The following is a 57,671-nucleotide window of genomic DNA, read 5'->3' on the forward strand; positions in this document are numbered from 1 at the left end:
ATAATTTCAAATTGTCCACGGTCGCCCGAATGTCCCGGATTTGCTCGTCCCCGGCAATCTCGCGCTCGATAATCAGTTCGCCCTTGTAGCCGATCTCCCGCAGCCTCGCGATAAATTCAGGAAACCGTACCCGGCCTTGCCCCGCAGGCACTTCCTTGCCGAGCAAGCTGCCGTCGGTCGGATACAGCCCGTCTTTGACATGGACGTTCCGCACGTAGCCGCCGATCACGTCGAGCGCGTCGATCGGATTGCCCTTGCCGTACAAGATCAGGTTGGCCGGATCGAGGTTGATGCCCAGATTGGACGTGCCGACGCGCTCGATCGTCCGGAGCAGCACGACCGGCGTTTCCTGACCCGTCTCGAACCAGAATCCGATGCCGAGACGCTCGCAATGCTCGGCGACTTCGCGGATCGCCTCGACGACTCCCGGGTATTCGGGATCGGTCATATTCTCCGGAATGAAGCCGCAGTGGGTGATCAGAGCGGGAGCACCGATATACGCCGCATAGTCGGCCCAAGTTTTCAGCACCTGGACCCGCTGCTCCCGAAACTCCTTCGGCACCAGACCGAGCGTAACCGGGCCTTCCGTGAAGTTCCATTTGCCGGGACCCGGCACCCAGCCCCAAAGCGCGCAGATGCGTACGTTATGTTTCTTCGATTCCCGGATGACGTTGTCGAACACCTCGCGGGTAGCCATGTCCGTGTTCCAGCACATAAGCTGGCACACGTTGAGGCCGAACTGGCTGACATGTTCGAAGCAAACGCCGTCGTTCCGCAAAATATTGATCACACCGATCTCCATCGTTCTCCTCCTTCAACTGGATTCCCTTTTCCCTGCTTCGGCCTTTCTCATCGTTATCATATCGTGAACGGCGCGAAGCTGGCTTTAGCGAATCAGCCGATCTTTTTGCATAATCTTTTGCACTTTTGTACGTTTTATTTGCACGAATCATGAAAAATTTTACAATTAGAGAGGATTTTTTTTCGGACATGTGGAATGGTAATGGTTAAAAAGATGGCCTGTAAATCAGAAGTGAGTCAACACGATCCAGAAAGGACTAGGCCCCATGAATTTTCAACGGTATCCGATTCAAGAGGTAGTCTCAATCCATAAGCTGATTACTTGCTATTACTTTGAGCTGGCCAAAAACTATAAGTATTCCGGGGAAAAGCACGACTTCTGGGAGCTGTACTATGTCGACAAAGGCGAGATCGAGATCAATACCGATTTCGGCCATTTTCACTTGAAGCAAGGCGACCTGCTCTTCCATGAGCCCAACGAATTCCACAGCGCCAAGGGCAACGGGATCATCGCGCCCAACGTGTTCATCGTGACGTTCGAATGCGACAGTCCGCCTATGTCCTATTTCCTCACGAACAAGCTGTTTCACCTCGGCGATTATGAGCGCCTGCTGCTCGCGCAGCTGATGGAGGAAGGCTTCAACGCGTTCGGTCCGATCCCCTCGAACAACGGGAGACGCCTTAACGCCAAGCCCGACGCTCCGTTCGGCAGTGAGCATTTGTTCAAGATTCACCTGGAGACGCTGCTCATCCATATGATCCGGAACGGCCTCACGAACCAAGTCCGCTCCAAGATGACCGCCGTGCCCAAGGAGAAGCAGGAGCTCCAGCTGATTGACCGGATTCAGGCTTACATGGAAGCTCATATCGGCGAGAACTTGACGCTGGAGCATCTGTGCGATCACTTCGGCATTGGCCGGACGCAGCTCAGCATTTTGTTCAAAAGACGAATGGGCGCCGGGGTTATGGAAGTGATGGGCGAGCTGAAGATCCGGAAAGCGAAAACGTATATCCGCGAGGAAACGTACAACTTGACCGAAATCTCCGAACTGCTCGGGTACAGCAGTGTCCACTACTTCTCCCGGCATTTCAAGAAAGCGACCAAAATGACGCCCTCCCAATATGCCAAATCGATCTCAAGAGGCTACAGCCGGACTCTATAAAACACCCCACAAGTGAAGGGGGCCTCCGGAGCTCGGCGAAGCCCCCTATTACTTTGCGGGGACCCCGGGATTTATCCTTAACAAAAAAGCCGCAAGCTTCGTATTCACGGACTTGCGGCTTTATTTGTTGTGCGTGAAATTAAAAATAAATTTCCCGGCTGCTTCGCTGCGACTCGTACGTACCCAGAATGATCTCCAGCGAATGGCGGCCGTCTTCGCCGGTTACGATCGGACTCCGTCCCTCGAGGATGGCCTGCGCCATGTCACGGATTTGCACGCCATGGCCGTCCGGGACGACCTGGAACGGCGGGAACTCCGGAATGGCGACCTTCTCTCCCGCAATGTCCAGCTGCGTAATCTCGTCGCCCGTCAAGACGATCGTCCCTTTGTCCCCATGCAGAACGATTCGATGATCCGGCTGACGGTACGCGGTCGTCGTCGCCTCGATCGAGCCGAGCGCCCCGCTCTTAAACTGCAGCGCGGTCACTGCGGTGTCCTCCACCTCGATGTCCCGGAGCACGTTCCGGGCGAAGCCCTTCAGCAGCGCTACCGGCCCGGCGAACCATTGCAGCAGATCGATCGTATGAATGCCTTGGTTCATCATCGCCCCGCCTCCGTCCATCGCCCAGGTTCCTCTCCAGCCTGCGCTGTCGTAATACGCCTGGTCGCGGTAGAACTTGACATAGCCGGAGCACAAGCTGAGACGCCCTAGCCGTCCGTCGTCGAGCAGCTGCTTCACGAACCGCGAGGCGGGCGACATACGCCGCGGGAAGATCGTGGCCAGCTTCACGTTATGCCGCTGGCACGCGTCGATCATCCGGTCGATATCCTCGAGCCGGATCGCAAGCGGCTTCTCGCAGACGACATGCTTGCCCGCCCGGGCGGCCTCGATCGTCTGCTCGGCATGCATGCCGCTCGGCGTGCACAGGCAGACGACGTCGACGTCCGGCTGCGCGAGCAGCTCGGCGTAGCTCGTATACGCGCGGGCTCCGTGCTTGGCGGCATACTCGGCCGCCCGTTCGGGGCTTACGTCGCAGACGGCGGCCAGCTCGGCCTCCTCCGCATCGGCAATGCCTTTGAAGTGGCTGAAGGAGATGCCGCCGCAGCCGACGACGGCGAATCGGACTTTCGAATGTCGGGTTGTCATGTCGTTACCTCGTTTCGGTTGGGTTGGAAGGCGTTCACTACGACGGCCCGCTCGTCGGCGGAGACAGCGGCGCGGCATGCCTCGAGGATATCGCGGTGCCCGATGATGCTGTCCCGGCCTTCGAGCCGGTTCAAGAAATCCTCCGTGATGGTCGTCGCGGGTGTCGGCAAGTCGATACGCTCGAAGGCGCTCGCGTTCGTAACGCGGAGCAGCAGCTCCTCGTTCGCGGCGCTGGCGACCGACGGATCGCCGCACAGCCGCAGCTCGGCGCAGCCGGCGGTGCCGGACACGAAGATGCGGCAATCGCCCCACGTCCAGCTCTTGTCCGGCGTATGCCAGTCCGCGTACAGCTGCGCGAGCGTGCCGCCCGTCAGAAGCACTTGCGCACAGGCGGTGTCGTAGAAATCCGGATGCTCCGGCAGGATCGTCTTAGTCATCAGGCTGTCCACTCGCACGAACTCCTGTCCGGTCCACCAGCGCAACAGGTCGAAGTCGTGAATGAACAAGTCCTGGATCAGGCCCCCGTTCTGTTCCTTGGAGAAGTGCCAGCGGTGCCGCTGGGCAGGCGACAGCCGATGCGGCTTACGCATCGTGACGGAGACGATCCGTCCCAGCTCCCCTTCCTCGATCATCCGCTTCAGGGAGATCGCCGCCGGCCGGAACCGCTCGGTGAGCAGCATCCCGACCTGAATGCGGCCGCGGGCCATGACGTCGGCCAGCCGATTGAGCTGGTCGCGGTTCGTGACAATCGGTTTGTCCAGCATGACCGATTTCCCATGAGCCTCGCACAGCTCGATTACGTCGAGCTTGCGGTTGTTGACCGCCGAGGAGCCGATCACCCCGACCTCGGGGCGCAGCAGTTCCTCCGCCGATTGGACCAGCGGGATGCTATGCTGCCGGGACAGCCGCTCCGCTAGGGCCGGTTCGTCCGGCTCGTAGATGCCGGCGCACCGGGCGCCCAGCGCCTCCATCTCCCGGATGAATGTGGCGATATGCCCGTGCTGGCAGCCGATAATACCGTATGTGTATCGCATGGTCCTCCACTCCTGCTCCTTTGATTCATATTGTTTTTATATTCGCCTCTACTCGACCAGCCCGGTCCGCTCCACGCCTTCCACGAACCATCGCTGGGCGATCATGTACACGACGAGCGGCGGCAAGATGATCAGGAAGCTCGCCGCCATGCGGATCGTCTCATTCAGGTCGAAGCCCATCTCTCCGTCGGCGTACAGCCCGGACAGCACCTTGTCGAGCCGGAACAGACTGAGCGACAGCGGCAGATTGTTCCCGTTCAGCACAAGGCCGCTGATGAACGTCTCGTTCCAGTGCCAGACGAAGGAGAACAGGAACACGACGAGAATGGCCGGCTTCGCGAGTGGAATCATCACCTTCAGGAACACCCGGAACAAGCCGGCGCCGTCGATGAGGGCGGCGTCCTCCAGTTCGCGCGGTAGCGTCAGGAAAAATTGCCGGAAGATGATGACGAACAGCGCGCCCCGGAGCCCGTGACCGAGCAGCGCCGGCGCGATAATGGCGAGCGGCGAGCCGAGCAGGTCCAAGTTCCGGAACAGCACGTAGAGCGGAATGATGAGTGTCTGAGGCGGGATCAGGAAGCTGAAGATCAAAATCCCGAACAGCAGGTTACGGCCCGGAAACTTGATGCGGGCGAACGCATAGCCGGTGAGCGAACAGAACACCACCTGCCCGACGGCCGAAGACAGCGAGATGATCAAGCTGTTCTTAAGGGCGGTGGGGAACTTCAGTCCTTCCCAGGCGAGCCGCAAATTGTCCCACTCGACCGCGGTCGGAATCCATCTGACGGTCGGATCGAGCAGATCGGCCGTACTTTTGAACATGGTCGAGATCATGTACAGGAACGGATTCAGGTACATGAGGGCGATGTCGATCAGCATGACATAGAGGATGAGCAGGACGAGCAAGCCTTTGCGCTCCCGGTCGCCCAGGAAGAGCGTACGCAGCTTGCCGAGCCATAGCTTAACGGTCATCGTCATCGGACTCCCTACCTTTCTCCTCCGTAATGTGTAAACCGCCGCGACAACCCTAGCACCGCGAGCAGGATGACGAACACCATCACAAAATATATCCAGCCTTGCGCCGCCGCGTAGCCATAGCCGAGCTGCGGGTTGCTCATGTTCGTCACGATCATGTTCAGCACCGGGTTAAGCAGCGGAACGGTGAACAGATCGACGATCGTGTAGATCACATTCAGCAGAATGAACGGGGTCAGCGCCGGCAGCGTAATCTTCCAAAAAATTTCCCAAGGAGTCGCCCCGTCGATCAGCGATGCCTCGTACACCGACGCGCCGATCGTCTGCAGCCCGGCCAGGTAAATGAGAATCTGCACGCCCGAATACCACAGGATGACGACGAACAGGTTCAGCACCGTCAGGATCGGATCGGCCCATATTTTGGGCACGTTCGCGGCGATGAAGCCGGCGATGTCGTAACTCGCCAGCATGTCGAGGCTACCCGCCTTCTGATTGAAAATCTCCGTCAGCACTTGTCCGGTGCTGAAGATGACCGGCAGGAAGAACACGGCCCGGAACGCCATGCGCCCGGGGAACTTCAAGTTCAGCAGCACGGCCACGAACAGCGAGAAAATGACGATGATTGGAATCACGAGCGCGGAATTTTTCAAAATGTTCAGAAGCGCCGTGACGAACGTGTTGTCGGACAGAAACGCATACGAGTAGTTTTGCAGCCCCTTGAATTCGAACTTCATGCCGCTGCCGGTGAAACGGACTTTTTGCAAGCTCATATAAAGCGAGAAGCCTAGCGGGTAAAGCACGAACAAGCCTAATCCTACGAGCCAGGGGACGAGAAACAAGTACCCTGACAGCGCGTGCTGCGTCTCAATCGACATGCGGGACTTTCGACGGCGGAACGGGATGCCGGCCATGTTAGTTCCTCCTTTCGACGACGGTGAAGTCCTTCGGACCGATCCTTACGGATCCGTCGGTATAGGCGGTGTCCCGATAATTGACCAGGACTGCTACGCCGTTGTCATACCGGGTCTCCATCACATCCTTGGCCAGCTCCCGGTGCCCGACGATGAACGCGTTCTGCACGCGGCCGAGCGCCGCCTTCCAACGGCCGTATTCTTGTACGACGGTGTCCTTCCATCCGGCGAACTCGCTGCTGTACAGGAAACCGCCTGTCGTGTCCTTCAGGACGTTCGGGTTCACCTGCGTAAGCATATAGTCCAGGCCGGCCCCGTATTCGATCGAACGGAGCAGCCCCCGGTCGTCGCGCAAGTTCCCGAACGCACCGGAATAGGTGACCAAGCCATGCAGCGCGATCGGATAAAACGGTACGCTCTTCGTGGCAACCATATCGTAGCTCGCGTCCATCGGCATATTGGCGATGTGATCCGCTGCACCGAGCGTATACGCGTTGCCGTATCCGATTCGGGCGGATGCGAATTGCTCCTTCGCGTCGCCGAGCAGCTCCCGGTATTCTGCGATCGACTGCTTGCGCGGCACGACATGGCCGTGGCGGAAGTCGGAGAACAGAAAGTGGCCGATGCCGTCGAACTTCAACCCGTCGATGCCGAGCTCCCGGTAGGCGGCGATGTCCTCGCGGAACAGCCGAAGCGAGACGTCGGCCGGATTCACGTACATCTTCTCGCCGCGGAACGTATCGATGAACGACCGGTTGTTGATGCTGCGCAGCGCATCCCGCGACGGGACGAACCGGTCGTTCAGCCTGGAGTTCGTATAGTCCGTCTGCAGGAACACGCGGTCGCCCTTGTCGTGCGCATCCCGGACGGCTCGCTCCAATCCGGCCGTACCGCCGAGCTTGGACTCGGCGGGCAGCACGGCCGGCACTCGGCTCTGGTCGCCGCCGGTCGACCAGCCCGCCCATGTCACGTCGATCGGGCCGACGCCCGCCTCGTGCAAGCTCTCGACGAGGCGGCGGCCTTCGTCGAACGTCGTGCCTGCCACGAATTTCGGGCGGAACAGCCCCTTCTCCTCCGCGCCGCCGTAGAGCGACAGCTGGACTGGCAAGACATCGCCGGCCGCTCGCCTCGTGAGGCGGTGCTTCTCCTGCAAATAACCGCGGTACGCCGCGGCCATGCCCACATAATCGGCGTCAGCGCCGGACTGGAAGTAGTAGCGGATGCGCCGGTCCTCGTCCCGCAGCTCCTTCTCCGCCGTCTTGTAGCCCGCACCGAGCTTGCTCGTCTGGCGGAAATATTGCTGGCGGTAGATGAATTGCGGCGAGATCCAGTGGAACGCCGTGTACAAGCCTGAAGGGGTTGCGTTCACACGGGCGGTCGTCTCGCCCTCCTCGATGACGGCCAAGTAGCCGCTGCCGTTATACGCCATCCCGAATGTGGGGAAAGGCGATTCGAAGGAACGCGCCGCTTGGTCTGTAATCGTAATGTCCGAGCCGTAGAGATTCGCCGTCACCCGGTACAAGAGCTGCTTCGGGTCGTTCAGCGGGATGAGCGCGCCCATCTCGATCGGCACGAGCATTTGGCCGTCCCGAACGTCCTCCCGCTTCACCGCTCCGAAGAACGGATACGGCCACAGGGAGACGAGCTGCTTGCCCGCCTTCTCCTGGATCCGGTCGGCCGGGATGCGGATGTCGAGGTAGCCGTCCTCCAGCGTTACCGTTACGGCGAACCGGATGCCCTGCGTCTGCAAATCGAACTCGATCGTCGCCCCGTTCTCCACTGGCTGTACGGACGTCTTCGTCTTCGCATCGTCCAAGTTCAGCGTACTGAGCGTAAGGCCCGTGGTGCGCTTCGACACGTCGACGATGTCGGCGAGGAATGGCGACTGCAGATGGTTGCGCCACAGTCCCTTCGGCTCGGATTCAAGCGCGGCCGCACTGGGCAGGCTGTTCCACTCGCTGCCGTTCGCCGCGTTGCGCAGGCGGATATGGCCGGCGTCGTTCACCCACAGCGAGAGCGCTCCCCGCTCCGCCACTTGCTTGTAGCTGTCCATGTTGTACTCCACCGCGCGGATGCTGCCCGGATTAATCGTTGCCGCGGCGGGGGGCTGTGCAGCGCCGGAGCCGCCGCGCAATCCGTTCCACGCCGAACGGGCGACGATGGAGACGGCGATGACGGCGAGCAGCAGCACAAGGCCCGTCATGATGCGTCTAACCACGATACGACACCTCCCTTACGATCTGCACGACGAAGTCGTACACTTGGAACGACAAGCCGGCGAAGATGAAGATCAGCACCCAGATTCCCACCATGAACAGCACCGAGACGATGATATTCCAACCGGTCTCGAACAGCTCGTAGTTGTGCACTTCCTTCACTTGAATGTAGAGCAAGACGACGGTCCAGACGAGGATGACCGTCTCGCCAGTGTCCACAAGTACCTTCTCGTTCAGCGTAAGCACGTTCGTCAAGACGGCGAGCGGCAGCGAGAAGAGCACGACCGGCATCAGGGCGAAGGCGCTGCCGACGAACACTTCGGCCAGCCGCCCTTGGCCCCGCATAATCGAGCTGATCAAATAATTGGCGCATACCCAGGTGATCCAGGGCAGCCCATACTGCAGCAGCAGCGTAATGGGGTTGATGCGGGACGCTTCGGTCGGATCGAAGATGTACGACGTCGTCAGCTTGCTGATCAGCAGTACGAAGTAGGCCGCCAGCAAAAGCAGGACCGATGCGGCGCCCGCCCCTCTCCCGAGCGAGCGGATACCGCCGAACACGTCGAACGGATGCCGGAGAGCGCGGAGCGCCATCTTACAGCAGTAGCCGATATCCCGCACATATTCCCAGGCTTCCGTAAGCTGCAGCCGGGCCCGTTCGCGCGCCGGTGCCGCTTGCGGCTGTGCAGGGCTAGGAAACCTCCCTTTGCTATACGACGGTTTGAGCGACGACATCCTGCTTCCTCCTCTCTCTAGCCGACTTCCATCGCCAGCCGAGCCACAGGACGGCGAATAAGAGCGCACTCCAGATCACGACGGTCGTGAAGTGCTTCTGCATCCAGATGAGCCGCAGCTGCCAGTAGGCGTCGGATACCCCTTGCACATAGCCGGCCTCGCGGAATTCAGCCATCGCTTCCTTCCAGCGCCCTTGCTTGTAGTAAGCTTTGCCGAGCCCCAGGTGGGCGCGAGACACTTTGCTGTTGCGGTGGAGCACTTCCTGCCACGTCTCTATGCTCGCGTCGTATTCGCCCTGGATGTACAGGTCCATCGCGTGGCGGAACAGCTCCCCGAACGGAGTCGGCTCGAACAGCTGGACGAGATTGCCGTTGCGGTCCAATACCGCGAGCGTCCCCTTGGAGTTGACCGCGATGGCCGCCGGGAATTTGAACAGCCCCAGCTTTTGAAATCCGTCGTTTTTGTAGCCGAAGGAGAACATCAGCTCTCCGATCGCATTATATTGGTAGATCGTCCCGAATTGGGCTTCGATGGCCGTCATATTGCCCTTCGCATCGACTGCGATGTCCGTGAACTGATATTGCTCGTTTTTCTTCAGCCTCACGTTCCCGTACGCCTTCTCGCCCAACAGATCTTTTCCGTCGAAGTTCAGCTTTTTGATCTGTCCTTTCGTAACGGACACAGACGTGGTGTACAGGAATTGATCCGGACCGATCGTGACGTTCGACACCGTCCCCGGCAATTTGGCCAGCTCCTTCATCTTCTGCTCCTGCGTGAAAAACATCCGTTTCAGCGAATCGGTGAGGCTGAACGGCACCCGGTTCGCACCGAAGAAGCCTTCGAACTGCCCGTCCGGGTCCAGCAGCAGCAAGCCTTGAAATCCGTTGCGCGTCGCGATATACATGAAGCCCCGCTCGTCGACGGCCACTTTCGTCGGCAGGAACTGGTAGCTGTCCGGCAAGAGCGCCGTCTTTGGCCGTTTCACCGACCTGAGGTACGTCCCCCGGTCATCGAACACGGCAATGCGCTCGTTCTTCGTGTCGGCCACGTACACCGTGCCGTCGTTCGCCACGAACACGCCGTTCGGCTCGTTCAGCTTGGCGTCGCCTTGCTTGTAGTCGATCGCATTCCGCAGCTCGAACCGGTCGTCGTAGTGCAGGATGCGGTTGTTGCCGGTGTCGGCGATGTACAAGTGGTCCCGTGCATCGATGAACAAATCCTCCGGATTTTTCAAGCTGCCGTGCACGAAGGACGTCGGCAAGTACGCCGGCTGGGAATCGTATGGCTTCCCTGCCGCATCGTACACCGCCGTCCCATACGGCGGCTCGGCCCGAGCGGCGGCAGGCAGCAGCCCGAGTCCCGCGGCGAGGCATACGCCGAACGCCAAACTGCGGAACGCCAACCGTCTCATGCCGCCGGGTTTCATGCTGCGTTTCGTGTTGTTCATGCTTAGGTCTCCTCCCCCCTTTTTATTTGAGACCGGAATGCGCCATCGTCGAGATCACCTTGCGCTGAACGGCGAGGAACAGCACGAAGCTCGGGATGAACATGATGAGCGCCGCCGCGGCGGCCACACCTTGCCGGGCCACATTGTTCGCCAGCCCGCTGGTGAGCGATTGGACATAGAACGGCAGCGTCTTGAGCGTCTCATCCTCTACATAGAGTGAGGACGTCTCGAGGTTCCCCCACACCGACTGGAAGATGAGGATCGTCGCGGTCGCGATCGCCGGCATGCACAGCGGGACGATGATGCGGATGAAGATGTGCACCTCGTTCGCCCCTTCCATCCGCGCCGCTTCCAGCAACTCGTCCGGCAGCAGGTCGATGAACTGCTTGAACAGGAACACGATGACGGGAAGCGCCAGAATCGGCAATATATGCGCCCAATACGTATTGATGACCCCCAGCTTGCTGATGACGAAATAGCGGGGAATCTGCACCGTTTCCGGCGCAAACATCAGCGAGACGATAATGACGGAGAAGAGCCATTGTTTTCCGCGAAAACGGTGCTTCGACAACGGATACGCGCACAGGGCGCTAATGAGCGTGCCGAGCACGATCGCGATCGCCGAGACGAACACCCCGTTGAATATATAACGGGTGACCGGGACCACCGACGACTTCGTCACGACGAGCAAGTCATAAAAGTTGTCCAGCGTCGGCTGCTTGGCTAGAAACGTCGGCGGGTACAGGAACAGCTCGTGGTACGGCTTAAGGGCGTTGCTGAACAAATACACCATCGGCAGCAGCATGAAGGCGGCGAGCAGCGTCATGAGCACGACAAGCACGAGCTGGAAGCCCGTCATGCGGTTCAAGCTCGGACGGCGCCGGAACAGTGAGTTAAGCTTCATTTATTCGTCCCCCTTCGAGCCGAACAGCTTCCAGCATAGCTTGCTGGACAAGTAGATGATGACCAGCAGTACGACCGAAATCGCCGACGCATACCCCATCTCATACCGGATGAATCCATAGTCGTCGATATGGTTGATGAGCAAGTGCCCGGCATAATTGGGCGATGGATTCGAGCCGGTCAGCTCGACGCTGATCGCGCCGGCCTTGAGCGTCCCGACGACGGCCATTACCGCGCCGAACAGCATCTGAGGCTTCATCGCCGGGATCGTAATGTACCAGATCTCCTGCAGCCGGCTGCGCACTCCGTCGATGCGGGCCGCTTCATAGAGCAGCCGGTCGACGTTCTGGATACCGGCGAGCATCGCCAGGAAGCCGACTCCCATGCTCGCCCACAGGGATACGAGAATCATAATTTTCATAATGAATTTCGGGTCGGTCGTCCACAGCTTCGGCTCGTTCAAGTAGCCGATATTCAGCAGAAAATTGTTCAGATAGCCGATTCGGTCTCCGCTGAAGATGATGAGCCAGACGACCGACATCGCTATGCCGGCCGTCATCGACGGCGCGTACATCGCGAGCGTGTAGATCCCGCGTATTCGCTGAGGCAGCTGGGCAATTAGCCACGCCAGGGCGAATGAGAGCACGTACCCGAACGGTCCGACGATAATCGCGAACAGGAACGTATTCGGAATCGCATGCTGCCAGAACACGAGATCCTGGGTCAAAAGCGCTTGATAGTTCGCCAAGCCGACGAACCTGGGCGCTTCGATCGCATTGAACGAAGTGAACGACAATCCAATCGCCGCCACTGTCGGCAGCACGATGAACAGGAGGAATAGCAGGAAGAACGGCGCGATGAAGGCGTAGCTCACCCAGTCCCGCTTCAGGCTGGCCTTCAGGATCATCCTGCGTGTCATGTTTGTCGGCTCCGTCTCCTTCCGGTTGCGCTCGGTCGGCCTGACGGCCGCCGCTATTTTGCTCATGGCGCTCCTCCCCCTTCCCACGGCTGCTTCAGATCCGGCACCTGCAGCTTGCGGACCTGCTGGCCGTCCTCGTCCACGAACCCGAATTCCTTCTGCTTGCGCTTCAGCTCGCTGTCGATCTGGAAGATCGCCTGCTCAAGCGCCTCCCGGTAGTTTTTGTTTTGCAGCACCGTCTTCGTCCAGGCAAAATTCAGCTCCCGCCCGGTGAAGTAACCGCCTGGAACATTCGGCACTTCCTTGTACCATTTCCATTGATCGAGAATAATGCCGGCGGTCTCCTTCGGCCACGGCAGCCGCTTGAATGCCTCCACATTCGCCGTATTCCAGCGGAATTCTACGCCGTTCAGCATCTCGATCTCATTGCCGAACCGGGCCTGCACCTCGGTCGACGTCCACCATTTCAAGAACGACCAGGCGTCGTCCTGCCGCTCCGACGAACGGAAGATAATGCCTGACGACAAGCTGCCTCCGGACCAGCGCGCGATCGTCCGATCGGGCTGCCGGACCCCCGGGATAGGGGCAATGTTCCATAAGCCCGTCAGCTCGGGCGCCGCCACGAGCAGCTGCATGTAGGTGTTGTAGTCGGATACTCCGATTGGAATGTCTCCGTTCCGGAAATGCATATAGAAGCTCGGCACCTCGGTCGGGAACCCGTATACCTTGAACAAATCGGTCCACAGCTTGAACGATTTGAAACCCTCCGCCGTATTCAGGCCCGATTGGGCGCCGTCCGGCGTATAGAACGAAGCCCCGTTCTGGAGGAAGATCGGCACGTAATTGCCCTTGTTGTAGAAGAAATCGTACCCCTTCTGCTTCAGCGTCGGCAGCAGGCGGAGCATGTCGTCCCAAGTCTCGGGCGGCTTCACGCCAAGCAGCTTCATAATGTCGTTCCGGTAAAACATCACATTCAGCGACACGGTCTCGGGCAAGGCGTATACCCCCCCGTCATACTGGAACGGCATCAGCGTCCCCGGGTGAAACCGCTTGGCCACGTCGTTATAATCCGGGAACCGGCTCAAGTCGACGAGCGAATTCCGCATGGCGAAGTCGGCCGGCATGCCCTCCGAGATGCCGAGCGCAATGTCCGGCTCCCGTCCGGAGGAATTGCTCAGGATGAGCTGATTGGCGTTCGGCATCAGGTTGACGTTGACCTTGATGCCCGTCGTGGCCGTGAACGATTCATCGGCCAGCTGCTGCATGACGTTGACGTAATCGCGGCCCCGGTTCACCCAGACGTCGATGCCTTCGGGATCGCGCCGGCCGTAATATTTGTAGTTCGGGCTGAAGGTGCGGAAGAAATTGACCGTCCAATCCTTCAGCACCGCCCACTGCCCGGGAGGCTTCACGGTCCGCTCCGGCGACGTCGTGACGTAGATCTGGTCGAGCGTGAGCGGCTGGCGGGCCAGGCCGTCGGCGAACTGACTCATCTTCTCGATGTTTTGCGCCCACATTTCCGGCGGCCGCTTCGCCAGCAGATTCGGCTCTTCCGCGATGTCGCGCAGATCCTGCAGAACGGCCCGCAGCCCGTCTGCGCTTTGGACCGAGTTGCCATACAGCTTCTGAAGCGACTCGATCTGCAGCTGCAGCCGGTCGGCGAGCGAGGCGGCTTGCCCGCCCAAGTCCGGCATCATCTCGGCCAGATTCCAGTCGCGATTCTTGTCGACCATGTTGCGGTTCTTAATGCCCGTCATCATGCCGATCGTCCGGTTCAGCTCCTGGAAATCGTCCATAACGGTCCGAATCCCCTCCCGGGCCACCATGGTGGGCGAAGGCGCGGCGTCGAGGGTCAACGTGTGCTTGCCGCGCGTCAAGTAAAAGGCGAATGGCTTGCCGTCGGCCGCCGACAAGGCGTCCACTCTCCATTGGCGCCCGTAAGGGAACGCGTATGCCGCCAGCTCCGAGAACGGAACTCGGCCGTCGAGGCGAATTTGGCGGTACGTATAGACATCGCGCGTAAAGTTCTGCATGTACTTGAGATGGATATAATAGAGACCGTCCTGCGGCACTTCGAACGTCCAATCGGCCGATTGGCCTCCCCGGTTCCACCGGAAGCCGCCCATCATGTTGTAATGGATCTTCCCGTTCGATGCCGGTACGGCCAAATTATCGTTAGACGCTTGAATTTGTACGGAAGGATCGGACTTTCGGTCCATCTGCTCCGCTTCCAGCAGCATGCTCCACCCAGACGGAGCATCGTTCTTTTTGACTTGATCCCGTTTCACGGTCTCTTCGTAGGCAGGCACCGGCTCCGGAGCATACAGCCGAATCTCCGCAAGGGCGAAGGCGTCGAGCACCGATTCGATGCGCAGCTTGTGCCTGCCCTTCGTGAGCGGCCAGCGAAGCGGTCCTTCCTCCATGTAGTTCGGATCCGTCAGCGCTCGCTCCGTCCACTGGGACAGCTCGGTCTGCGAGGGCCGTATCTGATCGCCGTTCTCGTTCGTCCGCGGCGGGAACGGCTCATCCTTCCAACTGCGGAACAGCTGGATGCTCCTCGCTTCGGTATACGGGTAGTCGCCATCGAGGCGAACTCCGACTTGGATCGGACTGAACGAGCCTTTGAGCGGAATGTAAGTCAGGGCGATCGCATACAGCCCGTCGCTCGGCACATCCACGTCATATTCGACCCAGGCCTGGTCGTTCGCCAGCTGTACGACGGACGATTTCCCTTCGATCGGCGCACTCAGGAGACGGGCATCGCCCGACAGCGCCGCAGAACGCGCTGCAGGGATCACGATCGGGCTCATCCCAACGGACGGGATGCCCTTCTCCTTCCATGTGAGCCGCTTCTGCGAATACAGGGAACCGTACTTCTCGGACCAGCGCTGCGGAGCAATCCGCTCCCCCGAAGCACGCTCAGAGCTTCGCTCGCCGCTCGCGAGTCCGTCTGCACCCAGCGCAGCGGCGCACAGGACCAACACGGACATCAAGAGGAGCAGCAGTCTATTTTTCGCGAGCCCCCTGCGAGAGGGCGTGAGTCGTGGCAATCTGTTCATCGGGACATTCCTTTCCTGTTCGGTCAAGCGATCGTCTCCTGCGTGTCTTTGTTGAAAAACAGCATGAAGCCCGCGTTCAGGACGAGCCGGTGCGTCGAGCCTTCCTCGAACCGCTCGTAAGCCGGCGCTCGCATGACGAGCTTGTCGTCGCCCGCCCGCAAGTGTACATACCGGTCCGCGCCCACCAGCTCGGTGAAATGGACCGTCCCGCGCAGCTGGAACGTCTCGTCGTCCGCGTCGGGTCCGGCCTCGCCGGCTGCGGCTTCGTTCGCGATGCCGACATATTCGGGGCGGATCCCCAGCACGACCGCTTTGTCGCGATACCCTTGCCGGAGCAGCGTCTCGCTCTTCCCCGGCGACAGAGGCAGCGCACAGCGGGCGGTATGGAAATAGAGCCCGCCCTTGCCCGGCAGCAGCCGGCCTTCGATGAAATTAATCGGCGGCGAGCCGATGAAGTTCGCGACGAACATGTTGGCCGGTGTCAAATAAATGTCCTCCGGAGTGCCGACCTGCTGAATGAGCCCGTCCTTCATGACGCAGATACGCGAGCCCATCGTCATCGCTTCCGTCTGGTCGTGCGTGACGTAGATCATCGTCGTCTCCAGGCGCCGGTGCAGCTCGATAATTTCCGAGCGCATCTGCACCCGCAGCCTCGCATCCAAGTTGGACAACGGCTCATCCATCAGGAATACTTGCGGATGCCGGACGATGGCCCGTCCCAACGCGACGCGCTGCCGCTGGCCGCCAGACAGCTGCCGGGGACGGCGCTGCAGCAAATGCTCGATCTCGAGCGTGCGGGCATTCGCCTTCACCGACGTATCGATCGCATGCTTCTCCATCTTGCGCAGCCGCAAGCCGAACGCCATGTTCTCGAATACCGACATATTCGGGTATAGCGCGTAATTTTGGAACACCATGGCAATGTCCCGCTTTTTGGGCGGGACGTTGTTCATGAGCTCGGGACCGATATAGATCTCCCCGGAGGTGACGCGTTCGAGACCCGCCACCATCCGGAGCGTAGTCGATTTGCCGCAGCCGGAGGGGCCGACGAACACCATAAATTCGCCGTCCCGGATGTCCAGGTTCACATCCTTTACGACATACGGGCCGTTTTTGCTGTAGCTTTTATACAAGTGACGCAGCGATACGCCAGCCATAGTAGCCCAAGCTCCTTCCTTCTTCTTACTCGTTACGCCTCTCTTCAAACGGCCAGGATGCCAAAGTCGCGCATCGCCTGCTTCAGCCGGTTCATCTCGGCCTCCAGCTGTTCCAGAGATAGCCCCGTCGTATCCCCGATCGCCGGAAGACGGCCGACTTGACCGAACGGTTGGTATACGGGAGCGGAATAGGTGACCGGACTCGCCGTTGCGACGTCCGCCGACAATGCGGCGTTCACGCGCAGTTCCGTCCCGGAGATGCGATTGATGCGGCGCACTTGGCCGCCCGTCTGGATGCGGATCCACTGCCCGACCTTTAGCCGAGAGGCGTCATTCACCGTGACCTTCGTGGAGCCGACTGCCCCCGTCGCGGTCACCCCGGTTAACGTCCCGATCGTACCGCCTCCCGTCACCTTATAGCCGATCGGCGTCTTGCCCGGTACGACGCTGCCGCCGGTCACGAGGACGACCGTCCCGGACTGATAGGTCGTGCCCGCTTCCACCGCTGGATCGTCGAGGAACCGGTCGGAGAATTTGACGAATTTCTCCGCCGCATCGGTCCGGACTGTGCTGCTCAAGTCAAGCCATAGTCCACCTTGCTTCGAGGTAATAAGGTTATCCATGACTTCCACATCGGTGAAAGACCCGTCCGCATTGTTCAGCCGGATGGAGTACAAGCCTCGGGCCGTATCGTACGTATCCGTAATCATATTACCGGCGATCTTCGCTCCGCTTACGGTCGACCTCAGCAGGATGGCGGCCTTGTACGCTTCGTTGGCCGCCGGGTAATGGGCGGCGTTCACGATCACGTTGCCCGTGATCTGAATATTCGCCATCGTGCCGATCTTGCGTGTGTTGCCGATATGAATCGCCGTAATGGGTGCATTCTTGATTACATTGTTGCTAATGACGACGTTCTTCACGTCGGTCTCCCGCACGAAGCCGATGCCGTAGCAGAACCCTTCGAGCAAGTTGGACCGCTTCACGAACTCTTCTTCACACTGGATCGTGTTGCCGGTAATCGTGATGTTCTCGAACGACCCGGTGAAATCGGCGGGCAGCACGCCGGGGAAGGCACCGATCCCGACCATCATCGTACGCTGCGCCTGGGCGTTGTTCAGGCTGATCGTATTGCCGGTCACGGTGACGTTCTTCAGCGCATATTGCTTGTAGGGCCAGAACTGGATCGCGTGCACGGCGTTCGTGAACGTGTTGCCGGTCACGGTGATGTCGGCATGCTCGCCACTCGTCTCGCTGGACTGAATGTGAACGCCCGTCACGTAGCCGTCTGAGACGTTGCCCGAGACGACGCTTTTGCCGGTGTGCGTCTCGATCGCGCCCATAGCCTTCTGGCCCGGCGCGGCGTAGAAGCGGTTGTTCGTCACCGTATGGTACTGCCCGTTCATGTAAACGGCCGAATTGTCGTAACCGTCGACTCCGTTCGTATGGACGAAGTTGAATGTGCAGCTGCGCACCGCCGCATGGCTCGACGTCGGATTGTTCATGACAATCGTGTTCCAGCCGCAGATCGGGTCGAACTGGCAATTCTCCACGACAATGTGCTCGTAATCGAACAGGCTGATGCAATATTGCGTCCAATAGTACGTGTCCGTCCGATTCGGATTGATGTTGCACGTCGTATTGCCCAGCGGGTTCTGATCGAAGCGTAAACCCCGGATCGTCACGTTTTTCACTTTCGGCCAAGTTTGGAAGTTGCCGATGATCGTCCAATAGTCCCCGGCATTGTCCTTCACCTTAATGACCGAGCTCGAGCCGACGCCTTCCAGATTGACGTTGTTCTTCGGTACGATCCGACGGGTCTGCAGCAGCGGAGAGACGAGATAAGTCCCGGCCGGGAAGAACACGGTCCCCCCTCCCAATGCGAACACCGCGTCGATCGCCGCCTGGATGATGTCCATATCGTCTTGAATCCCGTCGCCCCGCGCGCCGAACCACTTCACGCTGTACCGGTCGCCGATGACAATGCGCTTGAACCGCGCCCCGGACACGGAGACGAGGACGAGCCCTGTATTGTCGACGGATGACGTATCGGCCGGATCATACCGGAACTCCCCTTCTTGTCCGGGATCCGTGACATAGTAGAGTAATTCGGGGTCCGGGTCGGTCGCCGCCCTCAAATCCGCAATCGTCACCGGGGTGGTGTAGTCCATGGCGGCGAGCTGTTCTAGCAGTCGCTTCCCTTTCAACTTGAGCTTGCCGGGCTCGCCGCCGTATACGGCGCTCATCACCGACGCGCCGGGGCCTCCGCCCCCCGCTGCGCCCAGTGCGGCGCCTGCTCCATAGACAACCGCGGCCGCCCCGGCCATGCCGAGCGACGACAAGAGCTTTCTCCGGCTAATTTTTTTTGGCATCTCGAACATCATCCACACACCCTCCCGAGGAAATCCAAGTGAATACTAATATGGAGCATCCCTGGGCGTATGCACCTTATGCGCATACGCCCCGGGTTCCGGCTGCTTATTTTTTTACTTTCGTTTTGTAGAACTCATCGATCTTGGCTTGCAAATCTTTGTTCACGTGATCCATCAGTTCCTTCGGAGTGATTTTGCCCGCCATCATATCCGGGAACAGCTTCTTGTACTCGACGTCGTAAGCGACCGGGAACTGCGGGATATACTTGGTCGCCTGGTTCGCGATGTCCATGAACACCTTCAAGTCCGGATCGCTCGCCGCTTTGTCCTTCATGAACTTCGTGTCCTTCTTCGGCGTGATCAGGCCGAGCCGGTTGTACAGCGACGCGGCGCCCTCCTCGGTGTTCGTCATCCACTTGATGAATTCCCAAGCCGCTTCCTTATCTTTGCCGCCCTTCAGAATCGCCAGGTTGCTGCCGCCGTTCCAGAGGCTCGCCTGTGGAGCCGGGACGACCGTTAAGTCCAGATCCGGCTTCGCTTTCTTGAACGCGACGAGATCGTTGGAGGTGATGACCATCATAGCTTGCTTCTCCGCAACGAACGGATGGGTGCCTTTCGGCAGAGCCGCTTTCATCTTCGCCAGCGCGTCGGCGTTCACCGTCTCCTTGTTGAAACGGACCATCCATTCGAGCGCTTCTACGATTTTCGTGTCGTTGAAATTCGCCTTTTTCGTATCCGGGTTGTAGAACGTTTTCGGATCCGCTCCGTTCAGGTAGGACACGAAGAACAGGCCGGACAAGTTGCCGTAATAGAACAGCGGATTGTCGCCGGTCATTTCGAGCTCTCCGTTTTTCATCACCCAGAACTTTTTGAACAATTCATCCGTGTCCTTCAGGCCTTGCAGCTTCGGAATCGATTTCTCGCCATATTGGTTCATGATCTTGTTGTTATAGACGAGCGCGTAGGTCGGGTTCAGGTACATCGGGATGCCGTACTGGCCGCCTTCGAACCTCGGGATTTCCCAGACGGTCGGGTTGAACTGCTCCGCCTTGAAGTCCGGCTCCTTTTTCATATAAGGCGTCAAATCTTCCATCAGGCCGTCCATGATATAGTTCACTTCGAGCCGGTTGAAAGTCGCGATCGTCGGCACATTGCCGGCTGCGATCATCGGATCGAGGGGGCCGAGCTGGATGTTGACCTTGATGTTCGGATACGTCTTGTTGAAGTCCGCGATCATGTTCTTAATCTCGGCTTCCGGCCATACCGTAACGGTGTACTGCCACAGAATCTCGCCCTTGATCGAGGCCGGATCGACTTTTTTGGCCGTTTCGGCCGGCTTGCCGCTCGGCTGCGGAGTGGCGCTTCCCTCGCCGCCGGTATCCGAGCCGCCGCATGCGCTTACAAGTAGAGCCAGCAGAAGGACGCTGACGAGACTCCAGATTGAGCTTTTACGCGCTACATTGTTCAACATGTTCATACTCCTTTGAGAGAAAATGAGATGGTCTTGCCCCCGCTAATGCATCCCTGTTAACTTAACTTCCCGGCTTGCAGCTTCTTTGCCGTCTAGTTGCCTCACCTCCATCCACCGTTAGGCGAATGATTTTTGATACCGCTATCATAACTTGGTTTCTAGCGGAAAGCTTTGTAGGATCGCTCGCACTTTTTGCATTCCCCTTTATACTTTCGTTCGGATTTTTTGTACTGCATGTTGGGGGCCAGTAGCTCGATTAGGAGGGGTTGGCATCTCCGCGCAAAAAAGACCTGCAGGAGAGAAACTCCCGCAGGTCTCGATCACCGATCCGTATTTACTTCCCACCGTTCTTCTCCATCGCGGCCTTAAGCGCATCCGCCAGGCTCGAGCCGAACGACTCGTTGTCGCTGTACTGCTGCGCCAGCTTCGCCTGCTGCTTGCGCTGGACGCGAGGCGAACCGTTCTGCTCCTCCAGCATCTCGATCACGTTGCACGGCCGGCATTGCGCGTACTTGCCCGCCTTGCCCATGTGCACCTCCATCCGCTTGTGACACTGCGGACACCGCTTGAACGTCAGCGCCGGCTCGGCCGCCCGGTGGTAGCGGCACTCGCGGTTCGAGCAGACGAGCAGCTTGCCGCGCTTGCCCTTCCGCTCCATGAGTGCGGTGCCGCACTCCGGGCACTTGCTGTGCGTAAGGTTGTGCGGCTTGTATTCCTGCTCGCTCGCCTTTACTTCTCGGACAAGTCGGACCGTCTGCTTGCGGATGTCGTCCATGAAGGCCGCGGCGTTGCCCTGGCCGCGGGCGATACGCTCGAGCTCCTGCTCCCAGCGCGCGGTCAAATCCGGCGAGCGCAGGTCATCGGCGACGAGCTCGATCAGCTGTTTGCCTTTGCCGGTCGGCGTCAGGCGGTTCAGCTTGCGCTCGACCGTGTCCGTCTGCAGCAGCTTCTCGATAATGTCCGCCCGCGTTGCGGGCGTGCCGAGATGATGCTGCTCCATCCGGGTGAGCAGCGCCGCCTCGGTGTAGCGTCCCGGCGGCTGCGTCCGGTGGTTCGCTACGCCCGCCGCCCTCATCGCCAGCGGCTGGCCCTTCGTCAGCTCCGGCAGCCGCTGGCTGACGGCCGCCCGGTTCTCCCCGGCGTCCGATCCGCTGACGGGCGACGCCCCGCCGCCTCCAGCCGCGACTGGGTCGTCGTCCTCGTCGGCGTCCGATTCCGCCGCGCCCCCGACGCCGCCATACGCCTCCCGCCAGCCGCTGTCCTTCGGAACGACGCCCTTGGCGTACAGCCGCTCGCCGGCGGCTTCGATCACGACGCTCGTCTCCGCGTAGCGGTACGGCGGGTAGAACAGCGCGATGAAGCGGCGCACGATCAAATCGTACAACCTCCGCTCCTCGGGGCTCAGCGCGGACAAGTTCACATACTGCTCTGTCGGGATGATCGCATGGTGATCGGTCACCTTGCTGTCATCGACGAACCGTTTCGTCACGGCGAGCGGCCGTCGCAAGAGCGGCGCTATAAGCGCGGCGTACGGACCGATCGCGATCGCGTCGAGCCGGCTCTTGAACGTCGGGGCCATGTCCGACGTCAAGTAGCGCGAGTCCGTCCGCGGATATGTGACGAGCTTGTGCTGCTCGTACAGGCGCTGCAGGACGGACGACGTTTGCTTCGCCGAGAAGCCGAGCTTCTTGTTCGCGTCGCGCTGCAGCTCGGTCAAGTCGTAGGCGAGCGGCTGCGGCTCCTGCTTCTCGGTCATCCGGACCGACTCTACCGTCGCCTTCGCCCGGCCCAGCTTGACCGCGAGCGCCTCCGCCTCCGGCTCGTCGAACAACCGGCCGTCATGCTGCTCGCTGCGGCGCCACTTCGCCCGGAACGACCCGAAATCGGCCGTTACGGTCCAGAACGGCACGGAGCGGAACTCGGCGATCTCCCGCTCCCGCTCCATCAGCATGGCGAGGGTCGGGGTCTGCACCCGACCGGCGGCGAGCTGGGCGCCGTACTTGCTTGTCAGCGCCCGCGTCACGTTCAGGCCGATCAGCCAATCCGCCTCCGCCCGGCACACGGCCGAAGCGTACAAGCCGTTATACTCGTTGCCCGGCTTCAGCCGCTGGAATCCTTCGCGGATCGCCTTGTCCGTCTGCGACGAGATCCACAGCCGCTGGAACGGTTTCCGCCAGTGCACCTGGTCCATGATCCAACGCGCGACTAATTCACCCTCCCGGCCCGCATCGGTGGCGACGATAAGGTCGCCAATATCGCCGCGCTTGCACAGCTGCGCGATCGCCTTGAACTGATGCGACGTTTCCCGCATCACCTTCAGCGTCATTTTAGCCGGCAAGATCGGTAAATCCTCCATGTTCCACGTCTTGTACTTCGCGTCGTAGTCCTCCGGTTCCGCTAATGTAACCAAATGGCCGAGCGCCCACGTCACGACATAGCGCGATCCTTCATAGTAGCTTTTCTGCCGGTCGCCGCAGCCCAGTACACGGGCGATTTCTTTGGCCACGCTCGGTTTTTCCGCCAATACCAACGATTTCATCTCGAATTCCCTCCTGAATGCAAACGAACCACGGAAGCCCATAAATGCCTCCATGGTTCGTGTTGTTCATGCTTCCGGTTACACGCGAATATCCATAAACGCCGATAACCCCGATGGCTGCTGCGCCTGCTTGATGTTTTTGGCCGGGTCGCTCATCACTTCGTTGATCGCTTGCTTGACCACTTGCTCGGCCTTGCTCTTCCCGGTCTCGATCGCCTTCACGACACAGCCCGGAACTTGCGTGCCGCCCCCAATGTTGAAGCTCAAGAAAACACCCTCCTATCTCGAATCACCTAGTTATTCCCATGATACCCGATCTAGCTTTCTCCTTCAATAGAGACATTTCGGGAAGGGCGAATCCAGAACGAGGAGGCCAGCGCGACGAGCGACATGATAAACCCGTACATAAATACATGATGGATGCCGTTCATAAATGACGGCGCCTTCGTCAGCAGCGCCCCCATGATCGTCGTGCCGACGGCGGTCCCGATATTGCGGGCGAAAAACTGCAGCGACGTCGAAATCCCTTTCTGCTGCGGGCCAACGAGCTGCTGCGCTCCGATCGTAGTAACCGTTACGAGCAGTCCGAACGCCATCCCCTCCAGGAACATCAGGCCGAATAGCTCCCAGAACCCGCTTCGCTCATCGAGGAATAGGAAGAAGCCCAATCCGCAAAGCACCAAAATCCCATTCCCGGCGATGAGCAGAGGCCGATACCCGAACTTGATGACCCAGCGGCCGGACGGAACCGCCACGAGCAGCCAAGCCGTCGCTTCGCCGAGCAGAGCCAGCCCGCTCATGAAGATCGAATAGCCCTGCTCCTGCAAGAACAGCGGTACATAGTTGGCTGTGCCGAACAAGGCGGCGGTCGCCAGCACCGAGTTCGCGATCATCCACGCGATGCCGCGATTGCGGAAGATTGTGAACGGAATGATCGGCGATACGTGCCGCCGCTCCACGAAGCCGAAGGCGGCGAGCAGCAGGACGCCTCCCGACGCGTAGATCCAATAATCCTCGGTGACGACGGTCAAAAGCAGGAACAGCACGACCCCGCCCGCAAACAGCAAGCCCCCCGCATAGTCGATCGGCGCTTTTTTGGGGACGTACACTTCGCGGTACGGCATTAGGAGGGCGACTGACAACAGGCATAGAGGGATATTGACGTAGAATATCCATCTCCAGCTGGCGACTTCCACGAAGAACGCCCCGAGCAGCGGAGCTAGGACCGCCGACAATCCCCACATGCCGGAGAAAAACGCTTGGATCGCGCCCCGCTTGCTGACCGGGAATAAGTCGCCGGCGATGATTGCAGGGAACGGAATGAGAATGCCGGCGCCGCAGCCCTGGATCGCGCGGAACAGGACGAGCTGCACCATCGATTGCGACGTTCCGCACAATAGGGAGCCGAGCAGGAAGATGAGGATGCCGGCGGCGAACACTTTTTTGCGCCCGTAAAGGTCGGACAGCCGCCCCGCGATCGGAGTCAAGGCGGTCGAAGCGATCATGTAGGATACGAAGGTCCACGCATATAGGGAGAATCCGCCCAAATCTTCCACAATGTGCGGAATCGTCGTATTCGTAATCGTAGAATCCAGGGACGAGACCAACACCGCGAGCACGATGCTGATCATGACCGGCCATTTGCCTTTCACCGGTTGTGTCGAAGCGGTTGTTGCATTGTTGGAACCTGGCGAACTAGCTTGAGTCGTTGCGGTCATACTTCACCTCTTGTAAGGCTTGGGATGAAATAATTATTTTATGAAATCCGGTCAAACTCGCCGTACTTCGCGATTTTGTCCAGCATCTCCTCCGCGATCGGCAGCACGAACTCCATCTTGCCGATCTCGAACAGCCCGCTCCTGCTGTGCATCGTCGCCTTCGCCGCGTACAACCGGTAGGAGCCCGTGTCCCCGTTCAGCCGGGCGATCTCGCGCGAGCCTTCCGCGTTGTTGCTCACGAACCGGACCGATTTGCCGCTTAGCGACTCGTATGGATATATGCTCACAATGTCCGGCAGCATCACGTAGTACGTCATATGCGGGCGCTGAATGACCAGTTCGCGCGTCGACACCGTCAGGCCGAGATCCTGCTTTTTGTGGTACATCATCAGAATGCCTTCCAATGAACGGATTTGGATAAAATCCGACGAGTTCATAGCCGGCTCACCTCGGATAATGGTTTCGTTAAAGCGTGATCCAGATGCAGGTTCGGTCGTCCGGCGGGGAATCGTGCCTCCGCTCCGCCTCTATCACCACTTCCGCATAGCGCTCCAGGCCGAGCCTCATCAGCTCCGCGCAAGCGTCCGTCAACTCCAGCTCCGGATGGAACAGGCCGTCCGTCAGCAGCACCAAGTGCCGCAGCTCCTCTCGCGGGAGCACCCCGGCCTGCAGATGCGTATCGAGCGTCTCCATTCCATTGGCGACGCCGTAGCCGTCCGGATGGTTCGCGAGCCAGCGGTTCGCCTGATTGCGGTTGTGGGGAATATCGTAGTAGCTCTCGTCGGGCAGCTCCTCTCCCCGCCGTCGGGCTTCCTTCCTCGCGAGCTTCGCCCGTTGCGTCACCCCGCGCACGCGGTTCTCGGTCACCGCCACGATCCGCCCGTCGTTATACACGGCCACGATCATGGAATCGCCGAGCTGTGCATACCGCACGACGTCCGGCTCCAGCTTCACTGCAGCTACGCAAGTCGACCAAAGCTCGTGCAGGATCGACAAGTCTATGCCGGCCTGCATCATCCTGTCCCGCAGCTGCCGATTCGCGTCAAGGATGAGTTGTGTCAAGTCCGTCTGAGACGTCCCTTGCTCGAAGCTCGCTCTAAACAAGTTGGCGGCAATATGCGCTCCATTGTGCCCTTCGCCGTCCTTATACGCATCGAGCGGCGTGACGCCGTCCATGACGGCGAATAGCCCGGCTTCGGGATGGATGGCATACGCATCCTCCGCTTCGGCTTTCCATGGGCTTTTCAAGTGATACGTTTGAAAATGCATCGTTCCCAGGACTCCTTATCTATTCATAAGTGGACCGTGTGGAGAAACCCCATTCAAAGTGACATAATCGTTCGTTTCTTTGCGGGGACCCGGATAAAAAGCGCTTCCTCCTATGATGCCTCAGATTCGCCGAGGTGGCAAGTCATTTATCCGTCGTGGAAAAAAACGCCAGGCTCGGTCACGAGCCCAGCGTCCCACTTATAATTTGCTCCAATGGTCGATCACGTCACGATAGCTCAGGCGGCCGCCAAAGATGTCGAGCGCGCTCCCGATCGTAATGTCGAGCTTGCCTTGCCCCAATTCTCGAAACCGCGACAAGTCCTCCAGCGACCGCGCCCCGCCCGCATATGTCGTCGGAATCGTCACGCACTCCGCCAACAGCTGAACCAAAGGCTCGAGAATCCCCGTGCGCTTCCCTTCCACATCGACGGCATGGATCAAGTATTCGTCGCAGTACCGTTCCAGCTCGCGCAGGCTGTCCGGCGTCAGCTCGAAATCGCTGAATTGCGTCCATTGATTCGTCACGACGTACCACCGGCCGTCCTTCATTTTGCAGCTGAGGTCGATGACGAGCTTGTCCTTGCCCACCTCGGCCACGAGCGCGCGCAACCGGTCCATGTCGAGTCGCCCGTCGCGAAAAATATACGACGTCACAATGACGTGAGACGCTCCCTTCTCCAAATACGAGGTTGCGTTGTCTGCGGTGATGCCCCCGCCAATCTGCAAGCCGCCCGGGTACGCCTGCAGCGCCCGGACCGCGGCCTCCTCATTGCCCCCGCCCAGCATGATCACGTGACCTCCGGTCAACCGATCCTGGCGGAACAACTCGGCGTAGTAGGCCGAGTCATGCTCGGACACGAAATTTTCCACCACCGGGCGGTTCTCCGTATTCAAGGTCTCACCGACGATTTGCTTCACTTTGCCTTGGTGCAGGTCGATGCATGGTCTGAACTTCATTCGCTTGCTTCCGCCTCTCTCATGATTGTCCTTCTCTCCATCATACTCCAAAACGCCAAAAAACCAAGTGCGAAAGTTCGCACTCGGTTCCTCTTCGATATCCGGATCATGAGACGCTATCTCCCTGTAGCACCTTGTAATGATACAATCCGAAGCTGAACGGATTACGTAAGCTTACCGATATCGAGGCCCCTGCTTTCCCGGCCTCCAGCGGAACTTCAATCGACTGCGGGGAATCTCCGAACTCGACCAATTGATTCCGGGCTTCCATCAACAGCAGCGGCCGGAGGCTGAGCCGCCAATCGCCGCTGCGTCCCGCCTCCAGCCCCCAGAGCGGAATCGACGCCGAAGGGTCCGGATGAAGCTCGCGCAGGACGAGCAAGTACCCTTCGGTCACCCCCGTGATCGATTGGAAGCCCGTCCAACTCGTCCCATCCGGGGTATCTCCGATCGGCAGCACATGACCGTTCAGAATATGGTGTTGATGCTCGTTATAGACACGCAACGCTTGCTTCAAGATCCCGATATTCTCCTCGCTTAGGCCGGTCAGCTCCATCCAAATCAGCGGATTCGAGAACATCGTGACGGCGAACGCGTATGCGATTCCGCAGCGATACGGGGAGAGTGGGTCGTCGCCGTATACATGGCGGTTGCGGTCTACGTTCAGCACTTCCATCTGCAGCTTGTGAGCCGGCACATACTTCGACAGCAGCCACAAGTTGCGCAGCGTCCAATGCGGATAATAGCTGCGGAAATCCGTATACCGATTCTCCAGGAACAAGCCGCCATACTGGGTGCGCCCGAAGTAGCCCAACCGGATTTCGTTCGTTGTGTCGAGATTGAAGTAGACGCGGCCGTTCGCAGCCTGGACCACGGTCTGCATCATCCGCACGAGCCGGTTCTCCCCATGCTTCGACCGAATTTTGATCCCGTCCAGCTTGAAGTAGCACACCCTATACCGGCGGTGCAACTCCAGCAATCGATCGGCATCCTTATGCCAATTCACAAAATCATGCGCCGAATCCGGGGAAAACCAGAGCGCGAGCCTCACGCCGTACCGTTCCGCAGCCTCCACAAGCGGCTCGAACCCGTTCGGGAACCGCTCGGGATGGATGTTCCAGAACCCGTCGCCATCCGCATAATAATCGCTCCACCGGCCGCCCGCCGGATTGACGGAGTTCGTCGTATTGCCGTGCTGCCAGCCGTCGTCGATCTGGACGTTCGTCACCCCCAGCTCGGCCGCTCGCTGCAGCTCGCCCAGGACGAACGATTCGCTGACGCGGCCGTCCTTCGAGCGGTCCCCCCAGTTGTTGCACATGAGGAAGAAGTCCCGCTCGGGCTTCGGACGCCGGATCGCGCGATGCAACCCGTCGAGGTGGCGCAGGGCGTCATATTCGCTCCCCCCATACACGCCTACTGCGGAGCCGTATGTCGGAATCCATTCGTCTTGGCTCCAGTCTTCCGGCCCGATCCCGCTCCCCGTCACCCGAAGCCGCCTCCGGTTGAATTCGAAATCGCCCCCCGGGTCTTGCAAATGACCATGAGGGGTCGGCCCTTCCTTCACGATAAGCAAGCCGGTAGGCTGCAATGACTGCCGGAGCATCAAGACGTTGCCGCGAAGCTTGCGTACATCGTTCGTATAGTGCAAGCCTTCCTCGAAGCTGATCAAATTGTTGTTCGTATCCGTCACATCGCGCAGCTCGACCGCCTGCCAATGAAGATGGAACGAGGCGAGCGGCAGCGAATCGAGATAGTCTTCGCTCCGGGCGGCAGGTGTCGATAGCGCGTTCTGGTCCATTCCAGCGGAAGTCTCAGCCCCCGATGCTCCAGAACGCGCCGGATTCGTCTCAGACGGATGCAGGTCGCCTTCGGTTCCAGAGCCGTGGCGAACCGATGCCGTCTGTCGGATCCAGCCGGTTCCCGGATAGATCACATACTCCAGCTTCAGCTGCCGGTCGCTCCAGCTATAGTGGACCGTCACCTTCAAATGCTCGGCCCCGATGCCGAAGTCATCGTCGGTCCCGAATTCCACTTTCATCGTCCGAGGGCGTTCTTCCCCGCACCCCGGAATCCGGCAGCTGTGCAGCTGTCCTCTTGCATCCGCATCCAGCCACTCCGTCCCGTCGGCCTTATTGAGCAGGGAAACGGAAATCGGGATGTCTCCCGACACACTCCAGCTCCTTTCGATCCATTCGTTGCCGATGACCAGAGTATTCTTATCGACCTTGACGTAACAGTCTTTGTACGCATAAGCTGTTGGCTGCATGAGGCACCCCCGTTTGAATGTGTTTTTAATCATGCGCTCCCTCGCTTGAAAGAGGTCTAATCCAGCCGATTCCTCATTTGCGCGAGCGGCTTGAACAGCGCTACCAGCTCGTCCAGCGACAGCCGAACAAGTCCGCTCGTCGACGGAGCGATAAAGTCGCTGACGCCCTCGACGATGGAGAATGGCTGCCAGCCCCAGCTGCTCTTCTTGATTCCGCTGAATTGCTCGTATACGCCCTTCCCCACATAGCAAGCCGCTCGGGGTCGATACCGCTCGAGCTTCGCCCGCAGTTGAAGCGCCCCATGGGCGTACTCCTCCTTCGTAATCTCCGCCGCCGTGCGCGTCGGCCGGCTCACGATGTTGGTGAAGCCATAGCCCAAGTCCAGCAGCGCTCGACCCTCCTCGGACTTGTACAGCCGATCCGTCAGACCGGCGCCATGGAGTACCCGCCAGAATCGGTTGTTCGGGTTCGCGTAATGATGTCCGACTTTGCTTGAGCGCAAGCTCGGATTGTAGCCGACGAACAGTACCTTCAGTCCCGGCCGAATATGGTCCGGTATCGCCTCCAGCATGTTGGATCCCTCCTTCTTTCGACTCGTGTCAACCGGGATAAACACACATTTTTAGGCTCCCGCATACTATGTGTTACTTGAAAACCCTTTCCCGGGAGATGAAATCGTATGGAGACTTCATTAGTCTCACTGCACTGGATTTACTTGGCCTGTGTCCTCGTCATCATCGGCTTTATGGTCCGACGCCGGGACACGACGCTCGTATGCGTCGCCGGCATTCTGTTGTTGGGCCTAGTGGCGACGCACTCCATCAGCCACTCGATCAGCGGCGTCTTCAACAGTTTTATTTATGCCATTAAAGAATTAATCGGCACCATTCTCGTCATCTCCATCATCGTCTCTCTGAGCAAGGTGCTGATCCGAACCGGAATCAACGAGGTGATGATCTCCCCGATCTCGCGCCTCATTCGGACGCCGAGCTTGGCGTTTTGGGTTATCGGGATCGTCATGATGGTCATCTCTTGGTTTTTCTGGCCTTCTCCCGCCGTCGCTCTCATCGGGGCCGTCTTGCTCCCCGTCGCGGTGCGCGTCGGCCTACCGGCTCTCGGCGTCGCGATGGCGATGAACTTGTTCGGCCACGGCATCGCTTTATCCGGCGACTTCGTCATCCAGGGCGCGCCCAAGCTGACGGCGGACGCCGCCGGCATTCCGGTAGGCGACGTGCTGTCGGCCAGCATCCCGCTCGTCATCGTCATGGGCGTCGTGACGACAGTCGTCGCCTTCTGGATGATGCGCCGCGATATGAACACGGGCCGACTGACTCCGTACACCGGCCGGACGACATCCGTCTCCGGGCTGGAGGACAGCGGCTCGGCCGACGATCCTGAGCGGCAGGCGCTCTCCCAGCGCTCCAAGGTCGTGCTGGCCATCCTGATCCCGCTCCTGTTCGTAGCCGATATCGTCGCGATGTTCCGGCTCGATCTGCAGGGCGGCGACGCAACCGCGCTCATCGGCGGAACGGCGCTGTTCATCATGCTGGTGCTTTCCCTGCTGGCGCACAAAGGCAAAGGCTTGGAGCGCACCACGACCTACTTGATCGACGGGTTCCAATTCGGCTTCCGCGTCTTCGGTCCGGTTATCCCGATCGCCGCCTTCTTCTATCTCGGCGACTCGGCGTTCGTCGACATCTTCGGCAAGCTGCTGCCGGAAGGGTCGCACGGCATCGTCAACGATCTCGGCCTCGCGCTCGCGAATCACGTGCCGGTCAATACGACGGTGAGCGCCGTCACGCTCACATCCGTGGGTGCGATCACCGGGCTCGACGGCTCCGGCTTCTCCGGCATCTCGCTCGCCGGCTCGATCGCGCATCTGTTCTCAACGGCGATCGGCTCCGGCATCGCCACCTTGACCGCGCTCGGCCAGATCGCGGCGATCTGGGTCGGCGGCGGCACGCTCATCCCGTGGGCGCTCATCCCGGCCGCGGCGATCTGCGGCGTCGATCCGTTCGAGCTCGCCCGCCGCAACCTGAAGCCGGTCGTGATCGGCCTCGCCGTCACGACACTCGTGGCGATCTTCCTGATCTGACCGCAACACTAACCACCCGCAGCTTCGCTCCGAACAGGGGGCGGTGCTGTGGGTGGTTTGCCGTGGAGCCTATCCACCCTCCACCACCGGTTCACACCGAGTCCGCCGGAAGATCCGCTTCGAGCACATAGCGGGTTAGCGCAGCGCGCGACGACAGCTCCAGCTTTTGAAAAATACGCTCCAAATGAGTCGTCACCGTCCGCTTGCTGATGAACAGGGCTTGCGCGATTTCCGCGTTCGTCATCCCTTGGGCGACGCAGACCGCCACCTGCTGCTCCCTCGCGCTCAGCACTGTCAGATGCGGCTCCTTGGCCTTCGCCCACTCCAGCAACGCTCGTTTGACCACTTGTGCGAACAGCGGCCTCCGTTGTTCCTCGGGCAGCGCTTCTGCCTGAGCGGCCGTTTCGCCGAGCTTCCGGCCCAGCTGCCGGATGAATTCATCCTCGAATTGGTCGAAGAGCTCCGCCTCCGCGTTCGACGCTTCGCAGCAGACGACGCCTACAAACCGGTCGAGGGCGTGCAGAGGAAATCCTAGGAAGCTCGTTTTCAACTCATTCTCCCGGCCATTGGACTCTTGTCGAGCAGTCTCGCAGCCCAGCTTTTCCGTTTCCATGCGAACAGTATGGAGGAACCTAAGCTGCGAGCGTATATTCCGAAGCCGGACGACCGTTCCCCTCGAACGGACGAGTGCCGCCAGACGCCGAATCGGAGCCTCATCCAATGTACTAGCCCCGGAGCCAAGCGTTCCCCTCGCCGTCACGATCCGTCCGTCTTCTTCATCGGCGGGAACCCAGAAGGCGGTATTATGCCAATCGAGCACCTCGGACAACGCTTGAAGCATATCCCCGAATCGTCCATCTGCCTGCTGAACGGGATGCTCCGGCTCACTCTGGCCTTTTCGGACCGCCTCGACTTGAAAGACAACTACCGAGCGCAGCTCGATCAGCTGCGGATCGCCGGCCATCCAGGCAATGTCCTGAAGCTCCTGCGCGATGCGGTCATAGAGCGGCCCGTCGGTCTCGGACCGGACATAGCGGATGTCGACTTCCCAACTCAGCATGTCGGCAGGGTCTACCGCGCGCAGCAGCGCCAGCGGAACTTTCTCCAAATTGATCATACTTTTCTTAAGCAGCTGATTGGCCACCGCGATATGACCGGAATCGACGGTCCAGACCCTGGAGAGATTCGTGATATTCGGGACGCGATCCTCCGATACGGTCACGAGGGTCATCGGGAATATACCCGCGAGAGCAGGGATAAGGGCTGCAGGAATCATCTACGGCGAACTCCTTTCCTGCAGAAGCGATCCGGCGAGTGGACCGGGCGTTTGGATATAGACGGCTTCGCCCTTCACTCCGAGGGCTATGCAGTCTGCCGGATTCTCATTCACGAGCGCCAGCAAATCCGGGAAAGTCGCGCGGATCAAACTGCGCTCCCGGTCCATACAGGCCAGATCCTCTTTGTTGACGGGGCGGACGCGGATGAAAGGGCCTTTCACCTGATAGGACTCATTGTCGATTCCGGAAGTCAGCAGCACGGCTAGCCAGTCCCCTTCCCGGAGCGATGGGCGAAGCCGAAGCCACTCGTGGCGGAGAATGTAGATCCACGACACGTCTTCTCCCGGCTCTTGACCGAACCCGTAGCCCCGACAGCCAAACGGAGCCTGCCCTTCCCTCCACGCCGCAAGATGTATGAATTTGGGAACCGGCCGCTCCAGGAAACTTGCAAATTCCATGGGCCATTTCATGCCATTCTCCTCTTTTCATTCCATATAAGACAAGCCTGCAAAGATACGGCCACCGACGAAATACGTATTTCTACCGATACCGGGACGCCGCCTCCTTCTCTATGATGGGAGTAACCCATTATTAGGAGGAGATTTGAACATGTCAACGCGGTTTAACTTGTTTACGATCATCCATAAAGGTCTTCGCCATGCCTTGCAGCACTTGGTCTGGACGGCTGGAAGACTCGATGTCGCCGATCGCGGGGAACGCGAGAAGTTCTACGCGGAGTTCAACCGAATCGCGCTTATGCTGCATCAGCATGCGAACGACGAGGATACGTATTTCCAACCGCTGATCGAGAGCTGCGCCCCGGAAGTCGCGGAAGAACTGGAGACGCAGCATAAGCGGTCCGACGCGCTCTTGATCAGGCTGGAACAGACGATTCAAACTCTCGAACGTGCCGAAACCTTCCCATCGGGGACATGGCTAACCTTCGTGGACGAACTCAATCGGTTCGTCGGGGACTACTTCCTGCACCTCTATCATGAAGAATGCGTGGCTATGCCGCGATTATGGGAAGCTTACGAGGACGCCTTCCTTATGGAAGCGAGTGTGAAGCTGCGTCAAAATATCCCGCCGCACATCCAAAGCGATTTTCAGCGTTATATGATTCCGGCCATTACGATTCAGGAACAAACGCTGATGCTTACCCTCGTGAAGCAATCTGTACCCGCGCCTGTCTTTGAAGAGTTGTGTAAGCTGTTCGAATCGCTTCTGTCTCCCGAGGAGTGGGCAGCGCTGCGTTCACGAGTTGTGGCTATGCAAAACTAACGAAAACTCAGTCTATTGGAAAGCGGTGCTCTTATGCTAACTACTCTGATTATCATTCACATTTTGTCGGCCGTACTTGGTTTGGGCCCAGCGTATGCCTTCCCGTTCATGCTGAAGTCGACCAACTCACTCCAAGCCATGAAGCATTCCGTCGGGCTGGTAGCCCGACTGGAAATGTTCCCTAAAGTATTCGGAACGCTAGCCGTTCTCTCCGGCCTTTTGTTGATTTGGCTCGGCTCATACGGGTCTATCCTTCAGATTTGGCTAATCGGAACGTTAATCATTTATGCGGGGCTTGAGGTAATCGTCATCGGATTCCTGAATCCGGCGGCTAAGACACTTCAGGCTCAACTAGCCGACTTGCCGCATGAAACAGATGAGCCGCTTCCTTCCCTTGTCGCCAGAAAGTACGCGCATGTGCGCAACCTTCATACGATAGTCGGGGCCATTAGCCTTCTAATCTTCATTCTCATGATCGTAAAACCGGCTTAAAAAAACCAATCATCCCCGTGCCGCGATCCTGCGCTTCGTTAGGCGAGTCTTTCTCGAATATGCGACAGCAGGTTCCGGCACCCTTCCTCGATCAGCTCGTACACATGCTCGAAGTTGCCGGTGTAATACGGGTCCGGCACGTCCTTCACCCGGGCGTTCGGCACGAAATCCATGAACAAATATACTTTTTTCCTCGAATCGTCAGCCGATTCGGCATTGGACGGTTGGCCCATGAGCCGGAGCATATCCTTCCTGTTTTGAGCGTCCATCGCAATGATATAATCGAACGCGACCCAATCGTCTCGGGCTACTTGACGGGCTCTAATGTCCTTATGCTCGATCTTCACCTTGTTCAGCTGCCGCTGGGTTCCCTGGTGCGGTGCTTGTCCGACATGCCAATCCCCCGTACCGGCCGAGTCCACGACGATCCGGTCGTCCAGACCCGCTTCCTTCACCTGATGACGCAAGACCGCCTCCGCCATCGGAGAGCGGCATATGTTGCCCAGACAGACGAACAATACATGGATCATGATGGAGTCGCCCTCCCAACATTTATATAATGTTCAAGCCTCCCGCGATTAGCTCGATCTCGGCCGGCGTCGTACCGCCCCACTCCCCGTCCACGTGGATGGCGAGCGGCTGCTCCGAACGGATCCGGACGCGTGCTGCCGACAGCATATGTACGGCCGATAGGCTTGTATGCGTTCCGGTAAAAACCCGAGGGAAGAACATCAGCAGCTGCCCCCGTGTAATCCCCTCGACGAGGCACAGATGGAACCGGCCGTCATCGCCGCGAGCATCGGGACATATCCGCATTCCGCCCCCGTAGTAGGGCAAGTTCGCCACCGCGATCAGCCATACGTGACGGTACGTCTGTACCGCTCCGTCCAGCTCGACCGTCACCGTCTGTGGCTTGTAGCTCACGAGAAGCCGCAGGACGGAGATGACGTATGACAAGCTGCCGAGTCGAATCCGGTTCAGCCAGCGCTTATAGAACGATTCGTTCGTCATTCGCGCGACTTCGCCGTCGAAGCCGATCCCGGCGGAGATGACGAACCGGCGGCCGTTCAGCTGCGCGGCATCTATCGTCCGGACTTCGCCGCGAACGATCCGCTCGAGCGCAGCCTGGGGGTCGGTCGGCACCCCGACGCTGCGGGCGAAGTCGTTGCCGGAGCCTGACGGGATACAGCCCATCGGGACCCCGCTTCCGATCAACCCGCCGGCCACCTCGTTCACCGTTCCGTCGCCGCCCAAGGCAACAACCGCTCGGGTGTCGGGCTGAGCCGCCAGCGTCTCCGCCAACTCCCTCGCATGCCCCCGGTACTCCGTATACCGGACGCCGTACGCGATTCCGCGCTCCGCCAACCGCCGTTCCGTCTGCGCCCATCGCACCGCGCCGTTCCCGTTGCCCGATGTCCGGTTTACTATAAACCAAATCATGCGTGTCCCCCGCCGAAGAAAAAATAGTACAACATTTCGGTCCGCTTGCTCACCAGAAACATTGTACTATTCGGGGTTCGTTTAGTCACTGCAATTTTTGGACTCGACCTCGGTCGCATCCAGCTTGATGTTCTCGGACACCGTATCCCGGACGACGGAGACGATCATTTGCAGCAAGTAATTGATGTCTTCTTGAGATTGCTTGAATTGCTCGACTACCGGGAAGGAGTCCAGCTGATCCTGCAGCTCCTCGATCTCTCCGTTGATTTTCTCGACCATCTTCGCATTCTGGAACGATTCGAACGCGACCGCTTCCTTCTGCCGCTTTTTGATCAGCTTGATCAAATCCTGCACTTCTTTGTGGTCCTTGATCTGCTGCTCCGCCTGGCGGTAGAACTTCACCTCGTCCGATGTGGAGATCAAGTTCGCCAGTTCCTTCGTCCGTTTCATAATATCTTCACGCACGATGAGATCGCGTACGTTGTATGTCTCTATCGAGCAGTTGCCTTCGTGATCATGATCATGCTCATGGTGAGCGTGGCTGTGAGCCTCATGTTCTTGCGCCGCCATCCTAGTTCCTCCTATCGATACGTTCCTGATGTCGTTGCCCGGGTTAACCGGCATTCGCCCGTTCCGGTGCGTGTACCAGCTCGCCCTTCAGCACCCATGTCTGCGGCTCGGTAATCCGCACTTCCACCCGCTGTCCGGTCAAGGCCACATCGCCTTGGAAGTGAACGAGCTTGTTCGTGCGCGTCCGACCGGACAACATCTCGGCATTGGTCTTGCTCTCGCCTTCGACCAGCACTTCCACTAGGCGACCGCGCAGCTCCTCATTCCGTTCGCGGCCGATCTCATTCAGCAGCTCGTTCAGACGAGCGAGCCGCGCCCTCTTCACTTCCGCCGGCACGTTATCCTCCATCTCGGCGGCCGGTGTGCCTGCCCGCGGCGAGTAGATGAACGTGTAGGCCGAGTCATACCGCACCTCGCGGACGAGGGACATCGTCTCCTCGAATTGCGCTTCCGTCTCCCCGGGGAACCCGACGATAATGTCCGTCGTCAGCACGACATCCGGGATCGCCTGTTTGATTTTGCGGACGAGCTCCAAGTAATGCTCCCGCGAATATTTGCGGCTCATCTTCTTCAGCACTTCCGTGCTGCCGGATTGGACCGGGAGATGGATGTGCTCGACGAGATTGCCCCGCTTCGCCAGAACATCAATAAGAGGATCGTCGAAATCCCGGGGATGCGAAGTCGTGAACCGAATCCGGGGGATGTCGATCTTGTGCACGTCGGCGAGCAGATCGGCGAACGAATAGTTCAAATCCTCGAAGTCTTTGCCATAGGCATTGACGTTCTGCCCGAGAAGCGTAATCTCTTGGAACCCTTGTCGCGCCAGGTCCCGGATCTCGGCCAGCACATCTTGAGGACGGCGGCTGCGTTCCTTCCCCCGCGTGTAGGGCACGATGCAGTACGTGCAGAACTTGTCGCAGCCGTACATGATGTTGACCCAGCCCTTCATCCCTTCGCGCTTCTTGGGCAAGTTCTCGATGATGTCGCCTTCCTTCGACCAAACCTCGACGACCATTTCTTTGCTGAAATAGGCGTCCTTGAGGAGGTGGGGCAGGCGGTGTATGTTGTGCGTCCCGAAGATCAGGTCGACGAAGGCATGCTTCTGCATAATGCGGCTCACGACCGACTCTTCCTGGGACATGCAGCCGCAGACGCCGAGAATGAGCGACGGCTTCTCGAGCTTCAGATGCTTCAGGTGGCCCAGCTCGCCGAACACCTTGTCTTCCGCATTCTCCCGAATGGCGCACGTGTTCAACAGGATGACATCGGCGCTGTTGCGGTCTTCCGTACCCGTGTACCCCATCGCTTCCAGCATGCCTCGAATCACTTCCGTATCGTGCTCGTTCATCTGGCAGCCGTATGTGGTGATGTTGTACGTCTTGCCCCGGCCCAGGTCCTTCAGCTCGTCGGGAATGCCGGTCTCGTAGTGCACCTGGATCTCTTCCTTGCCCCGCCGCTTCTCATCCTTGTAAGAAGGCTGGGAGACGATATGAATATCGCGGCCGTTCACCCGGATGATCTTGCCTTGCTCGTCCTCGCGGATGACCTTGGCGCCCGACATGTCGAAATATTTGGAGTAATCTTTGGAATCCTTCGTATTGTTGGACATGATCGTACCTACTTTCTAGCCTGCTATCCCCCAAGTATATCATTTTTCACTAGAAAATAAAACGCTCAGCCCTGCACGATGACCGCCCGATCCCCCGTCTTCACCCCGGCCGCGTTCGCTTCATCGGTGTCAATGTGCAGATCCAGCCCATACTGCGGCGAGACTCGTGCCAAGACGTCGGTGAATATTAGCGGACGCTCCCCCTGCAGCCGCACATGCAGCCGGTCCTTGTCCCGAATGCCCCACGCTTCCGCCTCGGACGTGTGGAAGTGAATGTGCCGCGCCGCGACGATGACCCCCTCCTCAAGCTCGATCCGACCCTTCGGGCCCTTCACGATCAGGCCTGGCGTCCCATCGATCGACCCGGATTCCCTTACCGGGGGGTCAATGCCCAGCGTGAACGCGTCCGTGCGAGACACTTCGATCTGCGTGCGGCCTCGAGTCGGCCCGAGAATACGCACCTTGCCGAAGCTCCCCTTCGGTCCCTCGAGCTCGACCGTTTCTTCGGCGGCGAACTGACCGGGCTGGCTGAGCGGCTTCAAAGGCTTCAGGGCGTACCCGGCCCCGAACAACTGCTCCAAATGGTCTTTGGACAAATGGATATGACGTGCCGACACTCCGATCGGGACCAGGCGTTCGGTCGATTGTTGCTGCTGCTCGCTCATGGTGGTCGCCCTCCTTTATGTACATAAATGTGAACTCGACAAATTCTTTTTTCGCATCTCTCTATTATACCCAAAATAAGGGATGAAGAAAAATTACCACATTCTATGAGTTCCCGATATGACATTTATCACTTAACTAAAAGAAGGCTGCGAATCGCTCGCAGCCTCCCTCCTCTATATCTATTACTTGAACTCGGCGACCAGCTTGGAGAAGTCGGCTTCGCTCAGCTTCAGATCCTGCTTGGACAGCGACTCCGAACGGAAGCCCGGCACGAGCTCTTCGTAGCTTTGCTTTTCCTTGTTCTGATAGATGATCCCGGTCAGCATGCCGTTGGTCTCCATCAGCTTCGTCATGGCTTGAATGCGGTTCGACGGATCGTAGTCCGGAATGTCGTCCAGATCGACGATGTTCTCTTTGAACCACTCGTACGTGTTGAACTTATTGAAGGTTACGCATGGGCTGAAGATGTTGATCATCGAGAAGCCTTTGTGCTTCATGCCTTCCTCGATAATCGTCGTCAGCTGCTTCAGGTTGCTCGAGAACGATTGAGCGACGAACGTAGCCCCGGCGGCAAGCGCCATCTCCAGCGGAGCCAATTCGGTCTCGATCGAGCCTTGCGGCGTATACTTCGAGTTAATGAAGCCTTTCGCGCTGCGAGGCGAGTTCTGACCCTTCGTAAGTCCGTAGATTTGATTATCCATGACGATATAGGTCATGTCGATGTTGCGGCGGATCGCATGTACGGTGTGGCCCATGCCGATCGCGAAGCCGTCTCCGTCGCCGCCGGAAGCGATGACGGTCAGCTCGCGGTTCGCCATCTTCACACCCTGGGCGATGGGAAGCGAACGGCCATGAATGCCGTGGAAGCCGTAGCAGTTAATGTAACCCGAGATCCGGCCGGAACAGCCGATCCCGGAGATAATCGCGAGATTCTCAGGCTCGAGCCCGACGTTAGCCGCTGCGCGCTGGATGGCCGCTTGAACCGCGAAATCGCCGCAGCCCGGGCACCAGTTCGGTTTCACATTATTTCTGAAATCTTTTAAAGTAGCCATTGCTTATTTCAGCTCCTTACACTGATTGTGAATTTCCGATGGCAGGAACGGAGTTCCGTCGTACTTCAGCATGCTTTGAATCTTGTCGGAGTACCCGACATGCAATTTAATCTGATCCGCCAGCTGGGCTGTTGCGTTATTCTCGATAACGAGCACTTTCTTCGCCTTCTCCACGTAAGGAGCGAGCATGTCGGCCGGGAACGGATGAATGAGACGCACGGTCACGTGGTTTGTCGCCATGCCGTCCTGCGCCAGACGGGCTCTCGCTTCGTCGATCGTGCCGCCGGTCGAGCCCATGCCGATGATCAGCAGATCCGGCTGCTCGTTCGGTGCATCGGCCTTGATCGCGTTCGTCAGCTTCGTCTGAACGTCCTGCAGCTTTTTCAGACGCTTATCCATCATGTTCTTGCGGTTAACCGGGCTCTCGGACGGACGTCCGGTTTCGTCGTGCTCTACGCCGGTCACATGGTGCAGACCGCCCTTCTCCCCCGGAATGACGCGCGGGGAAACGCCGCTCTCGGTGAACTCATAGCGCTTGAACAGCTTGCCGTCTTCGAGAGGCGGCAAGTCCTTCGCCACGTTGCCGCGATCGATGACGATCTTGTCGTAGTCGAGCAGCTCGGACGATTGCTTCCCGAGGGACAGCTGCAGGTCGGTCATGACAATGACCGGCACTTGGTATTGATCGGCGATGTTGAACGCTTCGATCATGTCGTAGAAGCACTCTTCGATCGTGCTAGGCGCGATGACAACCTTCGGAATTTCTCCGTGGGTGCCGTACACCATCGCGTTCAAGTCGGATTGCTCTTGCTTCGTCGGCAAGCCTGTGGACGGACCGCCGCGCTGCGTGTTGATGATGACGACCGGCGTCTCGGTCATGCCGGACAGGCCGATCGCTTCGGTCATGAGCGACAAGCCGGGACCTGCGGAAGCGGTCAAGGAGCGCACGCCTCCGTAGTTGGCGCCGATCGCCATCGTGACGGCTGCGATCTCGTCTTCGGTCTGGATCACCGTACCGCCGAACTTAGGCAGTCGCTTGATCAAATATTCCATAATCTCGGAAGCCGGCGTAATCGGGTAAGCAGGCATGAAGCGGCAGCCTGCGGCGATGGCGCCCAAGCCGATGGCATCGTTGCCGATCATGAACAGCTTTTGCTTGCCGTCGGCAGGAGCCAGTTCGAATTCCTTGAGCGGACCGCCCGCGAGCTCCAGGACGAAATTCGCGCCGCGTGCAACCGCGTCGATGTTCTTCTCTACGACAGCCGGACCCTTCCGGCCGAATTCTTCTTCTACCGCTTTATTGAAAACTTCCAATGGCAGTCCGAGCAGAGCCCAGGATGCGCCGGAAGCAACCATGTTCTTCATTAGAGATGTGCCGAGTTCTTCAGCGATCGCTGTGATAGGCACCGGGAACAGACGTGCATTAACTCCTTCCGGAATCGTTGGGTTGAACTTCGCATCGGCAACAACTACGCCGCCGGGACGAAGCTCATGCACGTTCAGATCGATGCTCTCCTGGTCGAACGCGACCAAGATATCCAAGTCGTCGGAAATGGCTCGCATTGGTGTGGTACTGATGCGGATTTTATTATTCGTATGGCCGCCCTTGATTCTCGAGGAGAAATGACGGTACCCGTACAAATAATAACCAAGACGGTTCAGAGCGGTCGAGAAAATCCGATCCGTACTTTCCACACCTTCCCCTTGTTGCCCGCCGATCTTCCATGACAATTGACTAATCACAACTTCCACTCCTTTGAACTAGTTCCTCAGCAACATTTTGTGTGGCGTAACAAATTCTTAACATCTTGTGTCAACCAAATTTTATGACTTCACCCGTCAAAATGCAAGAATATTCGACCCGTGTAAAACATAGTATTTTTCGATTGAATCCATCTCGGGATTAGATTGATTCGTTTTATAGCATTCTCATTTTGGTTTCTATTGCGATTTAGGCTTCCGGAAGCTCTCGAGCAAGAAAACGCTGCCAATTCCGATGCATAAACTGCTCGGCTTGCTCCTCGCTGAACCTTTTCAACAACGCTTCAATCAGGTTCCCAAAGCACCCCGCATGCTCAAGCCCCGGCACTTTAATATCGATCCCGTCGTAATCGGAACCTAGACCCAGATGCCGCTCGGCGCCCAGTTCGCAAAACCGCTCCACATGCCTCAGCAAATCGTCGATTGTAGCCGGGGTCCCTCGTGCGATGAACGGCGGGTAAAAATTCAAACCTATCATTCCGTTCCTTTGAACAATCGCTTCGATCTGATCGTCCTTCAAATTGCGCGGATGGCCGCAAATGGTAAACGAATTCGAATGAGAGGCGAGAAAAGGACGGTCCGACAGCTCGGTCAGCTCCCAGAAGGCAGGCTCACATAAATGTGACACATCTATCAGTATACCCAGCCGTTCGCATTCTTTAACAAGCGCTCGGCCTTTTCTAGTAAATCCGCCCTGGCGCGGCTCCAGCACTCCGTCTGCCGCCCAATTCGCGTAGTTCCATGTAAGCCCGAGGGACCGCACGCCGAGCTTGTACAACGTCCGGAGATGCGCCAGGTTGCCCGCCAGTGCGTCGGCTCCTTCCAATGCCAGCAGCGTCCCGATCCGCCCTTCCCCCTCCAAATGCTGCAGATCGTCCCGCGTGCGCACGAGGGCTACTTCCGGATGCTTCGCGACGTGAGAGTCGTATAAGTCGATGCAGCGCAGCACGTCCTGGAACGTTCCATGCTCCAGACTCTCGGGGAGCCAGATGGCCAGCCACTGCAGCTTTACGTTGGATTTCTTCCATTTTGTAAGGGTCACGTCCAGCCCGGACGCCTCGTCCGCTATATCCAGCTTCGGATTCAGCAGCAGCTTGCTTAGCAGATCGCAGTGCGCATCGATCACTTGCATGTCGGATCCCGCCTCTCCAATTCAATTCCGTTTATGTATTCATATACACAAAAGAAAAACGTCTCACGCGACGTCTTCTCTTCCTGCATCTATGATACGCGACCGTACGCGCGTTCGCTGCCCCTGTACATGGAAATCAATCGCCATCCCTGGCCCCTCCGCCATGCTTAAGCCCTGCATCCGCTATGCTCAGCGGGGTTCGACGATAAGTTTGATCGCGGTCCGATCCTCCCCGTCAATGACTATATCGGTAAAAGCAGGGATGCAAATCAGATCCACTCCGCTCGGCGCGACGAATCCCCTCGCGATCGCTACCGCTTTGATGGCTTGATTGAGCGCCCCTGCCCCTATCGCTTGAAGCTCGGCCCCTCCGCGTTCGCGGAGCACGCCCGCTAACGCCCCTGCTACGGAGTTAGGGTTGGACTTTGCTGAAACTTTTAATACATCCATGAACTCGTTACCTCCTCGGGAATGTTGGATTGATTCCACTACTAACTCTATTCCGGTCAGCAGCATTTCATTCCTTTTGTCCCAAGGCGGTTGCGACGAGCCCTTGAATCACGCCCAGACGGTCTCCGTCTCGAACCGGCGGATGAGCTCAATTTTCTTCGACAGCCCGGTCTCGTCGTCCAGCTCGATCACAACAGCGTGAAACTGCCATTTGCCCTCATCCGCCGTGAACCGAACCGGCAGCCCGGTCTTGAACTTCTGCAGCACGGCGGTCCGCTCCATGCCAAGGATGCCGTCCCGCCCGCCGACCATGCCCACATCGGTCACATAAGCGGTTCCCTGCGGCAAAATCCGTTCGTCATGCGTCTGCACATGCGTATGGGTGCCGACTACCGCGGAGACTCTGCCGTCCAAGTACCACCCCATAGCGATCTTCTCCGAAGTGGCTTCGGCATGGAAGTCCACCAAGATGTGCTTGTGATTCTTCTTTAGCTTCTCCAGAATCGCATCCATCGTCTGGAACGGACAATCGAGCGGCGGAAGGAAGGTGCGTCCTTGCACGTTGACAATGACCAGCTCCTTCGACAGGCCCTTCACCACGGCCACACCTCGGCCCGGCGTCCCCGGCGGATAATTGGCCGGGCGCACCATGCGCTCCTCCCGGTCGATGAAGTCGAAGATGTCCTTATTGTCCCACGTATGATTGCCAAGCGTAATGCCGTGCACGCCCTGGTCGAAGAACTCCTTGGCGATCGCCGCCGTAATGCCCCGGCCGCCGGCCGCATTCTCCCCGTTCACGATAATGACGTGCGGGTTATGCTTGCTTCTCAGCTCTGGCAGCGATTCCTTAAGCGCTCTTCGGCCCGCCGCCCCCACAATGTCTCCAATAAATAATACGCGAATGCTGTTCAACCCCTGTTCGTGTTTGGAAAAGCAAACGAGAAGTGGCTTCTGCCACTTCTCCTCGTGCTGATCTTATTTGGCATATTCGACTGCCCGGGTTTCCCGGATGACGGTCACCTTGATGTGACCCGGATAGTCCAATTCGCTTTCGATCTTCTTCGTGATGTCCCGAGCGAGTCGGAACGCTTCCGCGTCATCGATCTTCTCCGGCTGTACCATCACGCGTACTTCGCGTCCGGCCTGGATGGCATATGACTTCTCCACCCCGTCGAACGATTCGGTGATCTCTTCGAGCTTCTCGAGTCGCTTGATGTACGTCTCGAGGGTCTCCCGACGAGCTCCCGGTCTAGCCGCCGACAACGCGTCCGCCGCTCCGACGAGCATGGCGATGACCGAAGTGGCCTCGCAATCGCCGTGGTGGGACGCGATACTGTTGATGACGACCGGATGTTCCTTGTACTTCCTGCCGATCTCGACGCCGATCTCGACGTGAGACCCTTCCACTTCGTGGTCCAACGCTTTGCCGATATCGTGGAGCAGGCCGGCACGCTTCGCCAACGTGACGTCTTCTCCCAATTCTCCGGCCATCAGCCCGGTCAGATAGGCGACTTCCATGGAATGCTTCAATACGTTTTGTCCATAGCTTGTCCGGAATTTCAGGCGACCCAAAATCTTGATCAAATCCGGGTGCAACCCGTGAACTCCGGTCTCGAACGTAGCCTGTTCGCCGTATTCGCGAATCCGCTCGTCGACTTCCTTCCGCGACTTCTCGACCATCTCTTCGATCCGGGCCGGATGAATCCGACCGTCCGCCACCAGCTTCTCGAGCGACGTCCGGGCAATCTCCCGGCGGATCGGGTCGAATCCGGACAGAATCACCGCTTCCGGCGTGTCGTCGATGATGAGGTCGATTCCCGTCAACGTCTCTAGCGCCCGGATGTTCCGGCCTTCGCGTCCGATAATGCGGCCCTTCATTTCTTCATTCGGGAGCGTCACGACCGATACGGTCGTCTCAGCCACGTGATCGGCCGCGCAGCGCTGAATCGCGAGGGTGATCACTTCGCGGGCGCGCTTGTCCGCCTCTTCCTTGGCCTGGCTCTCGATTTCCTTAATCAATTGCGCCGTCTCATGCCGCACTTCCTGCTCCACGTTGGTCAGGATGATCTGCTTCGCCTCTTCCATCGTCAGGCCGGAGATGCGCTCCAGTTCTGCGACTTGGCTGCGGTACAGCTGGTCGATCTGAGACTGCGTGTCTTCAATTCGTTTCTCTTTGTTGGTGACCTGCTCTTCTTTGCGCTCTAGAGATTCTAACTTTTTATCCAGCGATTCCTCTTTTTGCAACAATCGTCTTTCTTGCCGTTGAATTTCATTCCGACGCTCACGAATGTCTTTTTCAGCTTCGGCGCGAAGCTTGTGAATCTCGTCCTTCGCTTCCAGCACCGATTCTTTCTTCAGTGCGTCGGCGTCTTTCTTAGCGCCCTCTATAATTTGCAGGGCTGCCTGTTCCGCACTGGAAATTTTCGCCTCAGCAAAAGATTTGCGGATAAAATAACCAATCCCAAAGCCCAGTACACCAACAACGAGAACAATGATGATCCAGATGATCGTGTTAGGCAACTCGTTCACCTCCCTCGTTGGTCCTCCAAGGGGTTAGCTTGGGATATTCGGTTTTTAATCCGTATTTCATTGTAATTCGCGGGTCAAGCAACAACGATTCAATATGTGGCGAAACTAGATGATGCTCATGCCTATTTTAGCTTCTGCCAAAGAAGATTGTCAAGTTCATACAGCCGGGGCCGTGCCTCTCCGCGACGCTACTCGGACAACTGATTCACGATCATGGCCGCGGCCCCTACGGCGAGCGCTTCGTCGGACAATCGCCCCCTGCTGAAGGAGACCGGATAGGCCGGATAGTACATCGTGTTCTTGAGCGCCACCTGTGTGCTCGTCTGGTAAAACAGCTCATTGCTCGTGATCAGAGGACCCCCGAGAATGATGCGTTCGGGATGCAGGATGTTCATCAGATTGGACAACCCGATCCCAAAATAAGTAGCCGCCTGCAAAAACAGCTCCGTCACGAGACGGTCGTCCTGACGCAGCGCGTGCAGCAAATGGCTGAACTCCACGTGTTCCGGGTCTGTGACAATCTCGGACAGTACGCTGCGCCTCCCTTGCTTCAGCAAGGAACGGGCTTGATCCTCCAGCACCGGGATCGACACATAAGACTCGAGGCAGCCATAGACGTGCGGCCTCTCCCGATGCGGGCGCCCGTCGGTCTGGATAATCATCTGCCCGATCGAGCCCTCCATATCGACGGCACCGTAGACGAGCTGCCCGTTCGAGATCATAGCGGAGCGCAGTCCGACGCCGGCGCGGACGTACAGCAGGTGCCGGTACTCATTCGGCGAGCCGGCCCAATATTCGGCGAGCAGCGCCGTATTGGCGCCGTTATCCAGGACGACGGGCAGATCGGTCGCCTGCTCCAGCATCGCCACGATCGGCACTTGATGCCACCCGGGCGCAGGGAAATAGGAAGGGTTCAGAATCGTTCCCTTCCCCCGGTCGAGCGGCCCTACGGAGCCGATCCCGATGCCGAGCAAACGCTCCGTGGGCAGCCGGTGCTTTTCTTGCAGCCGGCCGATCGCCTCCGCCACCTGCTCGACGAGCACAGCCGAAGTCATCCGCTCGGTCATTTCCCAATAGACGGAATCCAGCTGATCCAGCTGCAAGTCGCACAAGACGAGCTTGCTCGCGGCGCGGGATATATCCAGACCGAACGCGTAAGCCGCGTCGCGGCGGACCCGGTACAGCACCGGTCTGCGCCCGCCCGACGATTCGCCGTGGCCGCCCTCCTCGATCCAGCCGCCCTCGATCAGCTCGTCCAGCATACGAGTGAGCGTGCTGGACGTCAGGCCGCTCTGCTCCAACAGATCGAGCTTCGACACCGTCGCTTGCTTGCGGATCGCTCCGAATAATTCTTTTGCTTTCTTAGTGGAGATCCGGTCTCCAAGCTTATACATATAACGCCACTCCTACCAATCCGGAGAGCAGTATCACGATCAAGGGATGCGTCTTGTACTTCAGCAGCGCGATAAAGGCTCCGGCGAAGATGACGAGAAATCCGACCAGATGGATGTCCACACGCTGGATGGCGCCGCTTCCGAGCGCGAACCGGACGGCCGCATAGAAAATAAAGGCCGCTACGATCGGCCGCAACCCGCTGAAAGCGAGATCCATCCAGGCTTGGCTCCGATAGCGGGCGATAACGAGGCCCACGATGACGACCAGCAGCAGGGACGGCATCACGATGCCGAGTGCTGCGACGATCGCGCCCAGGACGCCTGCCGTGTGATATCCTACAATGACCGCGCTGTTCGCGGCGATCGGTCCTGGCGACATTCCCGATATGGCAATCATATCAGAAAACTCGCGCGCGTTCATCCAGTTCCTGGCGACGACCTCATGCTCGATGACCGGCATCATGGAGTAGCCGCCGCCGAAGGAGACGAAGCCGATTTTGACGAAGGTTAGAAACAGCTCGACGAGATGTCCTATGTTCATCAGATCCCATCTCCAAAGAAGGAATCGTCCTGGACATAGCGCGCTCGCGCCATAGGTGCGGTCGGTTGTTTACCCAGCTTTGCTTGCATGAAGAAGACCGCCATGCCGATGAGCCCCCCGACTAGGATGACAAGCGTAGGGGATACCCACTGCATCAGCAGCACAACCGCGGTAATCGCCATTAATAGAATCGAAGTTTTATCCGAAATGGAAGTTTTATAGATCCGTACGCCTGCGTAGACGATTAAAGCTACGATCGCTGGCCGGATGCCTTCCAGTGCCGCTTGTACCTTGACATGGTGCTGCAAGCTGGAGAATCCGATCCCCAGGCCCAGTACGATCAGGAACGTCGGCAGCAGCATACCCGCCATCGCCGCTATCGCACCTGCTACACCATAGAGGCGATGCCCGATCATAGCCGAGCTGTTCAGGGCGACAGCGCCCGGAATCGTCTGGGAAGCGGCCAGAATATCGGCCAGCTCATCACTCGTCACCCATCGCTTCGTCTGTACGAATTCCCGTTCGAACACCGGCACCATGGCGAATCCGCCGCCGAAGGAAAGCGGACTGATGCGGAAAAAGGTCCAGAACAGTTGTAAATACGACTTCCAGTTCCCCCTATGTTGGTTCATGGCTCCCCAATCCTCTCCCAAACTGATGAAGTTAAGATAAGTATACCTCACTTTTAATCATTTTGGAATAAAGATCGGAGGAATCTTTAGGCATCCGCCTATGAACAACCATGAAACGGGCGTATATCCGACTAAACCTATGCACTTTAAATTCAAATTGGATAAAACGCGTTCATTCGGTTTCAATCCAAGCTCATATCTTCTTCGGGCTCCCACATCTCTTCCGATTCGTCCGCAGGCTCGTTCGCCATCAGCTCGCGGAGGATGCCGTTCACCATCGAGGCCGTATACCCTCGGCGCATCAGGAATGCCGCCAGCTTGCGCCGCTTGTCCTGCGGCGCGCCGGACATCGATTGCCAGCGCCGCTCGGCCAGTTGCCGTGCCGCCTCCTGCTCTTCCTCAGGCGTCACCTGAGTGAGCGCCTCCTGAATCACATCGCGCTTCACGCCCTTTTGCTGCAGCTCTTGCTGCACCCATCGGCGGCCCTTCCGCTGCTCGAGCATGCGATGCTCGGCCATCTGCGAAGCGAACTGGGCATCGTTGGCGTATCCTTGCTCCTCGAGGCGCCGTACAGCGGCTTCGCAGTCGCTCTCGCCGTGACCTTTCCGCTTCAGATAGAGCTTCACCTCGCGCAGCGCTCTCGGCCTTCTCCCTATATAGGCGAGCGCGTCCGACCAAGCAGCATGACGCTTCACGTCCGCCTGGATCGCCAGTGCCGTAGCGGCATCGATCGACTGGCCTCGGAACAACCGATATTCGACCAGCACATCTTCATGTACCGTAAAGGCTAATGCTTCATTAATATAAACTTGATACCGGTTCACCTTCCTAGGATGCCGTTCGACCGCGGTGATCATTCCTTCGAGTGGTGTCTTCTGTTCCTCGTTCGGCTGGAGCTCTTCGCTCGGCAACTCCAGGCCCTCATAGCGTTTGCGCCCTCGTCCCCGCTTGAATGTCATCGTGCTGTTGCCCTCCTCTGAACTCAATACTAAAAAGCGCCCCTCTGCCTTGAAGCAAAGGGGCGCTCTATCACCACGTCCTTATTCAAACGCAGCCAAATCTTCTTCTTCCTCTTCGTCATCCACGTTGGCCGGGATCGAAGTGACTAGATTGCTCATCGACCGAATCTTCTTCTCAATCTGGTCGGAGATCTCCGTGTTCTCTTTCAGGAACTGCTTCGCATTCTCACGGCCTTGACCGAGTCGCTCGCCATCGAACGAGTACCAGGCGCCGCTCTTCTGGACGATGTCCATCTCCGTGCCGATGTCGATGATGCTGCCTTCCTTGGAAATGCCTTCGCCGTACATAATATCGATGTCGGCTTGCTTGAACGGAGGCGCCACCTTGTTCTTCACGACCTTGATCCTCGTCCGGTTCCCGACCACGTCGTTCCCCATCTTGATCGACTCCACCCGCCGCACATCGAGACGGACGGAGGAATAGAACTTGAGCGCGCGGCCCCCTGGCGTCGTCTCGGGATTACCGAACATGACGCCGACCTTCTCGCGAAGCTGGTTGATGAAGATGGCGATGACCTTCGACTTGTTGATCGCCCCGGACAGCTTGCGGAGCGCCTGAGACATCAAGCGGGCCTGCAAGCCGACATGAGAATCCCCCATGTCTCCCTCGATCTCCGCCTTCGGGACGAGCGCGGCGACCGAGTCGATGACGATGATGTCAACCGCGCCGCTGCGCACGAGCGCCTCGGCGATCTCGAGCGCCTGCTCACCCGTGTCCGGCTGAGACAGCAGCAGCTCGTCGATGTTGATGCCAAGCTTGCTCGCATACAGAGGATCGAGCGCATGCTCGGCGTCGATGAAGGCGGCTTGTCCGCCGACGCGCTGCACTTCGGCAATGGCGTGCAGGGCAACCGTCGTCTTACCGGACGATTCCGGTCCGTATACTTCGATAATTCTTCCGCGCGGGAATCCGCCGATGCCGAGTGCGATGTCGAGCGCAAGCGAGCCGCTCGGAATCGTCTCCACCTGCATATGCGTGGATTCTCCCAATTTCATAATCGAGCCTTTACCGAATTGCTTCTCAATTTGGCGCAAGGCGTTCTCTAGTGCAGCACGACGATCTGACAAGCCACTCACTTCCTTCTTAGGAATTCAATTGAATTTTGTTTTAGTAGTTATTCCTTGCAATCATTCGCTTTAGGTATATGATACCTGTTTTTTTCTCCGTTGGCAATCATTTTCCGAACATATATTCGTATTTTTTTCGCAACACCTCGACGGCCGCGGCGTTCAAACAAAAAACCGCAGCAAAGTATCGATACTTTACCGCGGTCCTTCCGTCAGTTCCTATTCATTATACTGCAGCTCCCGCCAAGTGGCAAGCGTGTTCTCGCGAGCATCAGCCCTTCAGCCGCTGCCACAGCTGATACAGCGCCGCCTTCGCCGCGCGCAGCCGGATGATCTCCCGGCCGCCGCTCAGCTGCAGCCGATGCGTCGCCGCCGGCCGCCCGCGCTCGGCCACGCCGAGAAAGACGAGTCCGACGGGCTTGCCCTCGGACTCGGAAGGCCCGGCGACGCCGGTGATCGCGAGCGCGAAGTCGGCGTCCGCCCGCTCGCGTGCGCCTTCGGCGAGCCGCGCGGCCGTCTCGGCGCTGACCGCGCCCGGCGCGCCGGGCCCTTCGAGCAGCTCGAGCGGCACGCCGAGCAGCGCATGCTTCAGGGCGTTGCTGTAGCACACAACGCCGCCGCGGAACATTGCCGAGCTGCCCGGCACCGCCGTCAGCAGCTCGGCCAGAAGGCCGCCGGTGCAGCTCTCGGCAGCGCTAAGCGTGAGTCCGCGCTCGGTCATCTGACGGACGAGCTGCTGCTCGAGGCTGATGTCCTCCTCGGCGAACAAGTATTCGCCGACGCGTTCGCGAATGACCGCCTCGACCGCGGCGAGCTTCGCCATGCCTTCCTCGGGCGTAGCGGCGCGCGTAGTGAGCCGAATCGTGCATTCGCCTTCCTTCGCGTACGGCGCGAGTGACGGGTCCTGCTGCCCGTCGATCAGATCGATCAGCTTGTGCTCAAGACTCGACTCACCGATCCCGGAGAACTTGAGCATCTTCGAGTGCAGCGGCAGTACGCCGGTCAGACGAACTTGCAGCCATGGTCGGACGTAGCGGTCGAACATCGGCTTCATTTCCTTCGGCGGACCCGGCAGCAGCAGGTAGTGCGTCCCGTCCTGCGTGATGGCGGCCCCTACCGCAAGTCCGGTATCGTTCGTCAGCGGCTCGCTGCCCTCCAGCAGGTTCGCTTGGCGAGCGTTGCTCGCGACCATCTCCATCCCTCGCGATGCGAACACATGCTCGATTTTATCCATAGACGGTTGATGAATGTACAGAGAGCGCCCTAGATACACAGCGAGCGCGTCCTTAGTCAGGTCGTCCTGCGTCGGCCCAAGCCCGCCGGTACACAGGATGACGTCCGCCCGCCCGCGGGCGATGTCGAACGCTTGCTTGATCCGCTGCAGGTTGTCGCCCACCACCGTCTGAAAATACACGTTGATCCCTAAATCCGCGCACCCTTTGGCCAAATACTGCGCATTTGTATTGACGATTTGCCCCAGCAGCAGCTCGGTCCCTACTGCAATAATCTCCGCTCTCATCCGTCTCTCTCCTCTAGAATGGTTTTCAAAGTGTTTCTGGGGCCCTCGCAAAGTACTAGGAATACACTACGAGAGCTTCCCTTTGCTTTGTGGGGATAAAGTTAAAGGGATCGCCCCGAAGAGCGTCCCCTAAAAGTCCAGCAGCGTTTTGTTTTTCAAGAAGTAATCGATGCCGGAGTATACCGTGATTATCGCGGCCGCCCAACTGGCAATTACGTCGAAAGGCAGCCCGATATACGTAAACGGAAAGTTATTGATCAACAGGGCGATAATCGCCGTAATCTGGATCCCGGTCTTCCATTTGCCCCAGAGGCTCGCCGAGATGATCGGTTTGTTTTGCTGCAGTCCGACCATCCGCAGCCCGGTCACCGCGAACTCCCGGCTGATGATGACAATCGCGATCCACGCATCCAGCTTCCCCATATCCACGAGGGAAATGAGCACCGCCGAGACGAGCAGCTTGTCCGCGAGCGGATCGAGCAGCATGCCGAGGCTCGTCACCATCTTCCGGCTGCGGGCGATATAGCCGTCCAGGCTGTCCGTACTCGCCGCGATGATAAAGATGAGCACCGCGATGATCTGGTTATAAGTGATGCTGAACTGTTCGATCTTGATCGGCGGCAGATCCAGCTTCACGAGCAGGAAGAACATGATGACGGGGACGAGGAATATCCTCGCCAGCGTTATACGGTTGGCCAGATTCATGCGATTCCCTCCCCGGACAAGTCGTACTCATACGAGTGTGTGATCCGCACCTTCTGCAACTCGCCGATGCCGCTCCTGCACTTGGTTACGAATACTTCCCCGTCGACATCCGGAGCGTCGTATTGGGTCCGGCCGACATAGACGTCGCTCCGTCCGTCGTACCGTTCGATCAAGACGTCCAGCTCTTCGCCGATGCGCTTGCCGTTCTGCTCGTTCGCGATTCCGCGCTGAATCTCCATAAGCGTATTGGCCCGCCATTCCTTGACCTCGTCCGGGACTTGGTTCGGGAGCCGCGACGCCGGCGTATCCTCTTCCTGGGAATAGGTGAAGACGCCCAGCCGGTCGAACTTCATCTCTCTCACGAAGTCGCACAGCCGGTCGAAGTCTTCGTCCGTCTCGCCCGGGAAGCCTACTATAATGGAGGTCCTCAGGGCGACGCCCGGAATGCGTGCCCGAATCTTCGCCACCAGCTCCCGCGCATCGCGCTGGCGTCCGGGACGGCGCATCCGCTTCAGAATCGTGTCCTCGCTATGCTGCAGCGGCATGTCGATATAGTTGCAAATCTTCGAGTTCGTGGCCATCGTCTCGATGAGCTCGTCCGTGAAGAAGCCCGGATACGCATAATGCAGCCGCACCCATTCGATGCCCGGCACTTCGCTCACCCGGTTCATCAGCGTCGGCAGCATAAACGTGTCGTACAGATCCGTCCCGTAGTTCGTCGAATCCTGAGCGATCAGGCTGATCTCCCGCACGCCTTGCGAAGCGAGTTGCTGCACTTCCGCTACGATCGACTCGATGCTCCGGCTGCGGAATTGGCCGCGCATGATCGGAATGCTGCAGAACGTGCACGCATTGTCGCAGCCTTCGGCGATCTTCACGTATGCCGTGTAGCGAGGGGTACTCATCAGCCTAGGCAGCGCCGCCTCGTAATTGAATACCGGATTCCCGACTAGAGCGGGCTTTTTCCCCCGGAGAGCTTCATCCACGATAGAGGTAATGTTGTGAAAATCCCCCGTGCCGACGATCCCGTCAATCTCCGGCATCTCGTCCATGAGCTGCTGCTTGTACCGCTGCGTAAGACAACCCGAAACGATTAACGCTTTCAATTTGGCCGATTGCTTCAGCTCCGCCATCTCCAGGATCGTATTGACCGACTCTTCCTTGGCCGCGTCGATGAAGCCGCACGTATTGACGATAATGACTGTGGCTTCCTCGGGTTCTTGTACTAAGGAAAAGCCCCTCTGATGGATTAAGCCGGACATAATCTCGGAGTCGACCGTATTTTTCTCGCAGCCCAGCGTAACCACTTTTACTTTTTCCGACATGTCAATCCCCCAACTGGTATACCTGTCCTGTGTCTAGCTTTATCTTTACAAGTATAATATAACGCCCGGAGGGTGTCAAAATCGGACAAGCCTCTAAAACGCCAAAAAAGCATCCAACTCCGCGCGGATGCTTTCCATGAGACTAACGTCCCGTCCTTTACCGGTGGCGCACCGGCATGCGGAACATATAGATGATCCCGAGCACGATAAAGGCGAGTCCGAAGCCTAGTATCCCGTATCCCCAAGCGTTCGGGGTCAAATACCAGCCCAGCAAACTCGCGATCACGCCCAAGATGGTGACGACCCAGCTGGCGGCCATGTCGGAAAACCTCACTTTGCGTAAGTTATAATACGGCTTAGTGATAGAATGTCCAACCGGCTTCCCGGGTATGTATCCGCTACACCGATTTGTTCAGCTCGATGATGACGTTGCGGGCGTTTTTCTGATCGGCAAACGTAAGAGGCGTCCCATTCACCAGAAGATCCGCCGCCGCGGGCAAGCCGACCGTGATGTACACGCTCATGTCGGATACCCACTCCCGGGTCTCGCCTTTTTTGTACAATTTCGTCTCGAGCCCCTGTCGTTCCGTTTTCCCTTCCGAGACCGGCACTATCTTATCAATCCGAAGCCAGCATTCTTCCCCCTTGGTTGTATAATTGATCGTCAATTTATCCGCACCCGTGAGCGAATAATAATCGGTGCTGCCCTCGCTTCGCACGAGCGTCAGAACCGGCGCAGCCGGTGTCGGCGTCGGCACCGGGGTAGGCGTCGCCGTTGGCTTATTACCTGAAGCGTTCAACGCTCCTCCGTCGGTAGCGGGCTTGCTGTCCGGCTCGCTCTTCTCCGTAATTTTGTCCGTTTCGTCGACTTGCTTCTTCGTATCTCCCTCGTAGGACTGGGAAATGAAATAATAGAGCACGCCCAAAATCAGCATGACGAAGGCGAGCATCAGAATCGTGGAGGCCCACTTGCTGATTTTATCCGAGTTCCGGGCGTGTGTCTTTTTGCGGCGGATCGGTTCGACCGTCGTCTCGACCGTCGGGGCGGGAATGACGCTCTTGTACAAGCCTAGCACTTCATTCGGATCTAGGCCGACCGCCTCCGCATAGCTCTTGATAAACGCTCGGACATAGAAGCTCCCCGGCAAGATTTTATACTCCCCGGTCTCGATCGCTTCCAGATACCGCTTACGAATTTTCGTCATTTCCTCCAGCTTGTCCAGCGAGATGTCGTTGTCCATTCGCGCTTTTTTCAACAGCTGACCCAATTCCGACACTGTGTCCACACCTCCTTCGCGCCGCTCGATGATGATGGTGGCCGATCCGAGGAAGCCCGGCAGCTCTTAGAAGCCAGGCTCTTGATCGATATTAATGATGCTCTCGTACGAGATTTCTTCTTCCGGGTTGTTCCTCAGCTCGATAATATAATCGAAATTCTCATATGTGTATTCGGATTCGCGGATAAAAATGTCCGGGTGTTCGATGACTTTCGTCGAAGGCATGCGCATGATTTCGCGCAGCAGCCCGTAGTGCTTCTCGTTCGAGCGCATCGTGGAGACGATTCCATCGATGATGAACACGTTGTGCGGGTTCATCTCGTCCTCCGACAGCTGGCTTCGCACCGTTTGACGCAACAAAGTGGAGGAGACGAACGTCCATCGCTTCTGCGCGCACACGCTGCCGGCGATGATCGATTCCGTCTTGCCGACACGCGGCATCCCTCTCAGCCCGATCACCTGGTTGCCTTCCCGCTTGCAAATTTCCCCCAGAAAATCGACCAGCAGCCCAAGTTCGTCCCGTGTGAACCGAAACGTCTTGCGGTCGTCGGAATCGCGCTCGATGTAACGCCCGTGACGGACCGCCAAAATATCGACAAGTTTCGGGGTACGCAAAGCGGTTACGGTTATATTATCCACTTTTTTCAACATTTTACCCATTAATTCGATTTTTTCATCATCATTCGTTTGCAAGAGCATGCCGCGGGTTTTGTCCTCGACCCCGTTGATCGTCATAATGTTGACTTCTAGCATCCCCATCAAAGAAGCGATATCGCCTAGCAAACCCGGGCGGTTCTTATGAATTTTATATTCCATGTACCATTGTTTGACTTCCATCCTGCACCTCGCAACTCTCGCCGATATGGCGGCAACCCTCGACCCGATTATAGGGTCAATCTTATTCCTATTCTACAATTTTCGCCACTTTCCTTCTACCCATTAAACATTTTCCGACTACAACGCGCAAAAGCCCCCTGCGCAGGAGGCTCAGCAAGTTGAGATTTATTTGACCATTTTGACCATCAGCCGGGCGATCATCCGCTTCTCGTCCTCATCCGCGACGTCCCACAGCTCCTTCAGGATACGCTCTTCCTTGTTCTCCGGATCGATCTTGTCGGACAGGAATTCGCCGATCTGGAAGGCGAGCTTGGAGATCGTCTCGTCGCTCATCCCAGCTCTGTGCGCTTGCTCGACCCGCTCCGCCAAAAATTCTTTCCAGCGCTCGAAGCTTTTCAGTACCGTAGACATGGTGACACGCTCCTCCGTAAAGTTTGTGTGCAATTGCAGTTGTAGTTTGGACCAACCGCGAATGAGCTATGCCCACAAAAGCGCGCCAAAATCAGGGAAGGTGTCCGGCCTCGGTACGATAGAGTTCGGTTCGGATGGTCCGTATGGATCAAGTCAGCCAGCCGCCATTCGGACTGATGATCTGTCCGGTGATGTAACCCGATTCCGGCAAGGCGAGAAAATAAACGAGCGAGGCGATCTCATCCGGCTGGGCGAACCGGCCGACCGGGATGTCGTCCTTCAGCGCCTGCTGCTCGTGATCGTCGAGCCGGCTGTTCATCGTCGTCTCCACGACGCCGGGCGCCACCGCATTGACGGTCACGCCGGACGGAGCAAGCTCTTTCGCCAGCGACTTCGTGAACGCGTTCACCCCTCCCTTGGCCGTCGAATAGACGACTTCGCAGGAGGCGCCGGAAATACCCCAGATGGACGAAACGTTGATGATGCGTCCGTATTTCTGCTCGATCATACGGCCCATGAACAGCTGGGAGCACAGGAACATGCCCTTCAGGTTAATGTCCATCACCTGGTCCCATTCTTCCTCGGTCACGTCCGACAGCAGGCCGAAGTGTGCGATCCCCGCATTGTTGACGAGGATATCCGGCAGCATGCCGTGCAGCTCCATCTTCTCCTTCATCCGAAGCAGCTGCTCCTTGGAGCGAAGATCCGCCGTCACCGTCAGTACGCGTACCCCATAAGCCAAACAGGCGCGAGCCACCTCGTTGGCCGACTCATGGGCGTTCAAGTAATGAATGACGACATGCATGCCCACTGAGGCGAATCGTTCCGCCACCGCCGCCCCGATCCCCCGGCTGGCGCCGGTGATCAGGACGGTCGTCTCGGACAGAGGCTTCGTCATGAGGATGCCTGCCCTCCTTCGGGGCTTTGCACAACGCAGAAGCCGAGCCGGTCGAAATCGACATGCTCACCGAGCCGGCGGTTCGCGTCCTCCAGCGTGATGCTCTCGTACGTATCCAGCACGTGGAACAGGTGCGTGCCGCGGAATTTGTACTTGGTGAATTCTCCGGCCATCGCTTCCGGCGAGTTCAGCATTCTCAGGAACGCTCCGATCTTCTTGCGCTTGCTCCGTTCGAACGCCTCCGCCGGAATGCCGGTTCGGACCGCATCCTTGAGTGCGCTCGTCACGCGCTCCAGCAGCTGATCGGGATCCTTCGTATCGCCTCCCATAAGGGAGAACGCATAGTTGGCCCCGCAATTGAATTCATGGCCGAAGGAGTCGGAGATCAGTCCATCGTCGTACATGCTCTGGTAGAGGGCGGAGCTAGGGCTGAGCAGCGCGTCCAGCACGAGCTTGGTCGTCAGCTCGCGGCGCAGCAGGTCGTCCCCGCTCTCGCCGCCGATCGGTTCCTTGAAGCCGAACATCGCCTTTGGGAGCGAGACGGGCAGTTCGATTCGCTTGACCTTAGCCTGCACCTGGTTCGGCTCCTCTTCGAAGATGCGCCGAATTTCGCCCTGCGGCGGGAAGTTCT

Annotated in this window: 53 protein-coding genes (2 of these 53 cut by a window edge); 4 read left to right on the top strand and 49 right to left on the bottom strand. The window is 58.4% G+C overall.

Features of this window, described 5'->3' with window-relative positions; genetic code table 11:
* Positions 1–802 carry the 5' portion of a sugar phosphate isomerase/epimerase family protein gene (locus ACI5FR_RS14365; RefSeq protein ID WP_405455311.1) on the bottom strand. It extends 26 nt beyond the left edge of the window, so only the first 802 of its 828 coding nucleotides appear in the window; its start codon is at positions 800–802; its stop codon lies off the left edge, out of view.
* Between the two features lie 265 nt (positions 803–1,067).
* Here ACI5FR_RS14365 and ACI5FR_RS14370 point away from each other — a divergent pair, with 265 nt between their 5' ends.
* Positions 1,068–1,964 carry an AraC family transcriptional regulator gene (locus ACI5FR_RS14370; RefSeq protein WP_405455313.1) on the top strand — a complete coding sequence of 299 codons (897 nt, stop codon included), beginning with the start codon at positions 1,068–1,070 and terminating at the stop codon, positions 1,962–1,964.
* Positions 1,965–2,103: 139 nt separating this feature from the next.
* Here ACI5FR_RS14370 and ACI5FR_RS14375 read toward each other — a convergent pair whose 3' ends face one another.
* From ACI5FR_RS14375 to mug, 21 genes are all read right to left on the bottom strand, one after another.
* Positions 2,104–3,111: a Gfo/Idh/MocA family protein gene (locus ACI5FR_RS14375; RefSeq protein ID WP_405455315.1), complete on the bottom strand. Its 1,008-nt coding sequence runs from the start codon at positions 3,109–3,111 to the stop codon at positions 2,104–2,106.
* Positions 3,108–4,145, bottom strand: a complete 1,038-nt coding sequence (locus ACI5FR_RS14380; RefSeq protein ID WP_405455317.1) for a Gfo/Idh/MocA family protein — start codon at positions 4,143–4,145, stop codon at positions 3,108–3,110. Before ACI5FR_RS14380 ends, ACI5FR_RS14375 begins: the two co-directional genes overlap by 4 nt.
* Before the next feature lie 48 nt (positions 4,146–4,193).
* Positions 4,194–5,117, bottom strand: a complete 924-nt coding sequence (locus ACI5FR_RS14385) for a carbohydrate ABC transporter permease (protein WP_405455319.1) — start codon at positions 5,115–5,117, stop codon at positions 4,194–4,196.
* Between the two features lie 14 nt (positions 5,118–5,131).
* A complete protein-coding gene (locus tag ACI5FR_RS14390; protein ID WP_405455321.1) occupies positions 5,132–6,031 on the bottom strand; it encodes a carbohydrate ABC transporter permease in 900 nt (299 codons plus the stop codon).
* Position 6,032: 1 nt separating this feature from the next.
* Positions 6,033–8,249, bottom strand: coding sequence for a DUF5696 domain-containing protein (locus tag ACI5FR_RS14395; RefSeq protein WP_405455323.1), 2,217 nt, complete (start codon positions 8,247–8,249; stop codon positions 6,033–6,035).
* Positions 8,242–8,982, bottom strand: coding sequence for a Yip1 family protein (locus tag ACI5FR_RS14400; protein ID WP_405455325.1), 741 nt, complete (start codon positions 8,980–8,982; stop codon positions 8,242–8,244). The genes ACI5FR_RS14395 and ACI5FR_RS14400 overlap by 8 nt, the downstream gene beginning before the upstream one ends.
* A complete protein-coding gene (locus ACI5FR_RS14405) occupies positions 8,957–10,429 on the bottom strand; it encodes a tetratricopeptide repeat protein (RefSeq protein WP_405455327.1) in 1,473 nt (490 codons plus the stop codon). Before ACI5FR_RS14405 ends, ACI5FR_RS14400 begins: the two co-directional genes overlap by 26 nt.
* A 22-nt stretch (positions 10,430–10,451) precedes the next feature.
* Complete coding sequence (locus tag ACI5FR_RS14410; RefSeq protein WP_405455329.1) at positions 10,452–11,333, bottom strand: carbohydrate ABC transporter permease; 882 nt, start codon at positions 11,331–11,333, stop codon at positions 10,452–10,454.
* Entirely contained in the window at positions 11,334–12,251 is a 918-nt protein-coding gene (locus ACI5FR_RS14415) for a carbohydrate ABC transporter permease (RefSeq protein WP_405455438.1), read from the bottom strand.
* Positions 12,252–12,313: 62 nt separating this feature from the next.
* Positions 12,314–15,310, bottom strand: coding sequence for an extracellular solute-binding protein (locus ACI5FR_RS14420; RefSeq protein ID WP_405455330.1), 2,997 nt, complete (start codon positions 15,308–15,310; stop codon positions 12,314–12,316).
* Between the two features lie 23 nt (positions 15,311–15,333).
* The gene (locus tag ACI5FR_RS14425) at positions 15,334–16,467 is read right to left on the bottom strand and encodes an ABC transporter ATP-binding protein (protein WP_405455331.1); all 1,134 of its coding nucleotides are present in this window, start codon (positions 16,465–16,467) and stop codon (positions 15,334–15,336) included.
* Positions 16,468–16,511: 44 nt separating this feature from the next.
* A complete protein-coding gene (locus tag ACI5FR_RS14430; protein ID WP_405455333.1) occupies positions 16,512–18,851 on the bottom strand; it encodes a glycosyl hydrolase family 28-related protein in 2,340 nt (779 codons plus the stop codon).
* A 94-nt stretch (positions 18,852–18,945) separates the two neighbouring features.
* Entirely contained in the window at positions 18,946–20,310 is a 1,365-nt protein-coding gene (locus ACI5FR_RS14435; RefSeq protein WP_405455335.1) for an extracellular solute-binding protein, read from the bottom strand.
* 334 nt (positions 20,311–20,644) lie between these two features.
* Positions 20,645–22,849, bottom strand: a complete 2,205-nt coding sequence (locus ACI5FR_RS14440) for a DNA topoisomerase III (RefSeq protein ID WP_405455337.1) — start codon at positions 22,847–22,849, stop codon at positions 20,645–20,647.
* Positions 22,850–22,927: 78 nt separating this feature from the next.
* A complete protein-coding gene (locus tag ACI5FR_RS14445) occupies positions 22,928–23,116 on the bottom strand; it encodes a hypothetical protein (RefSeq protein WP_405455338.1) in 189 nt (62 codons plus the stop codon).
* A gap of 50 nt (positions 23,117–23,166) precedes the next feature.
* Positions 23,167–24,501 (bottom strand): MDR family MFS transporter, encoded by a 1,335-nt coding sequence (locus tag ACI5FR_RS14450; RefSeq protein ID WP_405455439.1) that lies wholly within the window; start codon positions 24,499–24,501, stop codon positions 23,167–23,169.
* 104 nt (positions 24,502–24,605) lie between these two features.
* Entirely contained in the window at positions 24,606–25,004 is a 399-nt protein-coding gene (locus tag ACI5FR_RS14455) for a hypothetical protein (protein WP_405455339.1), read from the bottom strand.
* Positions 25,005–25,032: 28 nt separating this feature from the next.
* A complete protein-coding gene (locus ACI5FR_RS14460) occupies positions 25,033–25,836 on the bottom strand; it encodes a protein phosphatase 2C domain-containing protein (protein WP_405455341.1) in 804 nt (267 codons plus the stop codon).
* A 198-nt stretch (positions 25,837–26,034) separates the two neighbouring features.
* Complete coding sequence (hisA, locus tag ACI5FR_RS14465) at positions 26,035–26,793, bottom strand: phosphoribosylformimino-5-aminoimidazole carboxamide ribotide isomerase (protein ID WP_405455343.1); 759 nt, start codon at positions 26,791–26,793, stop codon at positions 26,035–26,037.
* A 106-nt stretch (positions 26,794–26,899) separates the two neighbouring features.
* On the bottom strand, positions 26,900–29,092 hold the full coding sequence (locus tag ACI5FR_RS14470) for an alpha-galactosidase (RefSeq protein WP_405455344.1): 2,193 nt from the start codon (positions 29,090–29,092) through the stop codon (positions 26,900–26,902).
* A 23-nt stretch (positions 29,093–29,115) separates the two neighbouring features.
* Complete coding sequence (gene mug, locus ACI5FR_RS14475) at positions 29,116–29,628, bottom strand: G/U mismatch-specific DNA glycosylase (RefSeq protein ID WP_405455441.1); 513 nt, start codon at positions 29,626–29,628, stop codon at positions 29,116–29,118.
* A 111-nt stretch (positions 29,629–29,739) separates the two neighbouring features.
* On the opposite strand from mug, the gene ACI5FR_RS14480 reads away from it, so the two are divergent.
* Entirely contained in the window at positions 29,740–31,155 is a 1,416-nt protein-coding gene (locus ACI5FR_RS14480) for a hypothetical protein (RefSeq protein WP_405455346.1), read from the top strand.
* Positions 31,156–31,246: 91 nt separating this feature from the next.
* Here the strand turns inward: ACI5FR_RS14480 and ACI5FR_RS14485 are convergent, their stop codons facing one another.
* Positions 31,247–32,431 (bottom strand): LuxR C-terminal-related transcriptional regulator, encoded by a 1,185-nt coding sequence (locus tag ACI5FR_RS14485; protein WP_405455348.1) that lies wholly within the window; start codon positions 32,429–32,431, stop codon positions 31,247–31,249.
* A complete protein-coding gene (locus ACI5FR_RS14490; RefSeq protein WP_405455350.1) occupies positions 32,432–32,902 on the bottom strand; it encodes a hypothetical protein in 471 nt (156 codons plus the stop codon).
* Positions 32,903–33,041: 139 nt separating this feature from the next.
* Here ACI5FR_RS14490 and ACI5FR_RS14495 point away from each other — a divergent pair, with 139 nt between their 5' ends.
* A complete protein-coding gene (locus tag ACI5FR_RS14495; protein WP_405455352.1) occupies positions 33,042–33,713 on the top strand; it encodes a hemerythrin domain-containing protein in 672 nt (223 codons plus the stop codon).
* 33 nt (positions 33,714–33,746) lie between these two features.
* On the top strand, positions 33,747–34,205 hold the full coding sequence (locus tag ACI5FR_RS14500) for a DUF2269 family protein (protein WP_405455354.1): 459 nt from the start codon (positions 33,747–33,749) through the stop codon (positions 34,203–34,205).
* Between the two features lie 38 nt (positions 34,206–34,243).
* Here ACI5FR_RS14500 and ACI5FR_RS14505 read toward each other — a convergent pair whose 3' ends face one another.
* From ACI5FR_RS14505 to yfmH, 25 genes are all read right to left on the bottom strand, one after another.
* On the bottom strand, positions 34,244–34,735 hold the full coding sequence (locus ACI5FR_RS14505) for a low molecular weight protein-tyrosine-phosphatase (RefSeq protein ID WP_405455356.1): 492 nt from the start codon (positions 34,733–34,735) through the stop codon (positions 34,244–34,246).
* Positions 34,736–34,757: 22 nt separating this feature from the next.
* The gene (locus tag ACI5FR_RS14510; RefSeq protein ID WP_405455358.1) at positions 34,758–35,645 is read right to left on the bottom strand and encodes a diacylglycerol/lipid kinase family protein; all 888 of its coding nucleotides are present in this window, start codon (positions 35,643–35,645) and stop codon (positions 34,758–34,760) included.
* 81 nt (positions 35,646–35,726) lie between these two features.
* Complete coding sequence (locus ACI5FR_RS14515; protein WP_405455360.1) at positions 35,727–36,215, bottom strand: YlbF/YmcA family competence regulator; 489 nt, start codon at positions 36,213–36,215, stop codon at positions 35,727–35,729.
* A 43-nt stretch (positions 36,216–36,258) separates the two neighbouring features.
* Entirely contained in the window at positions 36,259–37,824 is a 1,566-nt protein-coding gene (gene miaB, locus ACI5FR_RS14520) for a tRNA (N6-isopentenyl adenosine(37)-C2)-methylthiotransferase MiaB (RefSeq protein ID WP_405455362.1), read from the bottom strand.
* Between the two features lie 65 nt (positions 37,825–37,889).
* Entirely contained in the window at positions 37,890–38,489 is a 600-nt protein-coding gene (gene pduL / locus ACI5FR_RS14525; protein WP_405455364.1) for a phosphate propanoyltransferase, read from the bottom strand.
* 183 nt (positions 38,490–38,672) lie between these two features.
* Entirely contained in the window at positions 38,673–39,542 is an 870-nt protein-coding gene (locus ACI5FR_RS14530) for a 2-oxoacid:ferredoxin oxidoreductase subunit beta (protein WP_405455365.1), read from the bottom strand.
* A gap of 3 nt (positions 39,543–39,545) precedes the next feature.
* Entirely contained in the window at positions 39,546–41,285 is a 1,740-nt protein-coding gene (locus ACI5FR_RS14535; protein WP_405455367.1) for a 2-oxoacid:acceptor oxidoreductase subunit alpha, read from the bottom strand.
* A 208-nt stretch (positions 41,286–41,493) separates the two neighbouring features.
* Positions 41,494–42,435 (bottom strand): dipeptidase, encoded by a 942-nt coding sequence (locus ACI5FR_RS14540; RefSeq protein WP_405455369.1) that lies wholly within the window; start codon positions 42,433–42,435, stop codon positions 41,494–41,496.
* Positions 42,436–42,624: 189 nt separating this feature from the next.
* A complete protein-coding gene (locus ACI5FR_RS14545) occupies positions 42,625–42,885 on the bottom strand; it encodes a stage V sporulation protein S (RefSeq protein ID WP_006036664.1) in 261 nt (86 codons plus the stop codon).
* A gap of 108 nt (positions 42,886–42,993) precedes the next feature.
* The gene (locus tag ACI5FR_RS14550) at positions 42,994–43,788 is read right to left on the bottom strand and encodes a TIGR00282 family metallophosphoesterase (protein ID WP_405455443.1); all 795 of its coding nucleotides are present in this window, start codon (positions 43,786–43,788) and stop codon (positions 42,994–42,996) included.
* A gap of 72 nt (positions 43,789–43,860) precedes the next feature.
* Entirely contained in the window at positions 43,861–45,405 is a 1,545-nt protein-coding gene (gene rny, locus ACI5FR_RS14555; protein WP_405455372.1) for a ribonuclease Y, read from the bottom strand.
* Between the two features lie 197 nt (positions 45,406–45,602).
* On the bottom strand, positions 45,603–46,808 hold the full coding sequence (locus ACI5FR_RS14560; RefSeq protein WP_405455374.1) for an ROK family protein: 1,206 nt from the start codon (positions 46,806–46,808) through the stop codon (positions 45,603–45,605).
* On the bottom strand, positions 46,801–47,349 hold the full coding sequence (locus ACI5FR_RS14565) for a chromate transporter (RefSeq protein ID WP_405455376.1): 549 nt from the start codon (positions 47,347–47,349) through the stop codon (positions 46,801–46,803). Before ACI5FR_RS14565 ends, ACI5FR_RS14560 begins: the two co-directional genes overlap by 8 nt.
* Positions 47,349–47,981: a chromate transporter gene (locus ACI5FR_RS14570; protein WP_405455378.1), complete on the bottom strand. Its 633-nt coding sequence runs from the start codon at positions 47,979–47,981 to the stop codon at positions 47,349–47,351. The genes ACI5FR_RS14565 and ACI5FR_RS14570 overlap by 1 nt, the downstream gene beginning before the upstream one ends.
* A 182-nt stretch (positions 47,982–48,163) precedes the next feature.
* Entirely contained in the window at positions 48,164–48,940 is a 777-nt protein-coding gene (locus ACI5FR_RS14575; protein ID WP_405455380.1) for a regulatory protein RecX, read from the bottom strand.
* Positions 48,941–49,021: 81 nt separating this feature from the next.
* Complete coding sequence (gene recA / locus ACI5FR_RS14580) at positions 49,022–50,068, bottom strand: recombinase RecA (RefSeq protein WP_405455381.1); 1,047 nt, start codon at positions 50,066–50,068, stop codon at positions 49,022–49,024.
* Positions 50,069–50,339: 271 nt separating this feature from the next.
* Positions 50,340–51,587, bottom strand: coding sequence for a competence/damage-inducible protein A (locus tag ACI5FR_RS14585; protein WP_405455383.1), 1,248 nt, complete (start codon positions 51,585–51,587; stop codon positions 50,340–50,342).
* Between the two features lie 129 nt (positions 51,588–51,716).
* The gene (pgsA, locus tag ACI5FR_RS14590) at positions 51,717–52,292 is read right to left on the bottom strand and encodes a CDP-diacylglycerol--glycerol-3-phosphate 3-phosphatidyltransferase (RefSeq protein ID WP_405455385.1); all 576 of its coding nucleotides are present in this window, start codon (positions 52,290–52,292) and stop codon (positions 51,717–51,719) included.
* On the bottom strand, positions 52,289–53,617 hold the full coding sequence (gene rimO, locus ACI5FR_RS14595; protein ID WP_405455387.1) for a 30S ribosomal protein S12 methylthiotransferase RimO: 1,329 nt from the start codon (positions 53,615–53,617) through the stop codon (positions 52,289–52,291). Before rimO ends, pgsA begins: the two co-directional genes overlap by 4 nt.
* A 157-nt stretch (positions 53,618–53,774) precedes the next feature.
* A complete protein-coding gene (locus ACI5FR_RS14600; protein WP_405455389.1) occupies positions 53,775–53,936 on the bottom strand; it encodes a hypothetical protein in 162 nt (53 codons plus the stop codon).
* Positions 53,937–54,015: 79 nt separating this feature from the next.
* Positions 54,016–54,894 carry a helix-turn-helix domain-containing protein gene (locus ACI5FR_RS14605; protein WP_405455390.1) on the bottom strand — a complete coding sequence of 293 codons (879 nt, stop codon included), beginning with the start codon at positions 54,892–54,894 and terminating at the stop codon, positions 54,016–54,018.
* A gap of 66 nt (positions 54,895–54,960) precedes the next feature.
* Positions 54,961–55,731 (bottom strand): DUF3388 domain-containing protein, encoded by a 771-nt coding sequence (locus ACI5FR_RS14610; RefSeq protein WP_405455391.1) that lies wholly within the window; start codon positions 55,729–55,731, stop codon positions 54,961–54,963.
* A gap of 165 nt (positions 55,732–55,896) precedes the next feature.
* Positions 55,897–56,142 carry a DUF3243 domain-containing protein gene (locus tag ACI5FR_RS14615; RefSeq protein WP_405455393.1) on the bottom strand — a complete coding sequence of 82 codons (246 nt, stop codon included), beginning with the start codon at positions 56,140–56,142 and terminating at the stop codon, positions 55,897–55,899.
* A 148-nt stretch (positions 56,143–56,290) separates the two neighbouring features.
* Entirely contained in the window at positions 56,291–57,040 is a 750-nt protein-coding gene (ymfI, locus tag ACI5FR_RS14620; RefSeq protein ID WP_405455395.1) for an elongation factor P 5-aminopentanone reductase, read from the bottom strand.
* A protein-coding gene (yfmH, locus tag ACI5FR_RS14625; protein ID WP_405455398.1) for an EF-P 5-aminopentanol modification-associated protein YfmH crosses the window boundary here: on the bottom strand, positions 57,037–57,671 show its end. Its footprint extends 667 nt past the window's final position; 635 of the gene's 1,302 nt are visible here — the last part of the coding sequence; its start codon lies off the right edge, out of view; the stop codon is at positions 57,037–57,039. Before yfmH ends, ymfI begins: the two co-directional genes overlap by 4 nt.

It is taken from the genome of Paenibacillus sp. HJGM_3 (genome assembly GCF_045062745.1).
Classification (GTDB): Bacteria; Bacillota; Bacilli; order Paenibacillales; family NBRC-103111; genus Paenibacillus_AA.

What these genes read in the sequence shown, in the direction of transcription:
- ACI5FR_RS14370 (WP_405455313.1), top strand. Translation starts at nt 1,068, where the DNA reads ATGAATTTTCAACGGTATCCGATTCAAGAGGTAGTCTCAATCCATAAG.
- ACI5FR_RS14375 (WP_405455315.1), bottom strand. Translation starts at nt 3,111, where the DNA reads ATGACAACCCGACATTCGAAAGTCCGATTCGCCGTCGTCGGCTGCGGC.
- ACI5FR_RS14380 (WP_405455317.1), bottom strand. Translation starts at nt 4,145, where the DNA reads ATGCGATACACATACGGTATTATCGGCTGCCAGCACGGGCATATCGCC.
- ACI5FR_RS14385 (WP_405455319.1), bottom strand. Translation starts at nt 5,117, where the DNA reads ATGACCGTTAAGCTATGGCTCGGCAAGCTGCGTACGCTCTTCCTGGGC.
- ACI5FR_RS14390 (WP_405455321.1), bottom strand. Translation starts at nt 6,031, where the DNA reads ATGGCCGGCATCCCGTTCCGCCGTCGAAAGTCCCGCATGTCGATTGAG.
- ACI5FR_RS14400 (WP_405455325.1), bottom strand. Translation starts at nt 8,982, where the DNA reads ATGTCGTCGCTCAAACCGTCGTATAGCAAAGGGAGGTTTCCTAGCCCT.
- ACI5FR_RS14405 (WP_405455327.1), bottom strand. Translation starts at nt 10,429, where the DNA reads ATGAACAACACGAAACGCAGCATGAAACCCGGCGGCATGAGACGGTTG.
- ACI5FR_RS14410 (WP_405455329.1), bottom strand. Translation starts at nt 11,333, where the DNA reads ATGAAGCTTAACTCACTGTTCCGGCGCCGTCCGAGCTTGAACCGCATG.
- ACI5FR_RS14415 (WP_405455438.1), bottom strand. Translation starts at nt 12,251, where the DNA reads ATGACACGCAGGATGATCCTGAAGGCCAGCCTGAAGCGGGACTGGGTG.
- ACI5FR_RS14420 (WP_405455330.1), bottom strand. Translation starts at nt 15,310, where the DNA reads ATGAACAGATTGCCACGACTCACGCCCTCTCGCAGGGGGCTCGCGAAA.
- ACI5FR_RS14425 (WP_405455331.1), bottom strand. Translation starts at nt 16,467, where the DNA reads ATGGCTGGCGTATCGCTGCGTCACTTGTATAAAAGCTACAGCAAAAAC.
- ACI5FR_RS14430 (WP_405455333.1), bottom strand. Translation starts at nt 18,851, where the DNA reads ATGATGTTCGAGATGCCAAAAAAAATTAGCCGGAGAAAGCTCTTGTCG.
- ACI5FR_RS14435 (WP_405455335.1), bottom strand. Translation starts at nt 20,310, where the DNA reads ATGTTGAACAATGTAGCGCGTAAAAGCTCAATCTGGAGTCTCGTCAGC.
- ACI5FR_RS14440 (WP_405455337.1), bottom strand. Translation starts at nt 22,849, where the DNA reads ATGAAATCGTTGGTATTGGCGGAAAAACCGAGCGTGGCCAAAGAAATC.
- ACI5FR_RS14455 (WP_405455339.1), bottom strand. Translation starts at nt 25,004, where the DNA reads ATGAACTCGTCGGATTTTATCCAAATCCGTTCATTGGAAGGCATTCTG.
- ACI5FR_RS14460 (WP_405455341.1), bottom strand. Translation starts at nt 25,836, where the DNA reads ATGCATTTTCAAACGTATCACTTGAAAAGCCCATGGAAAGCCGAAGCG.
- hisA (WP_405455343.1), bottom strand. Translation starts at nt 26,793, where the DNA reads ATGAAGTTCAGACCATGCATCGACCTGCACCAAGGCAAAGTGAAGCAA.
- ACI5FR_RS14470 (WP_405455344.1), bottom strand. Translation starts at nt 29,092, where the DNA reads ATGATTAAAAACACATTCAAACGGGGGTGCCTCATGCAGCCAACAGCT.
- ACI5FR_RS14480 (WP_405455346.1), top strand. Translation starts at nt 29,740, where the DNA reads ATGGAGACTTCATTAGTCTCACTGCACTGGATTTACTTGGCCTGTGTC.
- ACI5FR_RS14485 (WP_405455348.1), bottom strand. Translation starts at nt 32,431, where the DNA reads ATGATTCCTGCAGCCCTTATCCCTGCTCTCGCGGGTATATTCCCGATG.
- ACI5FR_RS14490 (WP_405455350.1), bottom strand. Translation starts at nt 32,902, where the DNA reads ATGAAATGGCCCATGGAATTTGCAAGTTTCCTGGAGCGGCCGGTTCCC.
- ACI5FR_RS14495 (WP_405455352.1), top strand. Translation starts at nt 33,042, where the DNA reads ATGTCAACGCGGTTTAACTTGTTTACGATCATCCATAAAGGTCTTCGC.
- ACI5FR_RS14500 (WP_405455354.1), top strand. Translation starts at nt 33,747, where the DNA reads ATGCTAACTACTCTGATTATCATTCACATTTTGTCGGCCGTACTTGGT.
- ACI5FR_RS14505 (WP_405455356.1), bottom strand. Translation starts at nt 34,735, where the DNA reads ATGATCCATGTATTGTTCGTCTGTCTGGGCAACATATGCCGCTCTCCG.
- ACI5FR_RS14510 (WP_405455358.1), bottom strand. Translation starts at nt 35,645, where the DNA reads ATGATTTGGTTTATAGTAAACCGGACATCGGGCAACGGGAACGGCGCG.
- ACI5FR_RS14515 (WP_405455360.1), bottom strand. Translation starts at nt 36,215, where the DNA reads ATGGCGGCGCAAGAACATGAGGCTCACAGCCACGCTCACCATGAGCAT.
- miaB (WP_405455362.1), bottom strand. Translation starts at nt 37,824, where the DNA reads ATGTCCAACAATACGAAGGATTCCAAAGATTACTCCAAATATTTCGAC.
- pduL (WP_405455364.1), bottom strand. Translation starts at nt 38,489, where the DNA reads ATGAGCGAGCAGCAGCAACAATCGACCGAACGCCTGGTCCCGATCGGA.
- ACI5FR_RS14530 (WP_405455365.1), bottom strand. Translation starts at nt 39,542, where the DNA reads ATGGCTACTTTAAAAGATTTCAGAAATAATGTGAAACCGAACTGGTGC.
- ACI5FR_RS14540 (WP_405455369.1), bottom strand. Translation starts at nt 42,435, where the DNA reads ATGCAAGTGATCGATGCGCACTGCGATCTGCTAAGCAAGCTGCTGCTG.
- ACI5FR_RS14545 (WP_006036664.1), bottom strand. Translation starts at nt 42,885, where the DNA reads ATGGATGTATTAAAAGTTTCAGCAAAGTCCAACCCTAACTCCGTAGCA.
- ACI5FR_RS14560 (WP_405455374.1), bottom strand. Translation starts at nt 46,808, where the DNA reads ATGTATAAGCTTGGAGACCGGATCTCCACTAAGAAAGCAAAAGAATTA.
- ACI5FR_RS14565 (WP_405455376.1), bottom strand. Translation starts at nt 47,349, where the DNA reads ATGAACATAGGACATCTCGTCGAGCTGTTTCTAACCTTCGTCAAAATC.
- ACI5FR_RS14570 (WP_405455378.1), bottom strand. Translation starts at nt 47,981, where the DNA reads ATGAACCAACATAGGGGGAACTGGAAGTCGTATTTACAACTGTTCTGG.
- ACI5FR_RS14575 (WP_405455380.1), bottom strand. Translation starts at nt 48,940, where the DNA reads ATGACATTCAAGCGGGGACGAGGGCGCAAACGCTATGAGGGCCTGGAG.
- ACI5FR_RS14585 (WP_405455383.1), bottom strand. Translation starts at nt 51,587, where the DNA reads ATGAGAGCGGAGATTATTGCAGTAGGGACCGAGCTGCTGCTGGGGCAA.
- pgsA (WP_405455385.1), bottom strand. Translation starts at nt 52,292, where the DNA reads ATGAATCTGGCCAACCGTATAACGCTGGCGAGGATATTCCTCGTCCCC.
- rimO (WP_405455387.1), bottom strand. Translation starts at nt 53,617, where the DNA reads ATGTCGGAAAAAGTAAAAGTGGTTACGCTGGGCTGCGAGAAAAATACG.
- ACI5FR_RS14600 (WP_405455389.1), bottom strand. Translation starts at nt 53,936, where the DNA reads ATGGCCGCCAGCTGGGTCGTCACCATCTTGGGCGTGATCGCGAGTTTG.
- ACI5FR_RS14610 (WP_405455391.1), bottom strand. Translation starts at nt 55,731, where the DNA reads ATGGAAGTCAAACAATGGTACATGGAATATAAAATTCATAAGAACCGC.
- ACI5FR_RS14615 (WP_405455393.1), bottom strand. Translation starts at nt 56,142, where the DNA reads ATGTCTACGGTACTGAAAAGCTTCGAGCGCTGGAAAGAATTTTTGGCG.
- ymfI (WP_405455395.1), bottom strand. Translation starts at nt 57,040, where the DNA reads ATGACGAAGCCTCTGTCCGAGACGACCGTCCTGATCACCGGCGCCAGC.